Annotated in this window: 55 protein-coding genes and 1 tRNA gene (2 of these 56 running past the window's edge); 29 read left to right on the top strand and 27 right to left on the bottom strand. The window is 51.0% G+C overall.

Going from position 1 to position 57,671, the window contains the following annotated elements:
- The 7 genes from B9Y58_RS02865 to rplU all read right to left on the bottom strand — a co-directional run.
- Positions 1 to 366, bottom strand: partial view of an FISUMP domain-containing protein gene (locus B9Y58_RS02865; protein WP_073054048.1) — the beginning only. Its footprint begins 1,566 nt before the window's first position; only the first 366 of its 1,932 coding nucleotides appear in the window; it begins with the start codon at positions 364 to 366; its stop codon lies beyond the left edge, outside the window.
- Positions 367 to 604: 238 nt separating this feature from the next.
- The gene (gene gdhA, locus B9Y58_RS02860) at positions 605 to 1,954 is read right to left on the bottom strand and encodes an NADP-specific glutamate dehydrogenase (RefSeq protein WP_073054046.1); all 1,350 of its coding nucleotides are present in this window, start codon (positions 1,952 to 1,954) and stop codon (positions 605 to 607) included.
- A 328-nt stretch (positions 1,955 to 2,282) separates the two neighbouring features.
- Complete coding sequence (locus B9Y58_RS02855; RefSeq protein WP_083532186.1) at positions 2,283 to 4,097, bottom strand: glycoside hydrolase family 9 protein; 1,815 nt, start codon at positions 4,095 to 4,097, stop codon at positions 2,283 to 2,285.
- An 80-nt stretch (positions 4,098 to 4,177) separates the two neighbouring features.
- Positions 4,178 to 4,963: an inositol monophosphatase family protein gene (locus tag B9Y58_RS02850; RefSeq protein ID WP_073054042.1), complete on the bottom strand. Its 786-nt coding sequence runs from the start codon at positions 4,961 to 4,963 to the stop codon at positions 4,178 to 4,180.
- Positions 4,964 to 5,001: 38 nt separating this feature from the next.
- Entirely contained in the window at positions 5,002 to 7,320 is a 2,319-nt protein-coding gene (locus B9Y58_RS02845) for a hypothetical protein (protein WP_073054040.1), read from the bottom strand.
- A 177-nt stretch (positions 7,321 to 7,497) separates the two neighbouring features.
- Positions 7,498 to 7,758, bottom strand: coding sequence for a 50S ribosomal protein L27 (gene rpmA / locus B9Y58_RS02840; protein ID WP_072801233.1), 261 nt, complete (start codon positions 7,756 to 7,758; stop codon positions 7,498 to 7,500).
- 3 nt (positions 7,759 to 7,761) lie between these two features.
- Positions 7,762 to 8,247 (bottom strand): 50S ribosomal protein L21, encoded by a 486-nt coding sequence (rplU, locus tag B9Y58_RS02835; protein ID WP_072801234.1) that lies wholly within the window; start codon positions 8,245 to 8,247, stop codon positions 7,762 to 7,764.
- A 121-nt stretch (positions 8,248 to 8,368) separates the two neighbouring features.
- Here rplU and B9Y58_RS02830 point away from each other — a divergent pair, with 121 nt between their 5' ends.
- From B9Y58_RS02830 to B9Y58_RS02815, 4 genes are all read left to right on the top strand, one after another.
- Entirely contained in the window at positions 8,369 to 11,218 is a 2,850-nt protein-coding gene (locus B9Y58_RS02830; RefSeq protein ID WP_073054038.1) for a glycoside hydrolase family 2 protein, read from the top strand.
- A 221-nt stretch (positions 11,219 to 11,439) separates the two neighbouring features.
- Entirely contained in the window at positions 11,440 to 12,720 is a 1,281-nt protein-coding gene (locus B9Y58_RS02825; RefSeq protein WP_073054037.1) for a glutamate-5-semialdehyde dehydrogenase, read from the top strand.
- A 100-nt stretch (positions 12,721 to 12,820) separates the two neighbouring features.
- Positions 12,821 to 13,168, top strand: a complete 348-nt coding sequence (gene hisI / locus B9Y58_RS02820) for a phosphoribosyl-AMP cyclohydrolase (RefSeq protein ID WP_073054036.1) — start codon at positions 12,821 to 12,823, stop codon at positions 13,166 to 13,168.
- A 272-nt stretch (positions 13,169 to 13,440) separates the two neighbouring features.
- Positions 13,441 to 14,826, top strand: coding sequence for a histidine phosphatase family protein (locus tag B9Y58_RS02815; protein ID WP_073054035.1), 1,386 nt, complete (start codon positions 13,441 to 13,443; stop codon positions 14,824 to 14,826).
- Here the strand turns inward: B9Y58_RS02815 and B9Y58_RS02810 are convergent.
- Positions 14,799 to 15,038, bottom strand: a complete 240-nt coding sequence (locus B9Y58_RS02810) for a hypothetical protein (RefSeq protein WP_073054034.1) — start codon at positions 15,036 to 15,038, stop codon at positions 14,799 to 14,801. The two genes, B9Y58_RS02815 and B9Y58_RS02810, sit on opposite strands and share 28 nt — an antisense overlap.
- Before the next feature lie 38 nt (positions 15,039 to 15,076).
- Here B9Y58_RS02810 and tilS point away from each other — a divergent pair, with 38 nt between their 5' ends.
- The 6 genes from tilS (at position 15,077) to B9Y58_RS14840 (ending at position 21,823) form a co-directional block, all read left to right on the top strand.
- The gene (gene tilS / locus B9Y58_RS02805; RefSeq protein ID WP_233247817.1) at positions 15,077 to 16,327 is read left to right on the top strand and encodes a tRNA lysidine(34) synthetase TilS; all 1,251 of its coding nucleotides are present in this window, start codon (positions 15,077 to 15,079) and stop codon (positions 16,325 to 16,327) included.
- Positions 16,328 to 16,344: 17 nt separating this feature from the next.
- A complete protein-coding gene (ftsH, locus tag B9Y58_RS02800; RefSeq protein ID WP_073054032.1) occupies positions 16,345 to 18,486 on the top strand; it encodes an ATP-dependent zinc metalloprotease FtsH in 2,142 nt (713 codons plus the stop codon).
- Complete coding sequence (gene folP, locus B9Y58_RS02795) at positions 18,486 to 19,367, top strand: dihydropteroate synthase (protein ID WP_073054031.1); 882 nt, start codon at positions 18,486 to 18,488, stop codon at positions 19,365 to 19,367. The genes ftsH and folP overlap by 1 nt, the downstream gene beginning before the upstream one ends.
- On the top strand, positions 19,354 to 20,193 hold the full coding sequence (gene cdaA, locus B9Y58_RS02790; RefSeq protein ID WP_073054030.1) for a diadenylate cyclase CdaA: 840 nt from the start codon (positions 19,354 to 19,356) through the stop codon (positions 20,191 to 20,193). The genes folP and cdaA overlap by 14 nt, the downstream gene beginning before the upstream one ends.
- 95 nt (positions 20,194 to 20,288) lie before the next feature.
- On the top strand, positions 20,289 to 21,533 hold the full coding sequence (locus B9Y58_RS02785; protein ID WP_073054029.1) for an SUMF1/EgtB/PvdO family nonheme iron enzyme: 1,245 nt from the start codon (positions 20,289 to 20,291) through the stop codon (positions 21,531 to 21,533).
- 113 nt (positions 21,534 to 21,646) lie between these two features.
- Positions 21,647 to 21,823 carry a hypothetical protein gene (locus B9Y58_RS14840; RefSeq protein WP_233247816.1) on the top strand — a complete coding sequence of 59 codons (177 nt, stop codon included), beginning with the start codon at positions 21,647 to 21,649 and terminating at the stop codon, positions 21,821 to 21,823.
- 164 nt (positions 21,824 to 21,987) lie between these two features.
- On the opposite strand, the gene B9Y58_RS14835 is transcribed toward B9Y58_RS14840, so the two are convergent.
- On the bottom strand, positions 21,988 to 22,305 hold the full coding sequence (locus B9Y58_RS14835; protein WP_233247815.1) for a hypothetical protein: 318 nt from the start codon (positions 22,303 to 22,305) through the stop codon (positions 21,988 to 21,990).
- 429 nt (positions 22,306 to 22,734) lie between these two features.
- Between B9Y58_RS14835 and B9Y58_RS02775 the strand changes: the two genes are divergently transcribed.
- Positions 22,735 to 23,412, top strand: coding sequence for a DUF3800 domain-containing protein (locus tag B9Y58_RS02775; protein WP_073054736.1), 678 nt, complete (start codon positions 22,735 to 22,737; stop codon positions 23,410 to 23,412).
- A gap of 141 nt (positions 23,413 to 23,553) precedes the next feature.
- Here the strand turns inward: B9Y58_RS02775 and B9Y58_RS02770 are convergent, their stop codons facing one another.
- The 3 genes from B9Y58_RS02770 to B9Y58_RS02760 form a co-directional block, all read right to left on the bottom strand.
- Positions 23,554 to 24,693: an FISUMP domain-containing protein gene (locus B9Y58_RS02770; RefSeq protein WP_083532183.1), complete on the bottom strand. Its 1,140-nt coding sequence runs from the start codon at positions 24,691 to 24,693 to the stop codon at positions 23,554 to 23,556.
- A gap of 13 nt (positions 24,694 to 24,706) precedes the next feature.
- Positions 24,707 to 25,063 (bottom strand): hypothetical protein, encoded by a 357-nt coding sequence (locus tag B9Y58_RS02765; RefSeq protein ID WP_143154631.1) that lies wholly within the window; start codon positions 25,061 to 25,063, stop codon positions 24,707 to 24,709.
- 69 nt (positions 25,064 to 25,132) lie between these two features.
- Entirely contained in the window at positions 25,133 to 25,849 is a 717-nt protein-coding gene (locus B9Y58_RS02760; protein WP_073054024.1) for an FISUMP domain-containing protein, read from the bottom strand.
- A gap of 632 nt (positions 25,850 to 26,481) precedes the next feature.
- Here B9Y58_RS02760 and B9Y58_RS02755 point away from each other — a divergent pair.
- From B9Y58_RS02755 to B9Y58_RS02745, 3 genes are all read left to right on the top strand, one after another.
- On the top strand, positions 26,482 to 26,772 hold the full coding sequence (locus B9Y58_RS02755; RefSeq protein WP_072801213.1) for a DUF7724 family protein: 291 nt from the start codon (positions 26,482 to 26,484) through the stop codon (positions 26,770 to 26,772).
- A gap of 91 nt (positions 26,773 to 26,863) precedes the next feature.
- Positions 26,864 to 27,079, top strand: coding sequence for a DUF3791 domain-containing protein (locus tag B9Y58_RS02750; RefSeq protein WP_072801212.1), 216 nt, complete (start codon positions 26,864 to 26,866; stop codon positions 27,077 to 27,079).
- A gap of 54 nt (positions 27,080 to 27,133) precedes the next feature.
- Positions 27,134 to 27,364, top strand: a complete 231-nt coding sequence (locus tag B9Y58_RS02745; protein WP_072801211.1) for a hypothetical protein — start codon at positions 27,134 to 27,136, stop codon at positions 27,362 to 27,364.
- A 152-nt stretch (positions 27,365 to 27,516) separates the two neighbouring features.
- Here the strand turns inward: B9Y58_RS02745 and B9Y58_RS02740 are convergent, their stop codons facing one another.
- The 12 genes from B9Y58_RS02740 to B9Y58_RS02685 all read right to left on the bottom strand — a co-directional run bounded on the left by B9Y58_RS02740 (position 27,517) and on the right by B9Y58_RS02685 (position 37,903).
- Positions 27,517 to 27,732: a hypothetical protein gene (locus tag B9Y58_RS02740; RefSeq protein ID WP_073054022.1), complete on the bottom strand. Its 216-nt coding sequence runs from the start codon at positions 27,730 to 27,732 to the stop codon at positions 27,517 to 27,519.
- A 1-nt stretch (position 27,733) separates the two neighbouring features.
- On the bottom strand, positions 27,734 to 28,219 hold the full coding sequence (locus B9Y58_RS02735; RefSeq protein ID WP_073054020.1) for a DUF3990 domain-containing protein: 486 nt from the start codon (positions 28,217 to 28,219) through the stop codon (positions 27,734 to 27,736).
- Positions 28,216 to 28,431: a DUF3791 domain-containing protein gene (locus tag B9Y58_RS02730; protein ID WP_073054018.1), complete on the bottom strand. Its 216-nt coding sequence runs from the start codon at positions 28,429 to 28,431 to the stop codon at positions 28,216 to 28,218. Before B9Y58_RS02730 ends, B9Y58_RS02735 begins: the two co-directional genes overlap by 4 nt.
- Before the next feature lie 138 nt (positions 28,432 to 28,569).
- Complete coding sequence (locus tag B9Y58_RS02725; RefSeq protein WP_072799628.1) at positions 28,570 to 29,025, bottom strand: V-type ATP synthase subunit K; 456 nt, start codon at positions 29,023 to 29,025, stop codon at positions 28,570 to 28,572.
- 18 nt (positions 29,026 to 29,043) lie between these two features.
- Positions 29,044 to 29,499 (bottom strand): V-type ATP synthase subunit K, encoded by a 456-nt coding sequence (locus B9Y58_RS02720; protein WP_083532182.1) that lies wholly within the window; start codon positions 29,497 to 29,499, stop codon positions 29,044 to 29,046.
- Positions 29,500 to 29,538: 39 nt separating this feature from the next.
- The gene (locus B9Y58_RS02715) at positions 29,539 to 31,467 is read right to left on the bottom strand and encodes a V-type ATP synthase subunit I (RefSeq protein ID WP_073054015.1); all 1,929 of its coding nucleotides are present in this window, start codon (positions 31,465 to 31,467) and stop codon (positions 29,539 to 29,541) included.
- A complete protein-coding gene (locus tag B9Y58_RS02710; protein ID WP_073054013.1) occupies positions 31,464 to 32,096 on the bottom strand; it encodes a V-type ATP synthase subunit D in 633 nt (210 codons plus the stop codon). Before B9Y58_RS02710 ends, B9Y58_RS02715 begins: the two co-directional genes overlap by 4 nt.
- Position 32,097: 1 nt before the next feature.
- Entirely contained in the window at positions 32,098 to 33,399 is a 1,302-nt protein-coding gene (locus B9Y58_RS02705) for a V-type ATP synthase subunit B (protein ID WP_073054011.1), read from the bottom strand.
- Positions 33,392 to 35,149: a V-type ATP synthase subunit A gene (locus B9Y58_RS02700; protein WP_073054010.1), complete on the bottom strand. Its 1,758-nt coding sequence runs from the start codon at positions 35,147 to 35,149 to the stop codon at positions 33,392 to 33,394. Before B9Y58_RS02700 ends, B9Y58_RS02705 begins: the two co-directional genes overlap by 8 nt.
- Before the next feature lie 17 nt (positions 35,150 to 35,166).
- Positions 35,167 to 35,724: a DUF2764 family protein gene (locus B9Y58_RS02695; RefSeq protein WP_073054009.1), complete on the bottom strand. Its 558-nt coding sequence runs from the start codon at positions 35,722 to 35,724 to the stop codon at positions 35,167 to 35,169.
- A gap of 12 nt (positions 35,725 to 35,736) precedes the next feature.
- A complete protein-coding gene (locus tag B9Y58_RS02690) occupies positions 35,737 to 36,339 on the bottom strand; it encodes an ATPase (protein ID WP_073054008.1) in 603 nt (200 codons plus the stop codon).
- Between the two features lie 268 nt (positions 36,340 to 36,607).
- Positions 36,608 to 37,903, bottom strand: a complete 1,296-nt coding sequence (locus B9Y58_RS02685; protein WP_073054007.1) for a bifunctional folylpolyglutamate synthase/dihydrofolate synthase — start codon at positions 37,901 to 37,903, stop codon at positions 36,608 to 36,610.
- Between the two features lie 158 nt (positions 37,904 to 38,061).
- Here B9Y58_RS02685 and B9Y58_RS02680 point away from each other — a divergent pair, with 158 nt between their 5' ends.
- The 3 genes from B9Y58_RS02680 (at position 38,062) to B9Y58_RS02670 (ending at position 43,661) form a co-directional block, all read left to right on the top strand.
- The gene (locus tag B9Y58_RS02680; protein WP_073054006.1) at positions 38,062 to 38,787 is read left to right on the top strand and encodes an endonuclease; all 726 of its coding nucleotides are present in this window, start codon (positions 38,062 to 38,064) and stop codon (positions 38,785 to 38,787) included.
- A gap of 79 nt (positions 38,788 to 38,866) precedes the next feature.
- The gene (locus B9Y58_RS02675; protein WP_083532181.1) at positions 38,867 to 41,938 is read left to right on the top strand and encodes a glycosyl hydrolase family 28-related protein; all 3,072 of its coding nucleotides are present in this window, start codon (positions 38,867 to 38,869) and stop codon (positions 41,936 to 41,938) included.
- A 10-nt stretch (positions 41,939 to 41,948) separates the two neighbouring features.
- Complete coding sequence (locus B9Y58_RS02670; protein ID WP_143154630.1) at positions 41,949 to 43,661, top strand: hypothetical protein; 1,713 nt, start codon at positions 41,949 to 41,951, stop codon at positions 43,659 to 43,661.
- Here the strand turns inward: B9Y58_RS02670 and B9Y58_RS02665 are convergent.
- Positions 43,658 to 43,858, bottom strand: a complete 201-nt coding sequence (locus B9Y58_RS02665) for a type II toxin-antitoxin system Phd/YefM family antitoxin (RefSeq protein ID WP_073054003.1) — start codon at positions 43,856 to 43,858, stop codon at positions 43,658 to 43,660. The two genes, B9Y58_RS02670 and B9Y58_RS02665, sit on opposite strands and share 4 nt — an antisense overlap.
- Before the next feature lie 26 nt (positions 43,859 to 43,884).
- On the opposite strand from B9Y58_RS02665, the gene xseA reads away from it, so the two are divergent.
- Positions 43,885 to 45,183 (top strand): exodeoxyribonuclease VII large subunit, encoded by a 1,299-nt coding sequence (gene xseA, locus B9Y58_RS02660; RefSeq protein ID WP_073054002.1) that lies wholly within the window; start codon positions 43,885 to 43,887, stop codon positions 45,181 to 45,183.
- On the opposite strand, the gene B9Y58_RS02655 is transcribed toward xseA, so the two are convergent.
- Complete coding sequence (locus tag B9Y58_RS02655; protein ID WP_073054735.1) at positions 45,164 to 45,589, bottom strand: type I restriction enzyme HsdR N-terminal domain-containing protein; 426 nt, start codon at positions 45,587 to 45,589, stop codon at positions 45,164 to 45,166. The two genes, xseA and B9Y58_RS02655, sit on opposite strands and share 20 nt — an antisense overlap.
- A gap of 439 nt (positions 45,590 to 46,028) precedes the next feature.
- On the opposite strand from B9Y58_RS02655, the gene B9Y58_RS02650 reads away from it, so the two are divergent.
- Genes B9Y58_RS02650 through B9Y58_RS14830 form a run of 3 tightly spaced genes read left to right on the top strand, consistent with a single transcriptional unit; the run spans position 46,029 to position 48,441 of the window.
- A complete protein-coding gene (locus tag B9Y58_RS02650) occupies positions 46,029 to 47,330 on the top strand; it encodes a pyridoxal phosphate-dependent aminotransferase (protein ID WP_073054001.1) in 1,302 nt (433 codons plus the stop codon).
- A 44-nt stretch (positions 47,331 to 47,374) separates the two neighbouring features.
- Positions 47,375 to 48,223 carry a polyamine ABC transporter substrate-binding protein gene (locus B9Y58_RS02645; protein WP_233247813.1) on the top strand — a complete coding sequence of 283 codons (849 nt, stop codon included), beginning with the start codon at positions 47,375 to 47,377 and terminating at the stop codon, positions 48,221 to 48,223.
- The gene (locus tag B9Y58_RS14830) at positions 48,220 to 48,441 is read left to right on the top strand and encodes a type 2 periplasmic-binding domain-containing protein (protein WP_073053997.1); all 222 of its coding nucleotides are present in this window, start codon (positions 48,220 to 48,222) and stop codon (positions 48,439 to 48,441) included. The genes B9Y58_RS02645 and B9Y58_RS14830 overlap by 4 nt, the downstream gene beginning before the upstream one ends.
- Here B9Y58_RS14830 and B9Y58_RS02640 read toward each other — a convergent pair.
- Positions 48,438 to 49,241 (bottom strand): exodeoxyribonuclease III, encoded by an 804-nt coding sequence (locus tag B9Y58_RS02640; RefSeq protein ID WP_073053995.1) that lies wholly within the window; start codon positions 49,239 to 49,241, stop codon positions 48,438 to 48,440. The two genes, B9Y58_RS14830 and B9Y58_RS02640, sit on opposite strands and share 4 nt — an antisense overlap.
- A gap of 201 nt (positions 49,242 to 49,442) precedes the next feature.
- Between B9Y58_RS02640 and B9Y58_RS02635 the strand changes: the two genes are divergently transcribed.
- The 8 genes from B9Y58_RS02635 to sufC form a co-directional block, all read left to right on the top strand.
- On the top strand, positions 49,443 to 50,027 hold the full coding sequence (locus B9Y58_RS02635; protein WP_073053993.1) for a hypothetical protein: 585 nt from the start codon (positions 49,443 to 49,445) through the stop codon (positions 50,025 to 50,027).
- Positions 50,028 to 50,151: 124 nt separating this feature from the next.
- Complete coding sequence (locus B9Y58_RS02630) at positions 50,152 to 51,039, top strand: MBL fold metallo-hydrolase (protein WP_073053991.1); 888 nt, start codon at positions 50,152 to 50,154, stop codon at positions 51,037 to 51,039.
- Between the two features lie 94 nt (positions 51,040 to 51,133).
- Positions 51,134 to 51,865 (top strand): tRNA (guanine(46)-N(7))-methyltransferase TrmB, encoded by a 732-nt coding sequence (locus B9Y58_RS02625; RefSeq protein WP_072799580.1) that lies wholly within the window; start codon positions 51,134 to 51,136, stop codon positions 51,863 to 51,865.
- A gap of 38 nt (positions 51,866 to 51,903) precedes the next feature.
- Positions 51,904 to 53,547, top strand: coding sequence for a DNA repair protein RecN (gene recN, locus B9Y58_RS02620; protein WP_073053990.1), 1,644 nt, complete (start codon positions 51,904 to 51,906; stop codon positions 53,545 to 53,547).
- Positions 53,548 to 53,622: 75 nt separating this feature from the next.
- A complete protein-coding gene (pgsA, locus tag B9Y58_RS02615) occupies positions 53,623 to 54,717 on the top strand; it encodes a CDP-diacylglycerol--glycerol-3-phosphate 3-phosphatidyltransferase (RefSeq protein ID WP_234989094.1) in 1,095 nt (364 codons plus the stop codon).
- Between the two features lie 50 nt (positions 54,718 to 54,767).
- Positions 54,768 to 54,841, top strand: a tRNA-Met gene (locus B9Y58_RS02610).
- A gap of 87 nt (positions 54,842 to 54,928) precedes the next feature.
- Entirely contained in the window at positions 54,929 to 57,133 is a 2,205-nt protein-coding gene (dnaG, locus tag B9Y58_RS02605) for a DNA primase (protein WP_073053985.1), read from the top strand.
- Between the two features lie 104 nt (positions 57,134 to 57,237).
- Positions 57,238 to 57,671 carry the 5' portion of a Fe-S cluster assembly ATPase SufC gene (gene sufC, locus B9Y58_RS02600; protein ID WP_073053983.1) on the top strand. Its footprint extends 313 nt past the window's final position, so 434 of the gene's 747 nt are visible here — the first part of the coding sequence; the start codon lies at positions 57,238 to 57,240; its stop codon lies beyond the right edge, outside the window.

Below are 57,671 nucleotides of genomic sequence, written 5' to 3'. Positions count from 1 at the left end.
CCAGTCCTTGTTGGCCGGCAAGCGCCATCCCGCAGGGCAGGCGTCATGATACGTTTTCCAGTCCTTTTTGGTAAAATCAATGTCAGCAATGGAATGGTTGTTGTAAAAATCCACCAGGCGCATCGCCATCGCCCAATTGTACAACCTGCCATACGTTTCGCAATTATAGTCGCGACTATCGTAGCACCAGCTCCCCTTCACGTTAAAGCGCAAATTCTCGGCAAACCAGCGTTGGTTTCCGATCTGCACCGTCTTATACACGCGTCCGTCGCGCTTGTCCTTGAAATCGGGCATTTTCAGGACATGCGCACTCGCAAGTCCCGCTCCGCCCAACAACATCACCAATAAAAACGCCTGTATCTTCATTTTCGCCCTCTTACCAAGCAATATATACTCAAAAAAGCCTAAAGGACAAATAAGCGTAAACTTTTTTATTCCAAACAAAAAAGCCCCCGGCTCTTTCGAGACCGAGGACTTTTTAGAGTGGTAATTTTCCGCGAACGGTCTTAACCGTGAGCGACAAAGCTCCAAGCGTTAAGCTGGAGCGGTCGCGAGAGGACCGGCTCCAGGGTACGGACTAAGCAGAGCTTAGCCGGTCCGGTCATTACACAGCGCCCTGCCACTTCATGGCATCGGCAACCTTGAGGAAGCCGGCGATGTTTGCACCCATCACGAGGTTGCCCTTCTGGCCGTACTTGACAGCGGCAGAGGAAGCAGCGGCGTAGATGCTCTTCATGATGCCTTCGAGCTTCTTGTCCACTTCTTCGAAGGTCCAGGAGAGACGTTCGGAGTTCTGGGACATTTCGAGACCGGAGGTAGCAACGCCACCAGCGTTAGCAGCCTTGGCAGGTCCAAAGAGAACGCCTGCCTTCTGGAAGGCTTCGATAGCTTCCGGAGTAGACGGCATGTTTGCACCTTCGGCAACGGCCTTCACGCCGTTAGCGATAAGGGCCTTGGCACCTTCGAGGTCGAGTTCGTTCTGGGTTGCGCACGGAAGAGCGATGTCGCACTTGACCGTCCAAACACCCTTAGAACCTTCGTGGTATTCAGAACCCGGAACGAGCTTGGCGTATTCGCTAATGCGGGCGCGCTTCACGTTCTTGAGGTCGAAAACGATGTCGAGATTGATGCCGTTCGGGTCGTAGATGTAGCCGTTGGAGTCGGACATCGTAACAACCTTGCCACCGAGCTGAGTAGCCTTCTGGCAAGCGAACTGAGCAACGTTACCGGAACCGGAAATCACGACGGTCTTGCCCTGGAAGGAGTCGTTAGCGAGGTCCTTGAGCATTTCGCGGGTGAAGTAGCAGAGACCGTAACCGGTAGCTTCGGTACGGGCGAGAGAACCACCATAGGAGAGGCCCTTACCGGTGAGAACGCCCACGAATTCGTTGCGGATGCGCTTGTACTGACCGAACATGTAACCGATTTCGCGAGCGCCAGTACCCTGGTCACCAGCCGGAACGTCCGTGTCGGCACCGACGTGCTTGCAAAGCTCAGTCATGAAGGACTGGCAGAAGCGCATCACTTCGTTGTCGCTCTTGCCCTTCGGGTCGAAGTCGGAACCGCCCTTGCCGCCGCCCATGGGGAGCGTGGTCAAGCTGTTCTTGAAGATCTGTTCGAAGCCGAGGAACTTCAGCATGGAAAGCGTCACTTCGTTACGGAGACGGATACCGCCCTTGTAGGGGCCGATGGCGGAGTTGAACTGCACGCGGTAGCCACGGTTCACCTGAACGTTACCCTTGTCATCGAGCCAAGGCACGCGGAAGGTAATCACGCGTTCCGGTTCGACGAGGCGGTCGATCACGCCGTTGGTTTCCCAGGACTTGTCCTGTTCGAGGACGGGGTCGAGGGATTCGAGGAATTCGCGGACAGCCTGATGGAAGAGGGCCTGGTCCGGGTCACGGGCGACGACCTTGTCATAGACTTTCTGAAGGTAAGCATTCTTGATTGCCATTTTATATATCTCCGTTGAGAGTTTGGATTGTTAATGTTTTAACGTCTGTAAAGATAGCAAAGGGGCATGACAAATAGTGAAAAACGGGCAAAAATCTTCAAAAACTTACATTTTTGTAAGTTAGTATTTTGCAAGTTTTCAAAATTGCCTTTTTCCTTTAAATTTCAAGGCACGCAAACTACGAAACCTACATTTTTGTAAGTCCAACCATTCTTAAGCAAAACATAAACAAAAATTTACGAATTTTAGTGAAAATTGGATTTCACATTATGGAAAAACCCGCCCTCAAGAGGCGGGTTTTTACGCAATTTTTTTTTATTCGCGGCTGCTAGTAAGTCTTGACCGTGAAAATTTCGCTAGCTCGAGCCGAGATAACTCGCACACGGAATACACCCTTACCCTGAATCTTGAACTGAAGGTTGTGACCTTCGCCCTTGATTTCCTGCAAAAGCTTACCGGTCAGGTCAAAGACCTGCACCCTGAAAGGCATATTCAAGACCTGAGAGATGCTCACCATGGAACCGCTCGAGACCAAATTGAAATTCTTGGTCAAAGAAAGACGCGGGATGATTGCATCGCTGGTATCTTTCTTGGTGGTGTCCTTCTTGACTGTATCCTTGCTAACGGTATCTTTCTTGACAACAGACTTGATGCCAAGTTCTTCGTCGGTCTTTGGAGCCTTCTTGCTCAAGATATAGCCGAGAGCGCCAACGAGCGGAGCGTTCAAGTCAACGCAAACTTCGTTCGTCTGCCAGTTAGACGTATTGCCGTCGTGATTGCCACTCGTAAAGTCGCCAGCAATCATACCGCCCAAGAGCTTGTTCTTTTCAGGAGGATTCGGAGCGCCGCCCACTTCGACACCCGCATTTTCGTTGCCATAGTAGCCACGATGGTGCGGTCTAGACGGAGCATTTGCACCGTTTTTGTTAAAGCCAACCACATAAGACTTCTTGCTACCGTTGTCGCCGAGCAAGTAACCCACATTCTTTTCGATCATCTTCATGTGTTCGTCTGTATTGTTGAACTTGTCGCTCAACGCATACAGGAATGCGCCGCCAGACGGAACTCGCACCGGGAACTTGCCCGAACCCATTCCGCTCGGATTCTGGAAAATGCCGTCCTTAGCCTTTTCATCGTAAATCAAATCCAACACGCCAACGGCTTCCTTACGCATGCCATGCGGAGTTTCTTCGAACACGGCTTCGGCCATCACGGCAGACAGAGGCACCACGTTGCTGTACATAAAGTGCGTGCCTTCGCCCAAACTGAACTTCAGATTTTCATAGCGTTCAACGGCAGACTTCTTGTAGGATTCTTCGTTCGTCGTGCGGTAAAGTTCGAGTTCAGCAAGGAACGGACCATCTTCCCAACGGCCATCCCACCAGCTGGATTCATAGAAGCCCTGCGAGTTCGTAACACCCTTGTGGCTCTTGGCATAAGAATAAGCTGTCTTTGCAGCCTTCAGGTACTTGGCCTGGTTTACCGTATCGGGGTCGACACGAGCCATGACAGCAAGCATAGCGGCAGCAAGGCCCGGAGTAAAGCCGTCGTTTGCGTTACCCGTAATCGAGCGCGGTTCGCCACCTTCGCCCGAACCAAGCTTACTCATGGCACCGGCAGTCACCCATTTCTGATGGTCGGCATTACCGTCGCCCTTGACCGTCACAAAGCTGTTGCCATCGATAGCAGCCTTGGTCCAGAAATCTGCTTCGTAGCGGAGTTCTTCGAGCAAGTCACGCACCTTGTTGGCCTTACCGCTCTTCATGGAGTAGTTATTGGCGGCCTTGTAGTCGGTGTAGTCACCGGTATAAAGGTCATAGAATCCTTCAGTAAATTCGGCATAGGCCAAGGCGAGCACATAAGAGGCATAACCCTGAGACTGGCCATACATCACGTGGTCACCGCAGTCAAACCAACCGCCGCTCACGTCTTTACCATTATAACTATCCTTGGTAAAGCTAGTCGGATTGCTCGTGCCATCCAAAATCCAGTTGGGGCCCTGGCCAGAACGCTGCGCACCGAAGAATCGGGTCGTCATCCACGCAGCTTCCACATAGTCGTCGGTGCTAAGTGCTGCAACAGCACTCGTCGCAGCCAAACCAAAAACGGCAAGGCCCGACAAAAGGTATTTTCTACAATTCATGACTTTCTCCAAAAATAACCACACCGCAAACCCAATGCCAATATAGCTTATTTTGGAGATTTTTCACACGAAAAGAAAGTTTACAAGATAGTATCTATCAACGTTTTATGTAAAATTCCGTTACTAAAAATAACCTGTTCGGCATCTACGAACTGCATGGGAGTTCCGTCAATATGGGTCGACTTGCCGCCAGCTTCTTCGACAATCAAGGCTATGGCTGCAATATCCCACGGGTAGCTCATGGTCATCACAAAACAGTCCAAGCGCCCGCAGGCGGTAAAACAGCCTTCGATAACGGCCGAGCCAAAGCATTTCACGCGTTCAAAAGTTTCAGCTTCACGGGCAAAATTCTTGGAATTCTGGGCATTGATTTTGGCTACATCGCCCACGTTAAAATCGCCATTACTCACAATCGCATGCACCGGGTCCGATTCTTCGCTCACATGAATCGGCTTGCCGTTCATAAAAGCACCCCCGCCCTTTACCGCGGTATAAAGTTCACCGAGACGCGGCAGATTCACCACCGCGACAAGCGGTTTGCCTTCAAAGTGAAGAGCAATCGAAATTCCCCAGAACGGGATTCCGCGGCTAAAGTTCACCGTACCATCAACCGGGTCGATAATCCAGCGGTATCGCGGGTCTGTGCCTTCAATAACGCCCGCCTCTTCGGTACGAACGGAATGTTCCGGAAACGCGTTGCGAAGCCCTTCTACAATCAGCTTTTCGCTTGCAATGTCAGCACGTGTCACCACGTCCTTCTTGGACTTGTACTTGACATCACCCAGGTTCTGTTGAATTTCAAGACATAGAGCGCCCGCTTCCTTCGCAAGCGCCTCAGCAACTTTTAAATAATCTTGATTTTCCATTTGTAATCAACTCCGAATTCCGAAATCCGAAATCCGAATTATTCCTTGTATGCGCAGCAGCGGAATCCGATGCTTGGAGACTTATAGAAATCCGCCACCCCGCGGTAAGAAACATGCTCACCCGTCAGGAATACGACTTCAACGTGGTCAGGCACATACTTCATGCCATTGCCAATCTTTTCAAGCCATTCGTCGCCACCCTTCTTGTATTCGGAATAGGGGGCGTAGTCCGTGCCCACGGAATTCCCATTGGAATCCTGCACATCAAAGAACTGCAGGCTATCCGTGAAATCCTTCTGCGTAAGCACCTTATACAAAGTCCTTGAGGTATCCGCTTCAAAAACCGTATCCACCTTGGTTCCTTCACGGTAAAGGTAAACAGAATCTGTCGTGTACGCAAGGCGTGTAAAAACAGGGAAACTACGTCTAACGCACTGAGCCTGCATTTCGCGGTCAATACCTCCCAGAATCTTGTACGAGCCACCCTTGAGCACAGCCAACGTATCTTCGGAACGGCCATTCACCCATTCCTGCAATTGGCCCGGCAAATCGCGCACACCCATGGAATTCATGCAGCGCGATGTTCTCTTCGACACATCCATCGCAGTAACAGAATCATTGGTCGATACGTTGCAATCCGTAATCAAGAACTGCAGCACATCCAGCGTGTCTTCCTGGACAACGCCATAAGCAAGCTTTCCGCCCGAAAGACATACCAGTTCCCAGTCGCGTTCATTGCAAAGGCTTACTCTAAAACCGTCTGCGGACATCGCCTCGCAAGTAGCCAAAGCCTCGGAATGCAGCACGTTGGTCATAAATGAGCCGGAATCGTTCTGGTGCTCCAGGCGTTCCATGCAGAACAACTCCGTCGTGTCGGCAGCCTTCACCGGAACAAAACCTTCAGGGCATTCAATTTCGTTCGCAAGCTCCCCTGGCGACACAACAATCGTATCTACCAAAGCAATCGAATAGTAACCCGACATATCAATGGAGCGGATTCGAATAATCAGTGTATCCCCCGGAGAAACCCAACGAATGGTGTCCGTCACGAAAGTTCCCGTCGAAGCGACCTTCATTGTATCATCAGAAATCTTATACAGCTTGCTATAGCGGTTCGAGCCGCCCGTATAGGGAATGGAATCCCACGTTCCGCTGTAGAGGTTTAAACGTTCAATCCTATAGGTCTGCACCGTATCGTAGCATACCTGGAAAAGGCAAGTATCCGGAACGGTCAATACGGTATCCACTCCGATCCCGTGATCCCTCTTGTACGGATCAACGCTCCTGCTCCAGAAAATGGCCAAACGGTTATTGCTATCCAACCTTGCCGTTTCGGGGAACAGGGAATCCTTAATCGCAAAAAGCTTTGTTGGCATCAAGGGTGCGACAGAATCCGTCGTCATGAAGTTCTTCCAGAACTTGTCCGATTCGTTCTTCGAGACATCCCACGAAGAAATCGTAATGGAATACCTGGATTCAGCCTTCAAGCCTTCAACAACCAGACGGAATACATTGGAATCGAGGCTTTCTTGATTGTAGCCCTTGCCATCTGTGACCATAATGCGCAGGTAGTTCTTCACGCGATCGCCATGGGACACCGTGTCGACCCACATGGAATCGTTGTTTGCGGTGATTCGATAATGGATCTTAAAGTTTTCTCCCGTGGAATCGATTCCGTCAGGCGTTTCAAGTTTCACCTTGAGATTCCGGATATCCTCGTCCTTGTCCTCGGTATAGAATTCAATGTTGTAGCCGTAAATGATCCCCGAAAGTTCATTGGGCTCGTAGTAATTCGTCTGGTCGGTTGACCTGGACCATTCGACCAAGTAACCCGTCGTCCACATGGAATCGGTTATGGTAACTACAGACGGATCAATCTTATCGCCAAAATGCAAATAGACGCGCTGCACCGTACCGGGTCTTCCACTGGAATAGTCACAATAAATGGCCACCAAAAGGCTGTCGCGGCCAGCCTTCACGAAATCTTGGATATAAGAAGTCACGTCAATGGTATCGAACAGGGATTCCGTTCCAGAAGGGAACTTGAAGCGGTCGGTAGCCTTCGCAATCTTGTCGTCGTCGACAGTCTTTGCGGTGTCACCCACCACTGTGGAATCCACCCACAGATAAATCGTTTCAAGGTTTTCCGTATCGATCGGATAACGGAAGCGCACCTTAAAACAATAGGCTCCACTGTCGGCGTCTTTCGCGCATTCCTGCAACACCGAGACATCCGATATTTCACGGTCAAACAAAAATTCAATGGAACTATCGTCATCGGAACAGCCCGCAAAAAAGGCGGACAACGCAACAAACAATGCAAAAAGCGCCACACGCAGTGTATAAAGTCTAGACATCGGTTATAAAATAGCAAAAAATAATAGTAGGAAGTAGACAGTAGGCAGTAGGAAGTAGGCAGTAGACAGTAGACAGTAGACAGTAGACAGTAGGCAGTAGGAAGTTGGAAGTAGTGGGTAAAAACAAAAAACCGGCGGTACTTGTGGTACCGTCGGCTCTAAACGATTCAAAACCGATTAGTTTTCTTCCGGGTAGACAGAAACTTTCTGACGCTTTGCATCGAGGCGTTCGAACTTCACCTTGCCATCAACGAGAGAGAACAGAGTAAAGTCTCTGCCCATACCAACGTTGGTGCCCTTGTGGAAGTGAGAACCGCGCTGACGAACGATGATGTTGCCAGCCTTGACGACTTCGCCCGCATACTTCTTCACACCAAGATATTTGGCGTTACTGTCGCGGCCGTTACGTACTGAACCTTGACCTTTCTTATGAGCCATGGATTATACCTCCTTAGCCTTACGCAGAGAGTTCTTCTTAACCTTGGCGGGCTTCGGGAGACCCTGGGCAATCTTTTCCTTGCGAGTCAGAGGCACATTCTGTACCTTCTGCTTGGCGAGGGCAGCCACGCGAGCGCGGTTGCGATCGATAACCTTGGAGTCGACCTTTGCGGATTCTGCGCCGGAGCGAAGTTCCGTAACCAGCACCTCGGTATAGCCCTGACGATGACCGTTACGACGTTCGTAACGAGTACGACGCTTCTTCTTATAAACGATGACGGTGTCATACTTGCCGTGGGCAAGAATTTCGACCTTCACGGAGGCGTCATTCAGGACAGGGGTGCCGATTTGCACTTCTTTTCCTGCGAAAAGAAGAACGGACTTGAGCTCCAGTTCGGAACCAACAGCGGCATCGAGCGTGGGGACCTTGTAAGCCTTGCCCAGCTCAACTTTATACTGGAAACCACCTGTTTCAACAATAGAATACATTTTTGTAATCCTTTTTTGGTTGCTATTGGGACCCCAAATGTAGCAAAATTTGGGGAATTGTAAAGACACAAACGCCCTTTTTTTCTAAATTTCACCTCAAAATTTCATAAAGGACACTCGAATGAGCAAGATTTTGAGCCTTGACGGCGACTGGCAGATGATTTGGGACACCGAAGATGCCGGTATTTCTAATCGTTGGTACGCTACTTACCCCAAAGACACGCAGGCAGTGCAAGTTCCCCACATCTGGGAAAGGGCTTTTGACAAGCTTTTGATGTCGCACGACTGCGCCTTCTACTTCAAGCGTTTCACCATCGACGACGAAAAACAGGTTGCCAAGCGCATTTTCTTGCGTTTTGAACGCATTGCAAGCCACGCCACCGTTTGGCTGAACGGCAAACTTTTGGGCACGCACTTCGGTGCCTACACCCCCTTTATTATTGAACTGCAGAAGGCCTTGAAGCTCGGCGAAGAAAATGTGCTTTGCGTGCGTGTCGCCAACATGGGTGCCCTGAACAGCCGTATCGACTTTGGCCGCGAAAGCGCCGACGGCGCCGATGACCGCTTTGTTCACCCGGGTGAACTGCCTGTCGGCCTCCCCTGGACCCAGTACCCGTTTGGCGGTATTTTTGGCCACGTGGACCTGATTTTGGGTACCGCAGCCTTCATTTCTGACGTGAAGCTCGAACCCGATGCCGACACCCAGCGCATCGCCTGCGAAATCAGCTTCAACAACCCCCGCGGTTTCCAGACCAGGCTCCGCGTGCTCATGCGTAACCCCGATGGCGACGTTTACGAGCAGTTCGTGAACAACCTGAAGCTCGACAAGGAAAACATGACCCAGCGTTTTGTTTTCGAAGTCAAGGAACAGCAGCGCCACAAGTTCCAGTGGAGCCCCGAACACCCGAACGTTTACGCCATTGAATTCCAGATGGAAATCAAGGCCGGCAAGGAAAAGGACGGCAAGGAAATCAAGCGCGCCGAATACGCGTTCCCCGTGGTGCGTACCTTCGGTTTCCGCAAGTTCGACTGCCTCAAGGGCGACTACTACCTGAACGACCAGATTTTGAAGATCCAGGGCATCACCTACAACCAGCAGTGGAGCGAAGGCGGCCTCTGGACATTCGACAACCCGAAGCTCGAAAAGGACCTGCAGGCCGTGAAGGCTGCCGGCTACAACGCCATTCGTAGCTGCGGCGCTCCGCTTTCTACCCAGGCACTTGACATTTGCGACAAGCTCGGTCTTATCGTGTTCCAGGAATTCCCGATCCACACCATGAGGTCTACCGCCCAGGGTCTTGAAATCGTCAAGAAACTGATCAACGACATCGTGGCTGAACAGCACCACCACCCCTGCATTGGCGCATGGGTCATGGGTGCCGAGAACGGCACGCTCCTGTTGCAGAACGGCAACAAGCTTTTGAACGCCATTAGCCCGGTCGACATGACTCGCCCGGTAATCAGCAACCTGAACAGTATCTATATCGACAACGAAGGAAACTTCCGCAAGGATACTGGCAAACTCTTGCCGGTTACGGTCGACAAGATTTCGACTTACGCCACTCTGCGCATGAACCCGCGCATGACGCCGAACGCCGCTTACACGCACTTCTTGGCACACAGCTTTGACCGCGACGCCGAAGAAATTTCCGTGCCCGACACTGGCCTTGGCGACAGCCACTTCCAGGACGAAGAAGAAAATGTAGTGAGCGACATCAACAACAAGATGCTGGTGACGCTCAAGAACCACACTCTCCTCCCGGAAACGGCCACCAACATCAAGGGACCGCGTAGCGCCAAGAACCAGAAGGCCATCAAGAACGCCATCAAGGCCGTAGAAACCTTCGTGGAAAGCGACATGTCCATTTGGAAGGACTACAAGAGCTTTGTGGCCGATGCAAACCGCATCGCCATCAAGAGTAAGCTCGACCAGATTACCGCCCTCCAGAGCAACCCGCAGATTGCCGGTTTCTTCTTGGACCAGTGGGCAGACTGCGGTACCGAATTTGACGGCCTGTGTGACGAAAACCGCGTAAGCAAGGGTTTTGAAGAATTCTCGAAGGAAATCACGACTCCGAGCCGCGCCTTGATCAGCGAACTGGAACACGTGGTCGCCCCGCAGAGCGAAATCAGTTTCCAGGTAACGCTCCTCAACAACAGCCGTTACGAAGACGTTTCTGTCGAAGTCAAGCTGGTGGATGACAAGGGTAAGGAACTCGCTACCGACAAGATTTCGCCTGAAGAACCCGCCGGCAAGACGAGCCTTACGCAGATGGGCATTTGCACCATGATGGCCCCGCGCACCGAAGGCAGCTACAAGTTGCAGGTCACGCTCATTAATGACGGCAACAAGATTCACACGACCGAAGAAGACTTGATCGTAATCGCCGAAGCCGACGTGAAGAGCGCCATGAAGAAGGTTTGCTTCTTGGACAACAGCGAAGAATCGAGCGACGCTCTCGCCGCACTCACTGGTCCGGAACAGGTCATCTTTACTGCAAACCTGAGCTCCTGGCCCGACGAAATTCTGGACAAGATTGTGGACGTGGTGAAGAACGGCGGCAAGACGCTCTTGCTGTCTGACCTCACGCAAGAAGATATCGACTACCTGAACCAGAGCCACCAGTTCGACTGCAACATCGAATCTCACTGGAGCACGGGCGCAAACGAACTCAGCCTGCACTACTTGCCCAAGGGTTCTGAACTTGCACCGGTATTCGGTGAAGCATCTGTTCTCGACAGCAATGCAGCCGCCGTGATGCCGAGCATTTCGCTGAACGAACTGCCGGGCGCCAAGGTGTTCGCACGTTCTGTCACGCTAAAGGATGGCGAAGTGAAGACCGGTTCGGACCTGCAGCTCTACCCGTTCGGTAACGGCAAGATCATGTTCAACCAGTTCAACGTATTCGAAGGCCTGGAAACGAACGTGCTCGCCGACAAGCTGTTCGCGACTATCGTGAATTTGCTGTAAAAGATTCGAACAAAAAAAGGACTCGGTGCTCCCCGAGAGAGAAGGATTGCACCGAGTCTAAACACCCAAGTCCGATACCTTGCGACTATAAACCCTCGTCGCGGGTAAAAACAAACCTGTACGATACTAACTTATACTCCAATGTGATGAAAATCAAGTTTTACAATGTAAAACAATTTATACATCCACATGGATTGCACAAAAAAGGATAAAAACGGCTTATGACTTGCTCCAATTTGAAATATTCCAACTTGGAAGAATACTCCGACCTTTTGGCCAAAAATGCCCAGAAGGCAAGCAAGACGCTCCGTACCCTGCCGGGTGAAAAGCGTAGCGCCGTGCTGAACCGCGTCGCTCAAATTTTGCGCGACCGTAAGCCGGAAATCCTTGCTGCAAACAAATTGGACCTGGAAGCCGCTGCCGGAAAGCTCGACGACGCCAAGATGGACCGTCTGACTTTGAACGACGCCCGCATCGAAGCGATGGCCAAGGGCGCCGAAGAAATCGCCGCCTTTACCGACCCGCTGAACCGGGTGCTCGAAAGTCGCGAACTGAAGAACGGCATCAAGATTAGCCGCGTGGCAGTACCTATCGGTTCCGTGTTTTTCATTTTTGAAAGCCGCCCGAATGTGACGATTGACGGCGCATGCCTTTGCTTTAAGGCGGGCAATGCCGTGATTCTGCGCGGCGGTAAGGAATCACTGAATTCCGCCAAGTGCCTCGCGGGCATTTTCCACGAAGCTCTCGCCGAAAACGGCATTGACGAAGACGCCGTGCAGCTCGTGACAGAAACGAGCCACGACTTGGTGGGCATGCTTTTGCAGCGTAACGACTGTATCGATCTAGTGATTCCCCGCGGTGGCGAACGCCTGATTCGCGCCGTGGTGGAACAGAGCAAGATTCCCGTGATCAAGCACTTCAACGGCATCTGCCACGTGTATGTGGACAAGTCCGCCGATATGGACAAGGCGGTGAACATTCTGATTAACGCCAAGACGCAGCGCACCGGCGTGTGCAACGCCATGGAATGCGTGATTATCGACCGCCACATTGATGCAGCCAACGTGAAAAAGTTGCTCGACTGCCTCGCCGACCGTGGCGTGGAACTCTTCGGCAATCACGATGCCCAAAGCCACGACAGCCGTATCAAAGATATTGGCGACGACAGCAATTACCACCATGAATACTTGGCCCTCAAGGCAAGCGTCAAGTTTGTCGATAACGTGGCCGAAGCCTGCGACCACATCGAAAAGAACAGCAGCCGTCACACTGAAGCGGTAGTCGCCGAAGACGCCTCTGTTCAAGACTACTTTGTCGCGAACGTGGACAGCAGCAGCGTGATGGTGAACGCGAGCACCCGCTTCGCCGACGGCGGCGAATACGGCCTCGGTGCCGAAGTGGGTATTTCTACCGACAAGTTGCATGCCCGCGGCCCCATGGGCGTGGAAAGCCTTTGCACCTACAAGTGGGTGCTCCGCGGTAACGGCCAGGTGAGAGGATAGACCTTTGTGTCATCCTGAGCTATACGAAACTTAGAACTTTAGTTCTCTAGTTGAATTATGCTCTTTGGGTAGAAACGAAGTGGAGTCAAAGGATCTAGTTATGAAATTTAAAGATTTGATTAAAGAAATAAAATTCGAAGTGGAAGTGGACGGCGTTAAGCTTGCGCCGGCAATTGTGCAGGACGCCGACAAGGGCGACGTACTCATGATGGCCTGGATGAACGAGGAAGCCCTCCGCCGCACGCACGAATGCGGCGAGATGGTGTTCTGGAGCCGCAGCCGCAAGGAATACTGGCACAAGGGCGACACCAGCGGCAACGTGATGACCGTAGTGGAATGGGCTGCCGACTGCGACAGCGATGCCTTGCTTTTCAAGGTCCGCATGCAAGGTCCGCAGGTCGCTTGCCACACGGGTGCCCGCAGCTGCTTCTTTAAAGTCTGCGAGTAAGTATCTCCTAACGACCTCACGCCTTCAAAAAAGCTTCTTTAAGGCTTTTTGAAGGCCATTTTAGGGTCCCTAGGCATATAAATCAGGTCTACGAGTTGATTTATATGCCTGCAATCAGAACCGCAGCCCCATTTTCAATCAAACAAAACAGTACGAAGCATATAAAAAAAAAGCTTCCAAAGATTTATATGCTTTTTTATTTTTTAGAAAACGTTTTTCGTCACAAACAAATTAACAACAAGCATATAAAAACCACTTTTCGCTCAATTTATATGTCCAAGTCAAGAAAATCTTCCTTTTTTAAAGCCATTCAGGCAAGCTTCATTGTTTTTGCCAGCCTTTCTTTTGCAGAAACTCAAACAAACCCCGTTTACGCAACCGATAGCGTCAAAAATTTCCGCCAGATGGGCAGCAACTATTACGCCTACCCCACTCCTACGGCCAAGTACACCAAGGCACCCGTAGGCTACAAGCCATTCTACATTAGCCACTACGGCAGGCACGGCAGCCGATTCCACCAGCCGGCCGACCATTACCACGCGCTGTACAATACACTCGCAAAAGCCGATTCCGCAGGCAAGCTCACCGACCTCGGCAAGAGCCTGCTTGAACGCGCCAAGTTCCTGGACGAATATGCCGCCCCGCGCGCTGGCGACCTGACCCAGCTCGGCGTGGCACAGCACCAGGGAATCGCGAAGCGCATGGTGAAGAACTTCCCCGAACTGTTCAAGAACAACGCCTATGTAGAAGCCTACGCCAGCACCAGCGTACGCTGCGTCGTGAGCATGGCGGCTTTCCTCGAGGAACTGCGCGCGCAGAAGCCCAAGCTCGACATTCACCAGGAATCGGGCAAGTACCTGATGAGCTTCATCAGCCCGCTCGACTTCGGAAAAATCATCGGTGAATCGAACACACCCGCATGGCAAAAAGAAAACGAGAAGCTCTACAGCCACGTGAATCCGACTCGCATGATGCGCACGATTTTCAATGATTCCAACTACATCCAGAAGAATGTAGACGCAGGCGACCTTTTCAGCAAGATTTACGAAATCGGCAACAGCCTGCAAGGTAGCCCCGAAATCGAATTCAGCTTTGATGACCTGTGGACCAAAGAAGACCTTGCCGCTCGCTGGCATGCACAGAACGCCTGGTGGTACAGCGTTCTCGGCAACAATCCATTCGCCAGGAAGCAGGGGCTCGACAACGCTCGCCCGCTCTTGAAAAATGTGCTTGACGAAGCAGACAAAGTAATCGCCGCAGACACAGCCAAAACAGACAAAACCGCAGGTAAGAAGCCCGCGAAAAAGACCACCGCGACGCTCCGCTTCGGCCACGATACGGTGATTTTCCCGTTTGCAGTGCTTTTACAGCTAGAAAACGGCACGCAGAACACCGGCATCGAAACTGCCGACATGGAAAACCTGCACAAGGTCTGGCGCGACTACGAAATCAGCCCGATGGCCGCCAACGTACAGTTCGTATTCTATAAGTCCAGCAAGAAGGGCACCCCGATTTTGGTGAAAGTGATGCTCAACGAAATCGAGCAAAAGCTGCCCGTGACATGCGATACAGCAACAGTAAAGAACTGCCCCGCCACCCCGTATTACCGCTGGGAAGACGTCAAGGAATTTTACGGCAAGATTGCAGCGGGCAAATAACCTGCGACTGCCTGTATAAAAGGGAAATCCCCCGCATCGGCGAGGGATTTCTTGTGTTTGATATTCCTATTGTACTTTGTCTTGTCGCGGACGATTCTTGTCCGTAACGTGGCTCCGTTCTGGGAGCCGTCTATGCGCATCGCTCTGAGCCTTGCGCTTTCTTTTGCGGTTTCGGCAACCTTGCCCGCCGCTTTCGCTTTATTTTTAGCCATAACGGCCTCCTTGATGGGTAAATATAAATTATTATCTTTTGACAGTAAAGGGTTCAAGGTTTCTTTTGAAAGATTCCATCGCAGATAATATCCACCATCTTGGTTTCAAGCGCCTGCTGCTTGCGGTTTCGGGCGGTCTGGATTCTATTTGCCTCGCGCATTATTTCATCGCTAACCGCGAAGCGCTTGGCATCGAATGGCTGGGGATTGCACATGTGCATCACGGGCTGCGAGAAGGAACGGCGGACCGCGACGCTGAATTTGTCGAAGCATTCGCCCGCAAGTATAACGTTCCATTTTTCTTGAAGAAGCTGGACGGCAAGGCGCTAAAAAATGCAGAAGGCTCGCTCGAAGAAAATGCGAGAGATGCAAGATACAAGGCGCTGATAGAAGTATTCAACGAGACAGGAGATCCTCCCCATACGGGGACCATGCGCACTAAGCAACAAGTTGCCAAGTGCTGTCCGCCCGTCCTGCGCGGGGATGACAATAAGGGCATCATCGTCACTGCGCACCATGCAGGCGACCAAGCGGAAACCATGTACATGCGACTCCGTCGCGGAACAACGCTTGCGGGACTCAGAGGAATCCAAGAAACAAGAGAATTGTTCGATGTGGAGTGTGAAATGTGGAATGAAAAAGAGATCACTACACATTACGCACCACACATTACACATTTTATCTACCGTCCTTTGCTAAACACGACTCGGGCGGAGCTTCTTGCGTATGCTCGCGAAAATAATCTTGAGTGGTGTGAAGACGAGAGCAATTCCGACGTAAAATTTGCACGGAACAAGGTGCGGCACGAATACCTCCCCCACCTGGAAGAAACCAACCCAGGGGCAACAATGCAGCTTTGCAAGGTTGCCAGGCTTGCCGATAAGGCGTATGCGAAAGTAATTGAAGAATGCGACGCGATGTTTCAAGAGACCCTTCCCCTGAAACAAGTTCAGGGTCAGGGTGACACGGCTCCATTCTCACACCTCAAAGGGAGCGAAGCGACCGACCTCACACCTCATACCATCATCGCTTTGAACCAGAAGGCTTTCCGCAAAATCTTGCTAGCCCACTCCAGTGCCGACCTTTCCGAGTTGTTCCGTTTATGGCTTTCGGAACAGGGATTCCGCTTTCCGATTGGCTTCTTTTACAGCCAAACGGAGCCCGCCCATGTTAAAATTCCCGTACGCGCCGCTTACCGCAAGCGTTCTATCGTCAAAAAGGGCTCTACCGTCTTGATTTGCGAATTTGAAAGCGTTGAGGCAGCCCTAAAATTTGTATCTTGCAAGTGAACGTATAAAAGGATTTTATGAGTCAAGGAAAACCTACTCCCCCCTACCGTAGCAAGAACTTTATCATTTTACTGGTGATGATTCTTTTGTTGTTCGTCATGTTCCCGCTCGCCGGGAAAGATGGCGAATCGGACATTACGCGCACCGAATTTTTGGCCATGATGGGTGACTCCACCAAGGTGATTACCGAACTCACCTTGCAAAAGACCCCCGATGGCGTGATTATTGAAGGCAAGCGTGAAATGAGTGCCGAAGAAAAGGCCGAAGCGAAAAAGAGCCAGAGCGCGCTCGCCCGTTTCACCAAATCGGCCGACAACGGCAACACGAAATCTTTCCGTAGCCACATGCTGGAAGTCAGCAACGACCAAATTACCGCCTGGGAAATGTACAAGGGCGTCAAAGTCAAGGTCATTCACGAATCCAGCACCTGGCTCGATACGATTGTCGCGTTCCTGCCCGCGATTCTCCTGATTGTATTCTTCTACCTGATGATGAACCGCCAGATGGGTGGCGGCGGCAAGGGTCCGTTTAGCTTTGGCAAGAGCCAGGCAAAACAGTTGAACGGTAAGCAAAAGACCACCTTTAACGACGTGGCCGGCTGCGACGAAGCCAAGCAGGACTTGCAGGAACTCGTGGAATTCCTGAAGGACCCGAAGAAATTCGATGCCCTCGGCGGACGCATTCCGAAGGGCGCTTTGCTGGTTGGCCCTCCGGGTACCGGTAAGACGCTTTTGGCCCGTGCAGTTGCAGGCGAAGCAGGAGTACCGTTCTTTAGCATGTCCGGTTCGGACTTTGTGGAAATGTTCGTGGGCGTGGGCGCAAGCCGCGTGCGCGACCTCTTTGAAACCGGCAAGAAGAACGCCCCGTGCATTCTGTTCATCGACGAAATCGACGCCGTGGGTCGCCAGCGTGGCGCTGGTCTCGGTGGCGGTCACGATGAACGCGAACAGACCTTGAACCAGTTGTTGGTGGAAATGGACGGCTTTACCGCCAACGAAGGCGTGATTTTGATTGCCGCCACGAACCGTCCGGATGTGCTCGACAAGGCATTGCTGCGCCCGGGTCGCTTTGACCGCCAGATTGTGGTGGGACTCCCCGACCTGAAGGGCCGCGAAGAAATCTTGAAGGTGCACCTGAAAAAGCGCAAGGTGCCGCTGGCCGACGACGTGGACGTGAAGGCTGTCGCAAAGGGAACTCCTGGTCTTGCAGGCGCAGACCTCGAAAACCTGGTGAACGAAGCAGCCCTCCTTGCCGCACGCTTCAACAACAAGAAAGTCACGATGCTCGACTTTGAAGAAGCCCGCGACAAGCTCAGCATGGGTGCCGAGCGCCGCACGCTCTTAATGACCGACGAAGAAAAACGCCACACCGCTTACCACGAAGCAGGCCACGCTTTGATGACGCTCTTGTGCAAGCATTCTGACCCGCTCCACAAGATTACGATCATTCCACGCGGGCGCGCCCTCGGCGTGACCATGAGTCTGCCCGAACGCGACCAGGTGAGCTACAGCCGCGAATACGCCGAAGAACGCATCATGATCATGATGTCTGGCCGCCTCGCCGAACTCATCTTCTTCAACCACCAGAGCACGGGAGCCAGCAACGACATTCAGCGCGCAACCGAACTTGCCCGCAAGATGGTGACGGAATGGGGTTTCGACGACGAAATCGGGCCGGTCTGCTACAGCCGCACCGACGGCGAAGTGTTCCTCGGCCGCGAAATTAGCAAGCCGAAGGAAATGTCCGAAATGATGGCCGAAAAGATCGACAACGCGGTGAACAACCTCATCAAGCGTCTGGACCAGGCCGCCAAGAAACTCATCGAAGAGAACAAGGACAAGCTTATCGACCTCGCCGAAGCGCTGTTTGAATTCGAAGTGCTCGACCGCGAAGAAATTGACCGCGTGATGGCCGGCGAAAAACTGACCGGCACTAAGAAGAGCCGCCAATACAAGGCGCTCGAAGAAATGGAAGAAAAGAAGAAGCGCGAAAATACGCCGCCGCCTGACCCGGGCAAACAGCCGCCGGTAGCACCGGTCACTGATGCACCCGTAGCCGAAATCAAGCCCGCGCCCGCCTCCGGAACCACACCGGCTAGCGATGACGCCCATACCGAAACGCTGAAATCATCTGAAGACGCAAAACAGGAAAATTCGTAATGTTCAAAGAAGTTCTGGATCATAGCCGCTCTCTCCCATGGAAAATCGGGAACAAGGTTCAGCCTTGCAAAACCCCGCTGATCATGGGTATCGTGAATGTGACTCCGGACAGTTTTTTTGACGGTGGCAAGCACAACAAGCCTGACGCCGCTTACGAACACGCCCTGATGCTCCTGGAGCAAGGCGCCGAAATCTTGGACATTGGTGGCGAAAGCAGCCGTCCGGGAAGCGCACCAGTCAGCCTGCAAGAAGAACTGGACCGCGTGTGCCCCGTGGTGGAACGCCTCGCCAAACTCGCCAAGGAACGCGAATTCTACATCTCGGTCGATACGGTCAAAGCAAAGGTTGCTGCCGAAACAATGAAGCTCGGAGCGCACATCATCAACGACATCAGCGCCTGCGCCATGGACCCGAACATGCTCCAGACCGTCGCAGATACCAAGGCCGCCGTAGTACTCAACCACATCCGCGGGAACTTCGGCACCATGCAGCAGGACTTCAAACCGTACACGAACGTGGTGCAGGAAGTCCGCGAAGAACTCTTGTCGCAAGTGAAAAAGCTTTTGGACCTCGGCGTCGAACGCGAAAAGATTTGCATTGATCCGGGCATCGGATTCGGAAAAACGGCACAAGATAACATCGACTTGATGAAATCGACCGAAGAATTCCTGAAAGACGGCTACCCCGTTCTCATCGGAACCTCTCGCAAGTCCTATATTGGTAAAATGCCCGGCCTCGAAAATAGCGACCGTCTGATTCCGACAGTAACCGCAGGAATTGTAGCCGTACTCGGTGGCGCAAGCTGCATTCGCGTGCACGACGTGAAAGAGGCCAAGGAATCGTTGCTGTATTTGGAGGCGTTAAGAAATGATTCTGTTTAAGCTATTCGGGATTATCGATGTGCGTCCGGCAGATATTCTGGACGTGCTCCTGATATCCATTATCATCTACTACATCTTCTTGCTGTTCCGCGGCACTCGCGCTGCCCAGATGATTTTCGGCGGCCTGTTGCTGATTCTTGCCTGGATTATTGCGCAGTGGTGGGAACTCCATACCGTCGTGTGGCTTATCAGTAACCTTGCAACCCTCGGTATTATCGCGCTTGTGATTCTTTTCCAGCCCGAAATTCGAAGCGCCCTCACCCGTATCGGTCAGGCAGCCAGTAAGCTCGATTTTCATAACCTGTTTTTCCATTCGAGCGGCCTCGACGAAATCACCAAGACAATCGCTAGCGCCTGCCAGGACTTGGCAAAAACGCACACGGGAGCCCTGATTGTGCTTGAAAAGCGCGTGGGCCTGCGTAACTACGCCGACACCGGTGAAATCTTGGATGCCCGAATCAGTTCTAGACTTTTGCGCGCCCTCTTCTTCCCGAATTCCGCTTTGCACGATGGTGCAGTCATCATGAACACCAAGCGCATTATTGCCGCCGGCTGTATTTTGCCCATGCCCACGGGTAACGCCGAAAAAGAAGCGGGTTACGGCATGCGTCACCGCGCAGCAAAAGCACTAGCTGCCGAATGCGACGCCCTCGTGATCGTGGTGTCCGAAGAAACGGGCTATATCTCTATCGCCTACCGTAACACGCTGCGCCGAAACATCAGCGTTGCTGAACTCAAGCAAGAAATTATCCGCCACTGGGGCGAACTTTTTAACGACGTGCGCGAAAGCAACAAGCCCGAAACCGCAGAAGAAAAGGCGGGGTAGTAGGAAGTAGGAAGTAGGAAGTAGGAAGTAGACAGTAGACGGTTGACAGAAGACTGTAGGAAGTTGGTAGTAGGTAATTGGTTTAAAGGATTTTTATGAATAATAACGAAACAGAAGATCAGGTAAAATCACGCCGCAAAAAGAAGAACATCGCGATTCTCGTGTTGATGTTCCTTTTGCTTGTAACCCTTTTTATTGTGCAGTGTCACCTGGACCAGATCAAGCAAGACGCCCTGGCCAAGGAACAGGAAACCGCTCTTGAAATGCAGCGCCGCCACACGCTTGATAGCTTGCGCGCCTTGGAACAGGCCCGCGCCGACAGCATCCGCATGGCGGACTCCCTGGCAAGACTCAGCGCAGACAGCGCACGCATCGCCGATAGCCTGCGCATTGCTGATTCTCTGGCCGCACTCCAGAACAATGTGAACCGCGACAGCATCCGTCACGTGCGCGACAGCCTGAATCACATCAAGGACAGCCTCGCCGCCATCGAAAAGGCACGCCAGGATAGCCTGCAGCGCATCGCCGATTCCTTGGCCGTCATCGAAAAAGCCAAGGCCGACTCGCTTGAAAAGAAGCGTATTCAAGACAGCATTCGCGCCGCCGACCAGGTGCCGCCCGTCGCTGAAATCGCACCACCCGCAGGCCGCTACTACGACCCGATTAAGCTTAAAGTCAAGTGCGAAGAAATCAAGTGCAAGACATTCCTTTCTATTGGCGATACGCTCCATGCCCAAGAAGCGGGCAAGGCCATTGAATACAACAAGACGGGCTCCGTATTCTTCTACGCCGAAGACTCCGTGGGCAACCGCTCTGCATGGGAAGAAGCCAAGTACGACATGGCTAGCGACAACGTTTGCGGCAAGAACGCCTACCCCGTTCCGCTCGGCGGCAAGACCGTTTGCGTAGACGCCTACGAATACCCGAACAAGGCCGACGAACTCCCCCGCGACATGGTGAGCCAAGAACAGGCCGCAATGCTCTGTGAACAAGAAGGCAAGCACCTCTGTAGCCTCGCCGAATGGCAAGCCGCTTGTAAAAGCAAGGACAACACCCGCTACAGCTACGGCGACAGCTACAAGCAGAACAAGTGCAACACCAACACCAAGGCAGCCAAGCGCAGCGGTCGTAAGGAACAGTGCCGCAGCTGGTACGGCATGTACGACATGAACGGAAACCTTTGGGAATGGACCTCGACCACGAGCAAGGAACACCCGAACATGTACTTAGTCGCTGGCGGTGCCTGGAACACCAACAACGAAAGTAAGTGCACCGACAACAAGTTCAGTTTCTATCCGCAGAACCAATACCCCAACGTCGGTTTCCGCTGCTGCAAATAAGAAGCTCTGTTCCCAGCGAAAACATCTTTTCAATTTGACAAAACAAAAAGGACCCACGAACGTGATTCCTTTTTGTATTACAGAAATAGCGGGGCATAGCCCCGCTATTTTCATTGTTTAGGAGTTCCTTCGACTTCGTTTCCTTCGGCGGTTCGGCAGGCTCACCGACCTTAGGAAACTTCGCTCAGGATGACACTTTGTCCTACGACACGAGCATCATGGAGAACACCATGACGAACAGCGCGACGGTTTCGCCGACGCCGAGCACCCCAAGCGACCAGACCAGCTAAATGCACATTAAAAAAATGCCCTTGTTGCTGGTTCTCTCGCCAACACGACTCGTCAATACGAGTCGCTTTTTGGCTCACAGGGTAGTTCACCATGCCCTTGCCGGTTTCGCCGAGGGCGTCAGCAGCGACTGCAGCAGCCTTACCCTGGAACCAAGCAGAAGCCATCATGCCAAGACCGCCGAAGATACCGGCGCCGAGGCAGCACGGCTGGTAAAGCCGGATTCAGCGGCCTTGTTCAGGATGAAGTTCATCAGGAGCATACCGTAAATCGTCTGGGAAATCGGGGTACCCACGAACACCAGGAGCGTAAAGAGGGCGTTTTTGCCCTGGGCATAAGCCTTCTTCCACATGGTGATGGCGGACATACCAGCCGTTCCGCAACCAAGGGCGGAGCCCATTGCCGAAATGCCGAGAGCGGCTGCAGCACCCCTATAATGACCGAACAACCTTTGGTTGTTCTCTCGCCAGCACGACTCGCTCACGCTGAGTCGCTTTCTGGCTCACGGTAGCGAGAGTAACCATTGTATTCGGTTCCATTGTTTTTTTTTAGCTGGATTTAGGCGTTCCCCAGCCCCAAGGCCCCTGAGCCTGCCGGAGGGTGGGCTGGGTCGGGCTATATTCTGGGGGCAATCGGCTTCGCTTACGCTTGCCGCTCACCTCCCAGAACCAAGCCCCGCTGCGCGGGTCTTGTCCCCAAGGGGTCACTATCTCCCCTAAAGGGGACCATAGCCACTAAGCAGTAAAACTGCAAGTGGCTGGAGGCCTAACGCGGATGCAAAATAGTGCTTTTTTGTTCATTCACCTATTGACTTTCCTCAGAAAATTATGTATATTCTTCTTGGGCTGGTCGAAAGACCCAGGTCCATCTACTGGCGAGGAAGTTCCTCGCTTTTTTTGTGGAGAAATACATCTTGAAGGAACTAAGTGTATTTATTGATGAATCGGGAGACTTTGGTGACTATAGCTATCATTCCCCGTATTACATAATAACGATGGTGTTCCATCGTCAAGATGTCGATATTCAAGAAAAAATCAATCGCCTAGATACGGAATTATCCTACTTGGGACTTAACAATCTTTGCATTCACACCGGTCCGATTATCCGCAAAGAAGAAATCTATAAAGACATGGACATTGTTGACCGGCGACGCATTTTCAACAAGATGATGGCCTTTATCCGTTCAATTGACGTTCAATACAAATGTTTTTACATCGAAAAGAAGCACATCGAAGATTCTGTAGAAGCGACAGGCAAACTTTCGAAGCTAATATCTTCGTTTATAAGGGCACATTACGATGAATTTCTTACTTTTGACGATGTCAAGATTTACTATGACAACGGACAGGTCGAAATGAGCAGGCTTTTGTCATCTGTATTTAACGCACTCTTGCCAAATCCGATTTTCCGAAAGGTGATGCCAACCGATTACAAGTTGTTCCAAGTTGCAGACTTTATTTGTACAATGGAACTTGTAAGCCTAAAGCTTGAAAACAGCCTTTTTTCAAAATCCGAAATGACATTCTTTGGCAACAAGCGTGATTTGAAACAAAATTATTTGAAAGCACTAAAAAAGAAAGAGTGGAATTAGCACCATCTGGCACGCAAGGAAGAATGGACTTTTTCTTATTACTCTTGTTGTTCTTCTTTGACATAAATAACTCCCTTAGGGCTTTTCCCCAAAGCCCTCTTTTTTTGTTAAACTTTTTAACGAAAATGAAACTAAATCAATTTACATCGTAAACGAATAGTCTTTAACGCAGCGAACTGAATGACCAAAAAACTTTTTTAACCGGGAAAAATCCCATTCAGTTTCATCTAAACGCATCAAGAATGCTGCAGAATCAAATTCCTTGGGAATCCAATAACGACCATACTTTCCTATATGATCATAATAATATCCATCTTGATTATTATACGCACCACCCCCAAACAAAGCAGAAAAGCCATTACTATTTACACCCTCTGAAGCTAACGATATAGATCTATATGCAGATTCTTCACCTCGTATCATGGCACGCCATTCATTTTCATTCATCACATGCCAACCCTCCGGACATATTCCTTGAATTTGAAGATAATTCCAATCATAAACAGATTTTATTCCCGTCGCAATGGAATCAGGACAATTCGGCGTCGTTCCAGTCCACACACTATCACACGCCCTAGGGAGTCCAAATGTTTCGCTCCAAGAATATAAGCCTCCAAAATAATGCTCGCAATACCAGGGATCATCGTCATAGCAGAATTTTTCAACCTCATTATCATCAAAAACAGTCGTTCCAAGATTCACCTGGGTACCATAATTCAAATTTTGAGCAAACACTTCAAACTCAGGTGATGTCGCAGACTTAGTTTTTATAACGATGGTCCTATATTCCTGCCCATCACGCGGGTCTTTGAACGTTCCATACGATTTCTCTTCGTTAAAGACACTGTCTACTTTGAACCTTTCTTTAAATGGACGAACTTGCACAGACGAACTAGATGGCGGTACATAAGGAACAAGAAAACCGTCTTTACATACAAATTCTTCATCCCCGATATGGTAAATTCCATGTTCAGGCATATCGCATGGGATCTTTTGATCAGCAATCGATACCGAGCTGCTGGATACAAGTGAAGCGCTACTGCTTGATTTAACAGTTTCTTTTTTTGAACTTGAGCTAAAGATATCGCTGCTGGATACCGAACTAGCACCCGAGGATGTTCCTTTGTCCGTAACAGAACTCGAGGAGATTGTGTCATCGCCACTAGAGGACGAAACTTCCGCTACCGGGTCCGGTCCGGCACCGCTGGAACTGTCATCACAGGCAACAATCGCCATAACGGTCATCAAGACTACGCAAAAGTAAAGACTTTTTGTTTTCATTCTAACTTCCTTTTTATTCTAATACCACAACAGTGCAATTTTCAATATAATTATGTATATTCTTAAAATCATTTCCAAACTTCAAACTAGATGCCATACTTTGGGCACCAATCAAATCCTTAATTTTTACAGATTCAATCTTATCTCCATCAATTTTCTTTACACCTTCGAAAACATCATTTTCTCCTGCCGCAGAACTAGCACAAATATTATCAACAAAAGAATTCATCTGCGTTGATTGGGTTAGGGCATTTTCGGCCAACCAATTATCCGCAGACGCATCTATCATCAAACGTGGTTCTAAAGCTTCAATCTTGAAATTTTTGTGAGTATTTTTTTTCTTATTATTCTTGATGTTCTTCTTGGACATAATAACTCCCAATGGGCCGTTTAACACAGCCCGGTTTTTTGTTTAAAATTCTAGGATAAAATTAAAGGATTAGTAATCCTTTACGCAACGAATAGAAAGTGCACCTTTTTTTTCGAATTCTGCATATCTATTAAACGAACGATGCGCAACAAAGGTGCAACTTCCTAAAAATTCAGGTTCATCAGAATATTCTCTTGGAATCCAATAATACCCATATTCCATAATTCTTTCAAACCGGCCATTTGTAAAATCATATGAACCTGCCGGCAAAAGAGAAAAACCTCTCGGATTTTCCATGACTTCATTCCAAACCTCCGAACTAAGATATTGACTACCATTCATCGCCCCATGCCCATTAATAGCAGCCACCCACTCCCCCTGATTCATAATGTGCCAGCCTTCCGGGCAAATCCCCCGGTGGACAACATACTCCGAATTATGTGGTACAAGAGTATTCCTAGACTCATCCGTCGTATTCGGGCATTTTTCACTTCCCATTTGAGAAGAATCACAAACAGCGGGGAAAGCCATAGCGGTAGCCCAGGTATAAAGCCCACCCCATCCATTTTCACAATACCAAGGATCGTCATCATAACAATATTTGGTCGAATCACCTTGTTGATTTCCACCAGAAATCATCTTACCAAAATTCAGATTTTCCGCAAAAAACGTGAGTGTATCAGTAACATCGTCATATAGACGAATCGTTTTATATACATGATTATCGCGCGGATCACAAGCGACTTCCCCACTATGTAAAAGGAGCTCCAGCAATTGTTCAAGCACCTTTGCATAAGTAGTGTTGCCCCTCGGACATTTGCCCGGGCCCCTTTACACAAGAATGCAACACTCCCCGGCAAAAGTCCAGGCACCTACTTCACCTTGTAAAAACTACTCCCGCAAATGTCCAAACGCCTTTGCACAAGTGGAGAAAGCGCTTATGCAATTGTCCGAGGACCTTTGCACAAGTGATGAAACCACTCGCGCAAAAGCCCAAGCAATTTCATCACCGTGATAATGCCACTCCTGCAAATGCTCTAGCATGAACCTCACTTTGTAAATGCTGCTCCTGCAAATGCCCGAGCACCATCACCTAAGCGGTGAAGGTACTCGGCCAAATGTTCAGGCTCCTTCGCATAAGTGTAAAAGACACTCCGGCAAAAGACCGGGCCGTTTTGCACAAGTGACAAAACCGCCCGGACATTTGCCCCCGCAGCTCAACACAAGTGACATTGTAACAAAAGCAAAAGTTCAGGCAACACCCCCACAATGTAAAAGCCGCTCCCGCAAATGCGGAAGCGACTTTACCCTATTGTAGGTGGTTTTTAGGCAAAAATGAGGTTAAACACACCCAGCGAGCATTTAGTCAGACCCCTAAGGCTATTGACTAAGCCCGCCAATTAAATTACATTTCAAACATGGTCAATTCTAAGGCAATCCTGTCAAATGACGGATGTTACATATCCTTCTCCTTTAACGGGCGGACTATACGGTTCAAGGGGCCGTATAGCCTTGTCAAGATTGCAAAGGTGAAGGAATGGGACAACGGCTACCTGGTGGTCGATGCCGTATATAGCCAGAACAAGGACAAACTCGTCGAGGACTATATCGACCTGGTCCCTATCCTTGAAGACCTTTACATCGACCCGAAAATTTTCTTGCCACCGATAACATCTGTCGAGGTGGACAATGTCCGAGCAACAGCTTAATGAAATCGCCGACAAGGCCGACATGATTATCGCCAACTACAGTTTCACCGTTACGGACAACGGCGATGTCAAGATGTATATTATCTAAGAAATGGACAAGAAACTGATCAGATATACCGTTGCATGCGTCAACGAGTTCGCCGCAAACAAGAGCCTCACCGAAAAGCAGGCTTTTGATTATCTATGCAATCACGGAGCGATGGATTTCCTTGTCGAATTCTACGATGTGGAGCATACGCTTTCATTTGAAGACGCCATCAACGACCTGACGCTAGTCAGCCAGCAGAACGGAGGGAAGATACAGTGATTCTCTTCCACTCAGAAAAAGCGATTGCGCTGTTGAAAAAGAAGGAGTCGACCCATGTCTAAGCCAAAAATGCTTGCTGAACTCATAACGGGAGACATCATCTCGTATGTGATGGAAGACCAGAAACTCTCTCTCATCGAGGCTATGCGTAGGTTCTACGCTTCTGAAACATTCGCCAAACTAGTTGACCCGGAAACCGGACTTTACCTTGAAAGTTCTCCCTATGTCTACGACATATTCAAGGCGGAACAGGAAAACGGGAAACTGACTCAACTCGAAGTCTAGCCTAAGCAGGCTCCTTACGCGGCCAGCCTTTTCAACCTATACTCTACCGGGCTCAGGTACCCGAGCGTGCTATCCGACACCTTTTCCGACATTCTTTCCGAAATTGCCATGGCGGACAATGACGGATTCGCAGAGATTATCTCCAAGATGGCTTAACCACCCATATCAACAAGTATCTGCACCAAGACCTTATAGTCCAGATACTGGATTCCATCTTTCCCTTGATGGATTTTGTCAGCCAGTTCGCTGTTATAATACATATCCATCGCCTGTTCTAGCGAACAGTTCTTCACCTGCGCAAGATGCGCAATAATGCGCTCTTCCAGGCGTTCCTGATAGACTTTTTCCAGAACATCTTCGTCTACCATTTTACACCTCTTCGCAACCCTTGTATTTCAGGACCGCATCAATAGCCTTTTGCGTGATAAAGGCAATCTGGTCGTAAGTCGGATAAGCCTTTATTTCCTTCAATGCCCGCGGCATATCCCAGATACCGGAGTGATACATATCCACTACACGGAAAACCTTGTCATTTGCGACCTTGCCCATAATTACATCGTATTGGGCATATTCCAAGGAACCATCGCGGCATTTGCACACGAAATCAATCCATTCCTCTAAATCATCGGGGAACGTCTTAACGGAGAGTGCGGCAGGGACATCGTCCATGTCATAGACATTCAATATCGGCTTCAGGTTCCCATCCTTTAGAATATCGATTTTCCTGTGCGCCCAACGGACAGCCTGTTCACGCACCGTCGTGACATAGAATCCCTTTCCGAAATCAAGCGGTCGAAAAGAATGCTCAACATCCGGCTTGTCAACAACAACGTTCGAACCATGATAGACGATCATACGGCCACCTTACGGACGTTCAGATATTCTTCAATATCGCTGACGACGAAATCAGTGCTCTGCGTATGCAAAATTTCGTAATTGGGAACAAGGAATTTCTGAATACAGCCTGACTCAGCCAGCTTTCGATACACAAAAGACGGCAAACGATTCCACTTGTTTGCGCAAGCGTGAATCATATACACGACAAATTCAAAAGATTCCTGAACCATGGTCTAATCCTAATTGTTTTTCGCAGTCCAATGATAAAAAAAGGGTGCGGGGCATAGCCCCGCCATTTTCGTTGTTTAGGAGTTCCTTCGACTGAGTTTACCCCGGACTTGTTCCGGGGCTCAGGATGACACTTTGTCCTACGATACCAGCATCATGGAGAACACCATGACGAACAGTGCGACGGTTTCGCCGACGCCCAAGACCATCAGGTAGTTCACCAGGCCCTTGCCGGTTTCGCCGAGGGCGTTGCAGGCGTCCGCAGCGGACTTGCCCACGTACCAGGCAGAGGCCATCATGCCGATGCCACCGAAGATGCCCACACCCAGGTATGCAGCCCAGTTGGCCGGAGCCGCCTGGGACTTGTTCAGGATGTACATCATCAGCAACATGCCGTAGATTGTCTGCGCAATCGGCGCGCCCACGAAGATGAGCAGCGTAAACAGCGCGTTCTTACCCTTGAGATACGCCTTTTTCCAGGCCCCGATGGCCGCCATGCCGGCAGTCCCGCAGCCCAGCGCAGAACCCACCGCGGCAAGGCCCAGGGCCGCCACCGCGCCGAGTTTCGCGAGCGTTAAAAGTTGAGCTTGATCCATACGTGTTACCTCGCTGGATTAAAGCACCATCATGGAGAACACGAGAACGAACAGGGCCACGGTTTCCACGATACCGAGCACCATCAGGTAGTTCACCATGCCCTTGCCAGTTTCACCGAGGGCGTCGCAGGCCACGGCCGCGGACTTGCCCTGGTACCAGGCAGAGGCCATCATGCCAAGCCCGCCGAAGATACCGGCGCCGAGGCAGCCGCCCCAGTTGGTAAAGCCGCTTTCGGCAGCCTTGCTCAGGATGAAGTTCATCAAGAGCATGCCGTAAATCGTCTGGGAAATCGGGGCACCCACGAACACCAGCAAGGTGAAGAGAGCGCTCTTGCCCTGGGCATAAGCCTTCTTCCACATGGTGATGGCGGACATACCAGCCGTTCCGCAACCAAGGGCGGAGCCCATTGCCGCAATGCCGAGAGCGGCAGCAGCACCCATTTTAGCGAGAGTAACCATTGTATTCGGTTCCATTGTTTTTTCCTCATTAAGTAGCGGGAATCATCCCTTGGTTTAATTTTTCTGCTTGGCGAAGGGCGCGAATGCGAATCCGCTCCATTCCTGGCCAAGTCCATTTGAAAATTCGAGTGTATTCAGACGTACCGCGTGGACGGCGACGCCCATGACCGCAAGCGCGATGTTCAGGCCATGCACGAAGAGCAGCAGGAAGGCAGCCCCAGCGATACCGACAGCGGAGCCGAACAGCGGCGAAAGCATGTCGTTGAACGCTTCGGCAATGGCCGCACCGGACATGCCCACAGCGAACAGACGGATGTAACTGATCACGTCGGTAAAGCTGTTCACCACGTCGAGCACGAGCATCGGGATGCTGATGAAGTCCTGCTTGAGCCTCTTGGGCGGCACGGTAAAGAGCACCAGGAGTACCGCTTCCACGATGAACATCGGGATGACGAACTTCGGCATATCGATACCGAGCACCATCTGGCAGGCCAGGAAGAACATCACCCAGCAGCCGATGAGCCAGCCCACCTGCGCCATGAACGTGGAGTCCTTGCGCTTGATGCGCACGCAGACGTTCCACACGTGAGCGATACTCAGGTGGACCACGGCGATGCAGAAGCAGAACAGCTGGATATGCTGCATCTGGGAGGCACCCGCCACCTTGGGCACGAAGCTTTCGGGCAACAGCGTGATCGACTGGGCGAAGGCCTTGTAGGCTTCGAACTTCGCCGGGTCAGTCGGGGCGCTTGTGCGGATCCAGAGCATCGCGTTCTTCAGCGGTTCAGGCAACCAGCCGTAGTTGGTGATGTCCAGGTAATACGTCCACCCCGCAAGCGAGGGGCTGAGCCCGAGGAAGCTTGCGTTAATCACACCCCACACGATGGTGGCGATGCTCATGAGGTAGATAAAGTGGAAACCAGCAGGGTTCGCCTTCGGCATCTTTTTGCGGGCAAAGAGTGCCAGACCGAGGAACAACAGGCCGTAAGCCGAGTCGCCCACGATCATCGCAAAGAAGATGCTGAAGAAGCAAAGGAACACGGCCGACACGTCCACTTCCTTGTACCCCGGCGAAATGCCGATGATATCGTACAGGAACTGCATGGGGCGGCTGAGCTTGCTGTAGGTCAACAGCGTCGGGATATCGTCGCCGTCGGCTGGGTCGTCCACCAGGAGGCCCCAGCCGTGCTCGCGGGCGGCCTTCTCGAGTTCGCCCACGCGAGGTGCAGGACAGAAGCCCTGCACGGCGGCGACGTTCTTGTCGCCCACCATCGAGGCTTCGGCTTCGACCATGCGGTAGTCGTCACCCACTTCGAGGAGCTTGTCCTCGATAGATTCGCGCGCACCCGAAAGTTCACCCAGGCGACGCTCGACGCGGGCAAGCGTTTCCTTGGCTTTCGCTTCCATTTCACGGTATTCGGCAAGCGACTTCTGCGGCATCGTGAGTTCCGTGAAGTTGCCCTTCACGGCCACAGGGGCTTCTCCCCTGCTCACGACAGCTACATACTTGCCGTTTTCATCCTGGCCGAATTCCTCGATAGAACCTTCGCCCTCGAGTTCGAACGGGACTTTACCGTCATGGAGCTGGTACAGTTTGACATAGATACCCTTCGCCTGCAGGGCTGCTGCCGTTGCGGGGTCCAGGTTCTTGAACATGGAAAGTTTGGAGAGTTCCTCTTCGGCCTGTTCCTTGTCGATTTCCGCCTGCTTGCTTTCGGCAACCAGGTTCTGGATTTCATCGATAAGGCTTGCGGCAGGAGCGGCATCCTTCACGGGAGTCACACCCTTCGGGGCCTTCTCGGGCACCACTTCCAAGGCCTTCTGCACGCGGTTCATTTCGCCGCGGGCATGGTTCAGCTTGGCGCCTGCAGCCGCCTGCAAAGGCGTGAGGTGCAAAATTTCAAGCGTACGGAGCGCCTGGAGCGTCTCTTCAACCGCACCTGCAACCGTCAGCACCGTCACTTTCTTCATAGGAGTAATCATGCGGCGGCCTCCTTCGCGAGTGCATCCTGGGCAGCGGTACGGGCGGTAGCCTTACCCTTGGCAAGCTTGCTGCGGGCAACGCCACTGGTCTGCTGGTCGCCCAGGAAGATGTTGATGACGCGGATATTTTCCTTCGCTTCGGGAATCTTCACCTTCTCGAACAGGTTCACGCGCTGGCTCGTGGTACGCAGTTCCTTCGAGAGGAGCTCGTATTGCTTTTCGAGCACGCGGCGTTCGAGACGCAGCGAAATCAGGCCCTGGAGGCTTCTGATACCGTCGTCCAGCCACACGGGCGTGGTAAAGAAATCCGGAATCGAAATATTAAAATCTACCCCGTCGTATGTCGGAATCTTCACGCCGGCGATGTTACCTTCGCCCTGGCGCACTTCCTTCACCGACAGGTACTTTGACCATTCGATGGGTTCGGCAAACAGCGAAATCCAGGAAGCCATGCTCTTGCGGAGCTTGTCCTCCTCTTCTCGCTTAGCCATCACCCTCTCCTGGAGCGTGCGCATTTCCATCTGCAGCTGCTGCTTTTTCAAGAGCAACGTCGGCAGATAGCGCTGGAAGCGCTTCAATGCGTCGCGTTCCGCCTTGAGGGCGTTCTTTGTTAACTTGACCTTCGCCATATTACCCCTTCTTGGGCCAATATTCGTTGATCATCTTGGTCGGAATACCGGTTTCTTCAGGAGCGAAGCAGTCGGCAAGGATTTCCCAGCCAAGGTCCAAAGCCTTTTCAAGAGGAATGTTCACGGAGAGGTCCATCATTTCCTTCTCGAAACGGGCACCGTATTTCAGCAGCTTCTGGTCCCAGTTACTCATGTTGAAGCCCATGGACTGTTTTTCCAAAGTTTCCTTGTAGCTTGCGTACAGCTGAATCATGGTGTTCATGATGGTACGGTGGTCGCTACGGGTCTTGCCGTTCACCTGCTGCTTCAAGCGGCTCAAAGAACCGAACGGTTCGATACGGCCCTTACGCAGGTAGAACTGACCTTCGGTAATGTAACCGGTGTTATCCGGAACCGGGTGGGTCACGTCGTCGCCAGGCATGGTCGTAACAGCAAGGATAGTGATGGAGCCCGAACCTTCGAAGTCCACAGCCTTTTCGTAACGGCTAGCAAGCTGAGAGTAAAGGTCGCCAGGATAACCACGGTTCGACGGAATCTGTTCCATCGTAATGGCGATTTCCTTCATGGCGTCTGCAAAGTTCGTCATGTCGGTGAGGAGCACGAGCACGTTCTTGCCTTCGGTAGCGAACTTTTCTGCCACAGCGAGGGATGCATCCGGCACAAGCAAGCATTCCACAATCGGGTCAGATGCGGTGTGCATGAACATCACCGTACGGGAAAGAGCACCGTTCTTTTCGAGGAAGTCCTTCAAGTACAGGTAGTCATCGTGCTTCAGGCCCATGCCGCCGAGGATAATCACGTCCACTTCGGCCTGCAATGCGATACGGGCCAAGAGTTCGTTGTAAGGTTCACCGGCGATAGAGAAAATCGGGAGCTTCTGCGAAACCACGAGCGTGTTGAACACGTCGATCATCGGGATACCCGTACGCACCATCGTCTTCGGGATGATACGCTTGGCGGGGTTCACGGAAGGGCCACCGATAGTAATGCGTTCGCCGTCCACTTCGGGACCGTTGTCGCGGGGCTTACCAGCACCGTTAAACACACGGCCAAGCAAGGCTTCGCTGTACGGAACCTTCATCGGTTCGCCAAGGAAGCGCACTTCGGAGTCGGTGGAAATACCACGGGCACCTGCGAACACCTGCAAGTCCACCATGTCGCCGTCAATACGGATCACGCGGGCAAGGGATGTTCCGAACGAGCTTGTCACCTGGGCAAGTTCCTGGTTTGCTACACCTTCGGCGCGGAGCGTAATCACGGAACCGGCGATGCGTTCAATACGATGGTATGCCACATTATGCATTAGCGGAAACCTCCTTCACGGAAGCGAAAATACTTTGTTCAAGGTCCTTGAATTCCTGGGAATCGAACTTGACGCGGTTCCAGTCCTTTGTCGACTGAGTGAGCTTGAGGAAGAACGTACGGGCGACGTCCTTCTCGCTGAACTTCATCGGGGTCTTGAGGATGGTGTAAACCTTGTCGAACACGTACTTCTGGCGTTCGGCGGAGCAGGCGGCGTCGATTTCGTTATAGGCGTCCTGCTGCAGGTAAACGGCATCGAGGTATTCGGACTTCAGGTAAATCACGAAGTCGTCGATCGAAGTACCTTCTTCGCCCACCACCTTCATCATGTTGTTCACGTCCACGCCGTTTGCGAGGATGTGACGGGCTTCGGCAACCTTCTTGGAATCGATAATGCCTTCGTACTTGGACCAGGAATCCAACGGGTGGATGGCCGGGAAGCGGCGCTGGTCGGAACGTTCACGGGAAAGGCCGAGGAATGCGCCCACCACCTTCAGGGTGGCCTGGGTCACCGGTTCTTCGAAGTTACCACCTGCCGGCGACACGGAACCGCAAATCGTCACGGAACCGGTAGAGCCGTCCTTAAGGCGTACCACGCCACCGCGTTCATAGAAGGCGGCAATCACGGATTCGAGGTAGGCCGGGAAGGCTTCTTCACCCGGAATTTCTTCCAAACGGCCGCTCATTTCACGCAGAGCCTGAGCCCAACGAGAGGTTGAGTCAGCCAAGAGGAGCACGTTCAGGCCCATCTGGCGGTAGTATTCGGCGAGAGTCACGCCCGTATAAACGGAAGCTTCACGGGCAGCCACCGGCATCGAAGACGTGTTACAAATAATCAGCGTACGTTCCATGAGGGACTTGCCGGTACGCGGGTCAATCAGTTCAGGGAATTCGCGGAGGGTTTCCACCACTTCACCTGCACGTTCACCGCAAGCGGCCAAGATCACGATATCCACGTCGGCGTAGCGGCTCATAAGCTGCTGGAGCACGGTCTTACCGGCACCGAAGGGGCCCGGCGTACAGAACGTACCGCCCTGCATCACGGGGAAGAACGTGTCGATAATGCGCTGCTGCATGGTGAGGGGCTTGCTCGGGCGCAGGCGTTCTTCATAGGCCTTGATCGGCATCTTCACCGGCCAGGTCTGCACCATCGTCACGTCCTGGGTTTCGCCGTGAGCATTCTTGAGCTTAGCAACAACAGTTTCTACAGTGAATTCGCCAGCGGCAGAGACCGATTCCACGGTCCACTTGCCCAGCAGGCGGAACGGCACCATGATGCGGTGCGTGAACACGCCTTCGGGAACGGTGCCCAGCGTATCGCCCGCGACCACCACATCGCCCACCTTCGCGACCGGGGTAAATGCCCACTTCTTGTCGCGGGGGAGCGCCTTCAAATACTTACCGCGCTGCAGGAAGAAGCCGCATTCTTCGGCAAGCTTCGGGAGCGGGTTCTGCAGACCGTCAAAGACCTGGGTCAAAAGGCCGGGGCCAAGTTCTACGGACAAAAGTTCGCCGGTGAATTCCACCTCGTCACCCGTCTTGAGCCCCGTGGTGTCTTCGAACACCTGGAGTTCGGCGTAGTCGCCGCGGATACGGATGACTTCGCTCTTGAGGGGGATAACTTCGGACTTGCCGTCCTTGTTTTTCTGAGTAAGCTTGGCATACGCCACTTCGTTCTGGGACACGGCGCTTTCGAACTTGACGCGAATCAGGTTACCGTTGACGCCGATGATTTTTCCGATACTAGCCATTGAAAATGGACCTCCGGTCATTCCTGTGCCGCCGCAGAGGCGTATGCAGGATCGTTTGCATTAATAACATTCAACACGGCAGCGTCGCCCGCTTGTTCGGAGAGGCGCGCCCAACGTTCACAAATCTTCAGTTTGATCGCATAAGCGTAAACATGCTTGACGGTACCCTCGCCCACACCTGCGAGCGAGTCCACAAGCCAGAAACGGGCCTTGTCGATATCCTGCTCTTTTTCCATAGGATTCGACTTGGCAAACGCATCTTGAATCATCTTGGCAAAGGCGACATCGTAACCCGGGAAGGACTTTTCCGTAAAACGGATATCGGGCCCCCATGCGCTTGCACGGAGCCTGCCCGAAACGTTCTTCATCTGGATTTCGTGGGCCTTGTAGGCGCGCACGAACTCGTCGTCGCACTCTTCGCATTCACCGTCATCCAGAAGCGCGTCCAGAGCCGCAATTTCCGACTCGGACAGCACGCCGATGCAGCGGTGGCGAAAATCTTCCATACTGAGCGGGGCTGGATCGCCAAACTCAATCATCGGAAGAGATGCCATCAAGTAAGAAGGACTGCTCATCAAGTACCCGCGTTACTTCGCCTGTGCGGCAGCGTTTACCACTCTGGCAAGTTGCGGACGGAGCAGGGCCGAAAGAGCGTCGGCCATTGCAGCTTCTGTAAATTCGTGGGTAACCTTGCCGCCATCGAGCTTGATGCGGAAACCGAACTTGACACCCTTGTCGCTTTCGACCTTCACGCCGGCGGAAAGCTGCTTCTTGAACTCGCCCATCACGAAAGAGCTGAGCTTACGGGCATCGGCGTCGGAGAAATCCACCTCGATGTCGGAGGTATAGGACTTGGCTACCGTGAGGAGCATGCTCTTGACGGTGGATTCGTCCAAGGACTTCTCCACCTCGAGGTTCAACAGGTCCATAATCATCTTTTCGAGATTCTTGCCTACCGAAAGCAAAAGGTCGCGGGCGGACTGTTCAAGGGTGCGTTCGCTACGTTCCGTGAACGCTTCGGCGTCCTTGTCGGCCTTTTCCAGACGGGCGGACGCTTCGGCCTCGGCAGCCTTCACGATATCGGCCGCCTTTTCCTTGGCCTTGGCAATGATAGCCGCCGCCTCTTTTTCTGCTTTATCGACAGCATCTTTCTGGATGCGTTCCATAAGGTATTGCAAGTCTTCTGCCATATATATCTCCAATAACAATTCCAAAAGATCCCTATAGCAAAAAACACACCAAAAGGACCTTTTGGGAAAATTTCGATACTAATATACAAGTAATTTTGGCAAAAAGTCGAAAAAAACGGCAAAATTTTTGAAATAATGGATAAAATCCACGTTTTTGGCGATAAAAACGCAAAATTTGCGAAAACTAAAGTTTACAAGAAAAACTTTTGGATTTACAGGATTTGCTTTGGAGCCAAAACAGTTTACAGAATTTGTTTTCTACGCAAATTTAGCGGTGTTCGTTTGTCGAGGGTTCAAGGCCACGGAAAAAAGCCAAACCATCAAAATCGTCCTTGAGGGCCTGCACCGTTTCACCGATCATATAGAGGCTACCGGTCACTAAAACGGGGATATTTTTATTATCCGCAGAGGCTGTTTCGGCAACTTGGTCCAAAAATTTTCGGCTAAGTTCGCCTTCGCTAGCAACTTTCAAGCCCAAATTCGAGAGTTCCGAGCGCAAATCGTCCAGTTCGCGGAAACGCGGGTAAGGAGTCTTGGTTATATGCCAGTGGCTTACAAATGGAGCCATCAACTTAAGCATTTCGCCCACATCTTTATCTTTAAGGGCTCCGAAAACGCAGTGGAACTTGGTACCGGGGTAATATTCCGCCAAGGTTTCAACTAAGCGACGCACCGCATGAGAATTATGCGCCCCATCCAAAATGTAGCGAACCACCCCATTTTTATCGGTCAACTGCTGCATGCGGCCAGCCCAGGAACGGGTTTCAAGCGTTTTTAAGGCGAGAGAATCGTCAAAAACGCGACCCGCACTGTGAACAAAGCTTTCGGCGGCGGCCAAAGAAAGGCTTGCGTTTTCAATATAATGGTGGCCCAGATTCGGGAGTTTGATGTCGGTCCGGATTGTAGGAACAACGCATTTCGCATTGTGTTCACTCGCATAAGCACAGGCTTCGGCGAGCAGGCTTTCGGAAAGGCCACCGACAATGAATGTTTTTCCCCGAGCGGAGTCCGCTTCGGCGATTGCCATTTTTTCTTTAAGAATGGCACTTTCGGTGGGGCCCAAGACTTCGGTGTGTTCGAGTCCGATACTCGTGAGCACCACGATGTTGCCGCATGCAACCGCCGTGCTGTCCAAGCGGCCCCCCATGCCCGCTTCCATCGAAACCACATCGACACCTTGTTCGGCATAATAAAGGAACGAGACGAGCGTCAAGACTTCAAAGAAGGTCGGCTCCACCTGCACCTGTTCGGCAGCAGCCTTCACCTGAAGGAGTAAGCGGTCCAAATCGGCATCGCTAATGGGAATGTCGTTTACACGAATGCGCTCGCGAAGGCTTACCAGATGCGGGCTCGTAAAAAGCCCCGTTTTAAAGCCATGCGCCTGCAAGATGCCTGCGAGGTAGTAGCTAGTAGAGCCCTTGCCGTTAGTACCGACGATATGGATGGTCTTGAAAGAGCGTTCAGGATTTCCGAGAGCGTTGCAAAGTTTTCGAGTCGATTCAAGCCCCGGAACCATACCGAACATGAGCCGAGAATTCAAATAATCCATACCAGGTGATTGCATGTGCCAAATTTAAAAAATGTGTAATGTGTAATGTGTAATGTGTAATGGCAAAACCACTGCCAACGGTCAACTTCCTACTGTCTACAATTCATTTCACACCTCACATTACACATTAGAATAGTTATCTATATTTCTTTTCGTTACTACATGGTTTTTATATGAAAAGTTTTGGAATAATACTGCTTCTGGCAGTTTTTATCGCTATCGCGTGGTCGCGCGTAGACCCTACAGCCGCCCCGAAGCATTACAACTACCGCGACGCGAGCAAACAGCTAAGGCGCGTGTACTACGGCGAACTGCAAGAAACCCTTTACTGCGGATGCCGATACGACGACAAGAAGAACGTCGACTTTTCAAGTTGTAACTTCAAGCCGCGCGAGAACCCAAAACGCAAAAGTTTTAAACGCGCCGAACGCATCGAGTGGGAACACATGGTCACCGCCCACAACATGGGCCAGCACCTCCCCTGCTGGCGAGACGGTGGCCGCAAGAACTGCAGCGCCAACGACACCACCTTCAAGATTATGGAAGGTGACATGCACAACCTGTACCCCGCCATTGGCGAAGTCAACGGGGACCGCAACAACTTCATGTACAGCCAGTGGACAAACGACCCCGAGCCCATGTATGGCGGATGCAAGACCATCGTAGATTTCAAACTAAAAAAAGCTCAGCCACGCGAAGAAGCCCGCGGAATTATCGCCCGAGCCAGCCTTTACATGGAAAAGACCTACGGCGTTAATTTGTCCAAACAGGACCGGAAACTATTTGAAGCCTGGGACAAGATGTACCCCGTTACAGACAAAGAATGCGAACGGGACCGCCGTATTTTTAAGGTGCAGGGCGACCATAACCCCTTTGTGTACGAAAAATGTGAGAAATAAATACGGCTAAGCCGCCCAAAATAAACTAGAGCCTATTGACCTCGTCTTTTTTTTACATATATTTACAAATGAGGTTAGTATGTATAGGACTCTATTTTATTTTGTTGTCGTTTTTACAGTATCTGTATTTGCCCAGGTGGAATTCCCCATGGGCTCCGCGATTGTTAATGTCACAAAAGACCCCTATTATGCTAAGGGCGACGGCAAGACCGACGACACCGAAGCCATTCAGAGGGCGTTGAACGACCACCCCGATGGAGACTTTATCATCTATTTGCCCCATGGCATCTATAAAATTACCGATCAACTCACTTGGCCCACCACCAAAAAACAGGAATCCTCTAGCCGCCGCACTATTTTGCAGGGACAGAGCATGGGCGGAACGATCATCCAGCTTGCAGACAATACCTACGGCTTTGACAACCCCGAATTTCCGAAAGCCCTTATTTTTACTGGCGAAGGTCCAGGTCCCAAGTACAGAAACGCCGTTCGTGACGTAACAATTCGTACCGGTAAGGGAAACCCCGGCGCCATCGGCATTCAGTTCAACGCTGGAAACCAGGGAACCATTCACAATGTGAAGATTTATTCCGGAGACACTTCCGGCGTTTACGGTATTGACTTAGGCTTTACCGAAGGCATTGGTCCCCTCTTGATTAAGAACACCGAAATCCGCGGCTTTAACATCGGTATTTACGCCAAAGGCGAAACGGGCACAGCCACCCTGGAACACGTGACCATAGGCGGCCAGAAAAAATATGGTATCGAAAACGACAACATGAACTTGGCCATTCGTGCCCTCCGCTTTAAAGGGCATGTACCAGCCGTGTATAACCACGGCGAATCCGCCATGATGAGTTTGTTGGACGGCTTACTGGAATTCGACAACGAAAACAAGAAAGTCAAAGCTCCCATGGCAATCGAAAACGAAAGCCACATGTTTATTCGTTCCATGAAAGTATCCCGCTACAAGACGATGATCCAGTCTAAAAAGAAGGGCTACAACGAGGAAATGATCCAGGGTGAAATTATTGAGTTTGCAACTCAAGAAACGCCTCAGCTTTGCCACAGCCCCAAACAATCCATGCGTCTAGCTGTTGCAGAAACCCCCGCATACCCCGAACAGAAGGCGGACAACTGGATTACGGTTGCCGGTGATTATGGCGGAAAATCGAATACGGGCTCCGATGACTCCAAAGCGATTCAGGAAGCGATTGACGATGGTGCAGAAACCATCTACTTCCCGCCCGGAGGCCGCTGGACCATTAACCGAGATATTTACATTCGCAACCGCGTTCGCCAGATTATCGGTATCGAAGGCCGTATCGACGGCAAGGGCAAGTTCATTATTGAAGCAGGCGCATTCAACGAACTGACGATTGAACGATTCTCCGAATTCGGCAGCGGCATCATCATGAAAGCAAAGCGCAACCTGCTGTTAAAGAACATGATGGTTCGTTCCCTTGAAACTGATGAAATCGGCGGTGGTGAAATTTACCTGGAAGACGTCACTCTCGGAACCATCCAGCTGAATTACCAGAAGGTATGGGGTCGCCAGGTGGCATTGATCGGCGACACCAAGGGGCCAAAGATTACAAACAATGGCGGTTCCGTCTGGATTCTTGGTCTTACCGCCAAGAAGGGCAACACCATTATTCAGAACTTCAACAAGGCACACGCCGAACTCATCGGTGTAGAAATTGTTGCCAGCGACAAGGCGAAAGACCGTCCCATGTTCATTAACGACAACTCGTCGCTTTCAATTTCCGGTCTGCGTGAAACGCTGACCCGCGGTAACGCCTACCCCACCATTGTAGAAGAATCAAGAAAGGCTTCTGCAATCAAGTCTCTCTACAGTAAAGATTTGAAACACACTCCCAACGGAGGTGTGTTGATTCCGCTGTTTACCGGATACGCCCCTAGGCTTGGCGCCAACGAAAAGCCGAAGGCATCAATTCCTCATGAACTGGTGCTGGTGCAACCCAACCTGCTCAAGATCAAGGGCTCCGTTGTGGACGACGGTCGTGGCGACGGCCTTTGCGAAGACCCGGTGCGCTGGAAGAAGGGCCTTGGCCCGGGCAAGGTGGCGTTCTCGGACAGCATGGCTTACGAAACCGATGTATCCTTTACCGCAAGTGGACGTTACAACATCATCTTTACCGCCGACGACGGATACCAGACGGGCTCTGACACCGGAAAGGTTTACGTATTCGACAAGCACTACACCACTATTGACAATACCGGAGACGGCATGCCCAGCGGTAAGGGGGCTGCCACCTGGATTTCGGAATTCGACAACTTTAGTCCCCACAATTCCGACCCCGACCTGCGTGTTGCAAACGTGACCACCGGAAACGCCGGAAAGATTTACCTGCGATACGACTTGTCCGCATTGCCAGGTCCGCTATTCGACGCAGCACTCAAGTTGGAATTCAACAAGGATTCTATCAAGAAGCCTATCCAGCTGAATATCTTCGGTCTTAAGGAAACCAACAAGGAAATGAACTTTGGTGACCAGAAGCTCGGTGTCGACTGGGCTCCCTACGAACTCACCTGGGAAAACGCTCCGGCCAACATTCCGCAAGCCGGCGGCCAGTTCAACATCCGCAAGAATTCTGGTGGCGGTGTCGATACCAAGTACGCCGATTTCTTAGGTATTATTACCATTAACCCGAAGGCACCGCTCGGCGCATTCCTACGTACGCCGACACTTACTGAATTCTTCAAGCGTAAGCACCCCTCGCAGCTTTACACCCTCATTCTTACCGCAGTGGAACCCGGCGAAACTGTTCTTTACAGTGCAGCCGCCGGCAGAGACCTCGCCCCCTCGCTTTATGTCGGTTACTTCGACAATTCCCGTTCTGTAGGTGGTGAAGCCATGGACGGCGGATACACGCTGACTAAGGTGAATATTGACATTTACAATCTAGAATGTGACTTCGACCTGACAGTCGGTTACCCGCAATTTGTGCAGATTGAAATCGTGAACGAATTCGGAAAGCGTATGCTCACGGTTGCCGCCCGTGATATCGCAGGCGAAAAAAAGACCCACTTTAAATTCAAGGCGATGGCATTCCCCACGGGCAAGTATATTTTACGCGTGATTGGTGAAGCATTTACCGCCGAGCAGCAATTCTATATCCTGAACTAGGAGAACCACTATGCAGTTCAAGAATCTATTAAGTTTCGCAGCATTGTTTATGACAGTCGCCATTACCGCTTGCGGCGATGATTCCAGTTCTTCGGCTTCAGACGAAGAGTCCAGTTCTTCGGTTCCTTCATTTAAGTCAAGCAGTTCTTTAAGCACTCGCGCAGACATCGACTACAAAGACACGGTCAAATTAGGCGACACGCTCCGCCTTTACGTGGAACTGTTCAAAGGCGACAGTTCTAAAATGGACGAAAGCGAAATCTACCTCGACAGCGGCGCAACAAACTTGCCAATGTACTTGGGCGATTTTCCTAAAGGTAGCCGCATCAAGGTGTTCGCAAGCACCTCTAACATCAAGGACGAACAGATTCTCATTAAGAACGAACTGGGAGAATACCTGCAGGCAACCAATGCAGCCCCCAAGGATGCCTCGAGAAAAGACTCTGTCTACAGAAACGCCTTGATTCCAAGCTACGGTGCAGATTCCAGCGCCACCTTCAGGGATTCCAACACCTTCGTGACTTTTAACGACAACCATTACTACTTGGAAATCGAAGGCAAATTCAAAGACGAATCTAGCCTGAAGCTGAAAGTCCTCGTAGACTCAGCCTACTACAAGTATACGGGCGATGATGAAAAAATTTCCATGAAAATGAGCGACACCTTGCGTGGCATTATGCTGATCGACAAGGCACCCGACGAAGTGGCCATTGCATTCTCGGCCAACGAAGGCTACAGCGTGAATCTGTCCACAGTCGGCGAAAACATTATTCTCTACAAGCTCATTGACGGAGACAAGGAACTGGGATCTTCGAAGACAAATCTGGACACGATGCTTGTGCCTAACGATTCGGTCAACTGGTCTATCAAGATCAAGCCCGAAAGTTTCTCAAGCATTTGGACAGGCCCCTTTGCCACCTTTGAAGCTGTAACCAAAGCTCGCAAACTGGAGCAGGGAGAATACTTCTCTAAACCCGACTCCATCAACTATCCCGGCGAGACCTATGTTCGCTCCCGTCCCAAAGACGACATCGGCCAATACAAGTACAACCTGCGTCAAGAACAATTCGTTTGGATTGGTGACTACAAAAAAGGAGACTCGCTAATCGTAAAGCATTGGATTCAGAACTACAGCGATGAAAATTTCGAAAACGTCTTGATTGAGATCCTGGACAAGGACAAAAAAGCGAGAGATACTATCAGCCCCATTTACGGAGGCAACTTCAAGATTGGCAGCGAATGGCCCGAAGGCGCGTATTATCTGCATTACCTGCGTTTAAACTCCTATCCATTAGCAGACGTCGTGGATAGCCTCCGTTATGTATTGCAGCTCTTTACCTTGGTCCAACAGCCGGGGATTTTAAAGACCATGCAATTCTACGATTCCGAAAAAGATGACGTTATTGACGAACAGATTTTCTTCGCCGGAGACACACTCCGATTCAAGAACTTTGTTTTCCAGATGACGCCCAATTCCAGCACAGATTGGAAGATTATCGGTTCCGACATCGAGTGGTTCGTCACCTGCGAATCCTTAAACTACCTGAACAACAGCAGTAGCTACGAAGAAAAAGACTGCAAGGACGAACAAAAGATTTCGTCCAATTACCTGATAGCCCTGGAAGGCGGCATTGACAAGACGGCAGAGTTGATTGCCCAGAGTGTTGCCGACCCAGCTAAGCGCGATACGTTGAAGATTTCAATTATTGCAAGGGAAGACTAGTCTTCCCAAATCTGGTTGGGAAGTTTACTGATATCACGGAAATCCAAGAGCCCTGCCGTCGGAGCGTTTACGCTCACGAGGCGTGCTAAGGGCTTGCCTGCTCTTTCGATGACGATTTCTTCGTCTTTGATAGAGACTTGGTTCAACATCGAGCCAAAATTCTGGCGGACTTCCATGGCAGAAACAACTTTAGACATGCTTCAAAAATAGTATAATTACCGGCATGGAAAGCGAAAACAAGTCCTACACCGTTACGCAATACATGAAAGCCCTGAAGCAGAAGGTTGAATCGACACCTGCTGTATGGGTGCGTGGCGTGATTACGCAGATTAACGAAAAATCCAGAGTCGTTTACCTGAGTATCGCGGACTTTGAAGAAGGGAACGTAAGCCCCTTGGCAACCGTACCGCTGTATTGTTTCGCGGCAAAATTCGCAGCCATTCGAGCCAAAGTCGAAAATTACCCGCAGCCATTTACCTTGAAAGAACAACTCAAGGTGAGCTTTTTAATCAAGGCCGACCTGTACGTGCCCTACGGAAAATTGCAGGCACAGATTCTGGATATCGACCCCGTTTACACGCTCGGAGAACTTGCTCTCACCAAAAGCGCCATTCTAAAGCGACTTGCGTTAGAAGGCCTGCTCGAAAAAAACAAGGCGCTTACGCTCGCCGACGTTCCCATTCGCGTGGGCCTCATTACCGGCGAAGGAACCGCGGCCTACAAGGATTTCACCACCAAGCTCGCTGAATCGCCTTTTAACTTCAAGGTGAAAACCGCTTACGCCAAAATGCAAGGCGCCGACACGGAGCCGACAGTTCTTGCCGCCCTTGAAGAACTCGCCAAGGATTCAGAGCTAGATGTAGTGTGCATTATTCGCGGTGGCGGAAGCAAGACGGACCTCAACTTTTTTGACAGCGAAGCCTTGTGCCGCGCCGTAGCCAATTATCCGCTACCGGTCTTTACCGGAATCGGGCATGAAATTGACCGCAGCCTTTTGGACGAAGTCGCTTACCAGTCCTGCATCACGCCAACCGATACCGCGAAGCGCTTGACAGACCGAGTTGCGGACAGTTGGAACAAGATGCTTGCAACAGCCCAAGGAATCGCGTTACAGACAAAAGAAGTCATCCACCATTACAAGCAAGACCTTTCGAATACAGGAAACTGCTTGCAGCAAAAAGTAAACGCCCTGATACAAAAAGAAGCCCTGAAACTTTCGCTCTACAGAAGCAACATGCAAAAGGACTTGCAATTCGTCTTTAGAGGCGAACAGGAACGCATCGCCCGCGACACCGAAGGTTTACACCAGGGTTCCCGAAAAATTCTGGACCTCGAAAAATCAAAGTTCAGCCTTATCGAACTCCGCGTGAAGAATGCTGATCCAGAAACCACGCTTTCAAAAGGCTACACACTCACACTCGATGCCAACGGAAAATTCGTGCGCAACAAAAGCCAACTTAAGCCAGGCGATACGCTGACCACAAAGTTTAAGGACGGCAGCGTTATTTCTGTAGTGAAGTAAATTCCGGAAGTTTATTGATTTTCTGGAAGCGTTTGGTGGCGGCATCCAGTGCAAAGTAACGCACGGCATCACCCAAAGAAAGCATTACATACTTGGGCGTCAGAATTTGCAAGTACTTATTCAGTTGCACTTGCAAAGCCTCCCAAGTATATTCGCCGGGAGCCTTGCATTCCACTAAAAGCCACGGGTGTTTTAAATCGCCGGAGGCCTTGAAATCTTGCACCAACAAATCCACGCGGTCATCAGTCTTGGGCTCTACCGTCGAAAGCGCAAACTCCACCGCAATCAAGTTCTCGGGCACCTTGACCTCGTCTATCAGGAATTTGATAGTCGCCTGACGCACCAGTTCTTCCGGAGTTGCGGGAACTTCTTTTTGGCGAATGGGGTCGAATATGGTTTGATGCATGAGGTTGTTCACTTTGGAGAAGGGATGTGAAGTGTGGAGTGTGTGATGAGAGGTGGGATGTGTTTTTTTCAGTAAAATAAAAAATTCCTATAGACTTGACAATTTCCCAACTTACAAACTATATTTGATTGCATGAATAAAATCTTTGGACAAAACATCGCAGCATTCGCGATCGCAGCAAGCCCGGCAGCAGCCCGAGCTATTGTGGGGCTGTCCAGAGAAACCAAAATCTGTAAAGCTTAGCGCTTCAATCCAGACAGAACGTTTCAAGGGCAGCCCCGTAAAAGGCTGCTTTTTTTAATGGCTCGTTCTCACGAGCCCACAATTTCACCTTTTTTTTACATCAACCATCTGGGAATCCGAATATTCTTACAAAAATATATTCTATTATTACTTTGCAAAATAATGAGAATTTTCGATCCCTATACAGGAGCATAAAATGCGCAGAAGACTATTGAGCGAAGGTGCCAAGGAACTCTCTTACGAAATCCGTGAAATCGTAAAGAAGGCGAACCAGCTCAAGGCACTCGGCCTCCCCATCCACTGGGAAAACATTGGCGACCCCATCGAAAAGAAATGCCAGATACCCGACTGGATTAAGGATATCGTGGTCGACCTCGTCAAGACGAACCGCAGTTACGGCTACTGCCCCTCCAAAGGCATGCTCGAAACCCGCGAATTCCTGGTAAAAGAAAACAACAAGCTCGGCGGTGCACAGATTAACGTCGATGACATCTTGTTCTTCAACGGCCTCGGTGACGCCATCGCCACCATCTACGGCCTGCTCTCGATGAACACACGCATCATCGGACCTGCACCGGCTTACTCCACCCACAGTTCCGCCGAAGCGGCTCATGCACACACCTCCCCGATTACCTATAGGCTCCAGCCCGAAAACCACTGGTATCCGGATTTGGAAGAACTCGAAAACAAGGTAAAGTACAACCCGAGTATCGCGGGTATCCTCATTTTGAACCCGGACAATCCGACGGGTATGGTCTACCCGCTCGAGATCCTCCAGAAAATCGTGGATATCGCCAAGCGTTACAACCTGTTTATCATTTGCGACGAAATCTACAACAAGATTACCTACAATGGCGCCCACGCTTATGCACTCGCCGAATACATCGGTGACGTTCCGGGTATCGCACTCAAGGGTATTTCCAAGGAATACCCGTGGCCGGGCGCTCGTTGCGGCTGGGCTGAATATTACAACCGCGACAAGGACGAGCAGTTCGACGCCTTCTGCCGTGCTTTGGACAACGCGAAGATGGTAGAAGTCTGCTCGACAACGCTTCCACAGATGACCATTCCGCGCGTCCTTGGCGACAAGCGCTTCAAGGAACACCGCGACGCCTTGAACGAAAAGATTGGCCGCCGTAGCGCCATCATCAATGAAATCCTTTCCGACATTCCGGAACTGTATTTCAACCCGACCTACGGTGCATTCTACAACACCATCATCTTCCGCGAAGGAACGCTAAACAGCCACCAGACCTTGAAGATTGACAATCCGATTATCAAGAAGAAAGTGGAAGAATGGTGCAGCAAGACCAACAACCTTGACTACCGATTCGTTTACTACCTGCTGGGCGCAAAGGGGATTTGTGTTGTGCCTAGCACCAGTTTCTGCACGGATTTGAAGGGGTTCCGTGTGACGCTTCTGGAAGAAGACGAAGAGGAACTGCGCGAAGTATTCACCACGATTCATGACGCGATTGTGGAATACCTGCACAGTTAGTTACCTCGATGGGGATTAGGAGGACTGTCAAAGAAGGAGAGGGTATGAATAAATTGGTTTCTTATTTCACAGTTGCATCGGTTCTCCTTGCGACAGGGATTTTTTGTGGTTGCGAAAAAAAATCGCAGCAACAACCAGTGACAGTCACCGTCCTCACATACAGCGAATACATTGCTCCTGAAATGATTACCGATTTTCAAATGAAAACCGGCTACAAGTTGCAGTTGGAAGAATACGAAGCCCAAGAAGAAATGATTGGCAAACTGCAAACGGCAATGGAAAAACAGTACGACGTGATTATCGCCTCGGATGTCGTGATTCCGCAACTGATTCACTTGGGACTGATTGCGCCCCTGGACTTGGGCAAGGTTCCGAACAAAGTAAACGTCGCCGACCAGTTCAAGAATTCCGTTTATGACCCGGGCAACAACTTCACCCTTCCCTACCTGTGGGGAACCACCGGCATTCTTTACCGCGACACAACCCTTGACGAGAACAGCGTCAGCTACAAGATGTTTGTTGACGCCAATCAAATCAAAGGGAAATTCAGCTTGCTAGACGAATCCCGGTCCATGCTTTCTATGGCATTGCAAGCTAAGGGATTAAGTGCCAACAGCATCAAGATTGAAGACATCAACAAAGCAGTTGACTGGATCCACGGATGCAAGCAGGATTCTCATTTTGCAGGATTTGAAGGTTCCGTAAGCGCAAAAGACAAGATTCTGGCAAACGAACTTTGGGCTGCTATCGTATTTAACGGCGAAGCCATGGACGCCATTTCGGAAGACCCGACGCTTCGCTACGCTATCCCCACGGAAGGAAGCTTTATGTGGGTGGATGCAATGACTTTGAGTAGCCACGCCCAAACTCCGATGGGGCTCACGCCTTCATGAACTACATTCTTGACGCACAAAACGGAGCAAGACTTGCAACATCCATCAATTTTGCAACTCCAAACAATGCGTCACTGAAACTCATTGACGACAAATTCAAGAAAAACAGAGTCATCAATCCCACTAGGGAAGAAATTGACCGCATGGTTTTCTTGCGCGACCCGGGTGTTGCTGCCAAGCTCTTTGACGATGCTTGGACTACCATCAAGACACGCTAAACTTCGTGACTAATGGGAAGTGGAGCAAACGGCGGCTCCAGCTCGATACTGATGGGGCAATGATCCGAACCCATGACACTGGAGTGGATTTCGGCACTCACGATATTGGGAACAAGACCTTCGTCTACAAAAGCGTAGTCGATGCGCCAGCCCACATTGCGGCTACGGGCACCGAAACGGTTTGACCACCAGGAATAACGGTCACGTTCATCGGGGTGCAACTTGCGGAAAGAATCCACAAAGCCGTTTTCGACGTATTTGTCCATCCACGCGCGTTCAATCGGCAAGAAGCCGCTCACGTCTTCGTTTTCTTTAGGACGAGCAATATCGATTTCCTTGTGGCAAGTATTGTAGTCGCCAAGGGTCACCACGTGCTTGCCGTCGGCAACCCAACGCATGCTGTTTTCAAGGAAGGCGTCGTAAAAACGCAGCTTGTAGTCTAGACGATCATCGCCTTGACCACCATTCGGGAAATAAATGCTATTCAGGACCCAATCCGGGAACACAAGCTGGAGAACGCGGCCTTCCTCGTCGAATTCCTCAATATCAAAACCGTAGTTGACACGATCGGGTTCGATCTGAGTATAAACGCCTACTCCGCTATAACCTTTCTTGCGGCGGCAGGGATTCCAGTAGGCAAAGTAGCCCTCAGGATTTGCGATTTCTTCGGGAATCTGGTCAACTTCGGCACGGACTTCCTGCAAGCACAGGATGTCGGGCTTTGTCGCAGAGAACCAGTCCGCAAAGCCCTTCTTAAGGGCAGAGCGCAACCCGTTCACGTTCCAGCTGTAAATATTCATGTTATACCCAATTCTTAATCCGCGGCAAAAATACATTTTTTTCTCCGCACAAGAGCGAAAGATATTTTTTAAAACCACGACAATCACTTTCTAGCCTAAAAACGGATTAAAGAAAACAAAAGTTTACAATCGTGAAATAAAAAAATCACACTTTCTAAAGAAAATAAATGCAAAACGAAATAATAAAATTATATTTAAGGCATGAAATCTACAATCTTGCTATTCTCTGGTTTCGCTATAGCTACACTCCTTTCCGCCTGTGCCGGTTCAAACTCTGGCGATAATCTGGAAGTTCCGACGAACCTTCCCCCTATCTGCCGCGATATTGACTTTGTTGAGCAACCCGATATGCGAGAAATGTGCGGCGTTCGCACAGTCCACTCTTTGGCATATAAGAACATTCCGCAACAGCGTTACCTGATTAAACCGCAAGAAACATCAATTGTAAGATCTGGCGGAAAACTCGAACTCCGTTTCCAGAACTCCTTGCCGCTCCTTTTGGAAGGCCCCATTACCGAAGAAATGGAATTTTCACAGCAGAAGCGCCTCGAAAAAATCAAGAATTCCTACGATTATCACGAAATTTACAACAAGGGAGCCCAGCGTATCCGTATTTTCAAGATGGGAATCCCGACCGACAAGGGCAATGTCTACAATTTCTGCTTCCGCGTTCCCGAAAAGAAGGGTAATGCCCGTACTCGTAGTGTCGCCATGGGTAACCATATCGAAACGTTAAGTTGCGAAGACTTCGATAAACTTGTCGCTGAAAACGCGAAGACGAAATAGTCGGCAGTTTGCAGAACCGAGTTTGCAGAACTTAGATTGATTAATCTAAGTTCTTTTTTGTTTATTCCAGATTCTGCATTCTGCGATCTAAGTTCTAAAATGCTACATTTGGCGTAGAAAATTCATGGCAGAAAGTAAATACATTCATAACGCCCTAAAGCAAGTGCACGTGAATACCTCGTGTACGTCCGTTGTCGGGTTTTCGATTTCGGGGCTTGCGACCTATATCCAGCTCCCGGAACTGGATTTTTGTATTGATATGGGCGAATGCCCGCTTTCGGCGACCTCGTTGAATCACGTTTTCTTGACTCATGCCCACGGGGATCACGCCCGTTGCCTGATGCGTCATTACAGTTTGCGCAAGATGATGGGTGTTGAACGCGAAAGCACCTATTACATGCCCGAACGCATTTGCGAAGGAGCCCGTAACTGGATTCATGCCGAGGCCATGTTCGAAGGCGTGCCTGACACCAAGTTCCGTTACCCCGAAATTGTACCCGTCAATAGTGGCGACCTGCTGTTTTTGGAACACCGCAAGGACTTGGCATTTGAAGCGTTCGAAGTCAGGCATTCCATTTATGCCATGGGCGGAACCCTGTACCATTACAAGAAAAAACTCAAGGATGAATTCTTGGGAAAGACTCCCGACGAAATTATCAAGCTGCGCGAAAGCGGCACCGAAATTACGCGAGAAGTGTATGATCCGCTGGTGAGCTTTATGGGTGACTGCATGGGCGAAAGCCTGCTGGAAAACCAGCGCGTATTCCAGTCGAAGGTGCTGATTACGGAATGTACGTTCCTTGCCCCCGAAGACTACGAAATGAGCCACAAAAAGGGACACACGCACATTAGCCAAATTGCAGATGCGTTGAACCGCATGGGCGACCAGGTGAAATGCGAAAAGATTATCCTCGCGCATTTTTCGATGAAGTATTCCGAAAAATACATTCGCGAAATGATTGCAAAGGAAATCCCGGAGAAATTTTTAGATAGGGTGGTTGCGTTTATTTAGTAGACAGTAGGAAGTAGACAGTAGACAGTTGGAAGTAGACAGTAGGAAGTTGGAAGTTGGGAGTGGTTAGGAGCGTGAGGTTTTAATAAAGAATATGAGCGATATCGAAAACATTGAAGAAGTTGAAAAAGAAGTCGTAATTCCTGAATTTTACCGCGACTTGAAAGAAGATCCGGAATCGAAGGGACTGTGGCATTACGTGTTCCGCACGCACGGCGACCGCAAGCCGATTGCAACGCCTGACGGACTCCCCCACAAGCTGGATTTTAACTGGAAAGACATGTTCCCGAACATGGGTGACCGTGTAGAAGTCGAAATCGGAAGCGGCAAGGGCGGATTCCTTTCGGAATATGCGCCCAAGCACCCCGATACCGTCATTATGGGTAGCGAATGGGATTACACCTGGGCCAAGTTCGCCCAGCGCAAGATGGACAAGGCCGGCGCTCTGGCCAACGCCACCATGCTCCGCGGCGATGTATTTTTCTTTTTGCGAGACTGCGTGAAGGACAATACGGTAGATGCATTCCACATGTATTTCCCGGACCCGTGGCCAAAAGAACGCCACCACAAGAACCGCCTTTTGCGCCCAGACTTTCTGGTTGAAGTCGCCCGCGTGTTAAAGCCTGGCAAGCGCATTTTCTACTGGGGAACCGACCACCAGGAATACAACGAAGTCGCGCTTGAAGTTTTCGACAACTTCAAGGGTTGCAAAATTCTGGAACGAAATACCGCAGAACCTACCGAAGGGATTATGACCGGCTTCGAAAAGAAGTACCGCAAGGAAGGTCGCCCCATCTACCGTAGCGTAGTGGAATTCGAAAAATGACACTTAGTGTCAAGCTAAATTGCTAATTTATTTGCCGTATGTTAAAGCACCTGTCGATTAGTGGATTTACTTTGATTGCGAATGCGGAAGTTCCGTTCCGCGATGGTTTTACTGCAATTACCGGCGAAACCGGCGCAGGGAAATCTGTACTCTTGAAGTCCCTCCGCATTGTATGCGGCGACAAGGCGCAAGCAACCATGGTTCGTACCGGCGAAGAAAAGGCCGTCGTCGAAGCCACGTTCGATATCACTAACGAACCGCAAGTGAAGAAGGTTCTTGAAGAACTGGAGCTCGACAGCGACGACGAACTGATTATCCGCCGTGAAATCCAGGAGAACGGCAAGAGCCGCGCCCGCGTGAACGGAGCCGTCGTGGCACTCCCCGATTTGCAACGTCTGGGTGAAGAACTGATCCAGATGCACGGCCAAAGCGAACAGCTCTTACTGCGCGACATCCGCACGCATACGCAGATGCTCGACGACTTTGCCGGAAATGGAGATTTACTGGCTGAATATTCTAGCGAATGGACCGCCTGGAACAAGATTCAAGACGAAATCAAGGCTACCGAAGAACGCGCAAAAAACTTGGCCGCCCAAAAAGACTTTTTGAAGTTCCAGTTTGACGAACTTTCGAAAGCCGCCCTGAAAGAAGGCGAAGAAGAAGCCCTTGAAGAAAAGGTGAACAGCGCAAGCAAGCAGGAAGCCGAAACCCGCTACTTGAACGACATCCAGGGAATGCTGGGTGGCGAAAACGGGCTCTTGGACCAAGTGCAGATTTTGCAGTCCAAGTTGCGTTCGCTAGCTGCAAAGCTCCCGGACTACGAAGATTACCTGAAGTCGCTTGACGAAGTGACGGACCCTTACGAAAGCGTTTGCAAGGACTTGCTGAGACTCCGCCCGGCAGCAGCCATGAGTGCCGCCGATATTGACCGCGCGAACGCCCGCATTGCGGCGATTCAGAAACTCAAGCGTAAGTACCGCACCGATGTCGCGGGCCTGATTGCCTTGACTGAACAACGCAAGGAAGAACTTTCGAGCCTCGAGAACTTGGATGCGGACTTGGAAGAACTTTCCAGGCAGTCTAAGAAGGCGTTGGAAGCATTGCAGGCGACCGCCCTCAAGCTCACGAAATCTCGCCAGGAAGCCGCCGCCCGCTACGACAAGGCCGTAAGCGACATCCTGAATACGCTCGGCATGCCGAAGGCAATTTTTGCGACATCGATTACTATGCAGTCCTTGTCGCCGAACGGAGCCGACAAGATTGAATTCACGCTCGCCCCAAACCCCGGCGAAGGCTTCAAGAGCCTGCAAAAAGCGGTTTCGGGCGGCGAACTCAGTCGTGTGCTGCTTTCAATCAAGAGCGTGATGGCCGACCTCGACCGCGTACCCCTCTTGATTTTCGACGAAGTGGATTCCGGAATCAGCGGCGAAGTCGGCAACAGCATCGGCGAAGCTTTAAAGAATTTAGGCCAGCACCACCAAGTGCTTACGATTACGCACTTGCACCAAGTGGCAAGCCGCGCCAAGAACCAGCTCGCGGTCAGCAAAGAAGAAATCGATGGCCGCACGTATACGCATGTGGTCGAACTGGACCACGAAGGTCGTATCAAGGAACTATCTCGCATGCTCGGCGGCGAATCTGACACGATTCGCGAACATGCAAGACAACTTTTAGAAGTTTGACAGAGGCATTAAATGACACAAGAACAAACATCCGATATTAGACTGCGCTCACGCATTTGGAGCGTTTTAAGGGCTATGGTTTTTATAGCCGTCATTGTCTTTATCTGGATGGGAATGGCAAAAACCGCTACAGCCCTGGTTGCAATCGCCTTAATTATGGGCTGGGTTAATTTGTACCAACTTCGTTCGCAAGAAATCGAAAAGCCCTATTATAGACTTTGGCTGAACGTGATTGACGGATTCCTTTCGTTTGCAGTGATGACCAGCATTTTTGTGCGCGATTTATTGCAAAATGACCAAGCCGAAAAGTTGCTCGCCGTCGGTTGCGTATTCCTGTTGGCCCGTCTTGTCGCGCACACGCTCTTTAGCCTCGGCGTACTTCGCGAAGGCAAGTCGCTCCCCCGCAAGCGTCGCTGGAGTAAATTGTCAAACATTGCGATTACAGTAACGATGGGCGTGTACCTATTGAACCTGGAAGACTATCAGCAAATTTGCATGGTGACGTCGATTCTCTTGATTATCGCCTCGACCGTTGCATACGCCTACTGGTATTACCGCGACCCAGCTCACAGAAAGCCGCTTTCGATTGCAAGCCAGCTCACCATGAGCCGCATTGTGCTGACCCCGTTTTTCCTGTGGGTTTTCTTCTACGACAACGACCTGGATTACAGCAATAACAGCCTCGTTTTCAAGAGCCTTTCGCTGGTGATGGTGCTCGGCTTTATGCTGACAGACTTTTTGGATGGTTACCTCGCCCGCAAACTCGGCGAAGTGAGCACTCTCGGCAAGTACCTGGATCCGTTCAGCGACAAAATTTCGAACATGACAATCTTCATGTGCTTTATCGCTACGGGGTATGCCCCGGTGTGGATGGTCGCCCTCATTTACTTCCGCGAATCGAGCGTCGAGACGCTCCGTACTCTCGCCGCAAGCGAAGGCCTGATTATGCCCGCTCGTCGCAGCGGCAAATGGAAAACCGCACTCCAGGGTATCGGAATTGTAGCCATTTTGCTTGGCGCCCTCGACCCCATGGAAACGATTATTCCCAATTATCAAGCATTTTGGGCCATTTTCCCGCAAGCTGTGATGGGCGTCATCACCGCAATTACCATTATTAGCGGTATTGATTATTTCGTTGCCAGCAAGCATATCCTGAAAAAATTCGTGTAAAAAACCCTTGACAAGGCTATAAAAATTTACTATATATGGTGCAACCTCGACGCGGGGTGGAGCAGTTGGTAGCTCGTCGGGCTCATAACCCGAAGGTCGCAGCGTTCAAGTCCTGCCCCCGCTACTAAAAAGAATCCGATTCTTCAAGAACGGATTCTTTTTTTTTATTCCTGTCATAATTTTGAAGGCGCATTCTTGCTAAATTTGAGCCGTGGCGTTTTACTCTAACGAAATCATTCAGCAACTCAAAGCCCACGCAGATATTGCGTTGGTGATTGAAAACTTTGTACCGCTGAAACGTTCCGGAAATGGCCGCTACTTGGGCGTCTGCCCCTTTCACGATGATAGAAGCCCTTCGATGAATGTAAACCCGAGCCTAGGCATCTATAAATGCTTTGCCTGTGGCGCGGGCGGAGACGTATTCAAGTTCGTCCAAGAACACGAAAAAATGGATTTTAAGGGGGCCGTGGAATGGGTCGCAAACTTTACCGGTTTTGCACTCCCCCAGCTAGGCGCCCCCGAAGATAGCGAAAAGACCGAAGAACGCGCCATGGTCCGCAGGCTGAATGAACTCGCCTGCGAATGGTTCGAACAGCAACTCGCCCTTTCGCCTAAAGCGCTACAATACCTTTCGAGCCGCCATATTACCGACGAGACTCGCAAGCTGTTCCATATCGGTTACGCCCCGGATGGACGCGAAGGCTTTATCGGCTACGCCGTCAAGAACGGTTTTTCGCCGCTCGACTGCGTCAAGGCGGGACTTGCCGTCCAAAAGGAAAACGGCGGAATCTCGGACAAATTCCGCGACCGACTGATGATCGCCATCCAGAACCTTTCGGGCGTGATTGTCGCCTTCGGTGGCCGTGACCTAAGCGAGAATAAGGATTTTAAACGCGCAAAGTACATGAACAGCCCGGAATCGGCGCTGTACCACAAGAGCGACATTCTGTTCGGCCTGCACCAAAGCCGCCAAAGCATCGCGAAAGAAAATGCGGTGATTATCGTGGAAGGCTACTTTGACATGATCAGCCTGTATCAAGGCGGTGTCACAAACGTAGTGGCTGCTTCGGGAACAGCGCTGACCGAAACCCACGCAAGCATTCTTGCCCGATACGCGAATACAGCCTACTTGGTATTCGACGGCGATGCCGCCGGTCAAAAGGCAACCCTCCGAAGTTTGGAAATCGTATTGCCCAAGGGAATTGCGCCCCGCGTGTTTGCACTTTCGCGCCCCGATGGCACTAAAATCGACCCCGACAACTTTGTAAACGAACGCGGTGCAGACGCATTCCGAGCCGCTTTGCGCGAATCCGAAGACTGGCTTTCTTATTTGGCCCGCCAACACGACATGCAAAGCCCTGAAGAGCGCGCCCGTTTTGTGACTTACACCAAGTCACTCGTAAAAAGCATTACCGATCGCGAACTTCAAAACCAGTATGTAAAGCTGATTGCGGAACGATTCAATACAAGCCGCTCCTTGGCCCAAGTGAAAAGTCTGAAGCCGCAAAAAGGCCCCGAAGAACGCCGCCCGATAGCGGCAAACGCAGCCACCCCCGGAGCACCTGAAGTGATTCCGCAATTGGAGCAAGCAGCCTCACTCGATTGGGCAAGCATTCCGCCGATGGAAATCCGATTCGCGAATCTGGTGCTTCGTAATCCGACACTCATGGACCGCGCGCTGGAATATTTTGACATGGACTGGGCCGCAAGCGGAGTCCGCATGTTTGAATCTCCGGTGGTCGAAGAATTCGTGAATTCGGCAATTGCACTCTACGCCGAGACTGGCGCCGTTTCGCCGCAGTTGATGTACGAAAACGTGTCGCCCACGCTCAGGCTCTTTTTGGAAGGCCTACCCGAAGAAAAGTGGAAAACACCGCAGGAAATCATCGAATTTTACCAGACGCTGACCGTGTTTTCGACCAAGCTCTGCGACAGACAAAAGCACATGATTCCGCTGACCAGCAACGAAGCGGTCGAAACGCGCATGCAGATGTCCAAGTTTACGCAGGGCATGCAAAAACTGAACGCCCTGTTCAACGCCGAAAAAATCACCATCGACGCGTTCGCCGACCAAGTGGTCCGCAGCAAGGCTCAGCTGATATTGTTCCAGTCGGTGATTCAGGGTGCTCCGATGCCTGCGGCTCCGACGCCAGCCATTCCAATTTCTACGCCGAGCGTCGCCGCAGCCCCCGCACCGGTCCAAGCCGCACCCGCAATGGTTGCACCGACAACCCCGGCACCGAGCGCTCAACCTGTTGCAAATGCACCGTCACAAGTTCCGGATGAATTCGCCAACGAGCAAATGTCTAGCGACGAACCGCCCGAGGGTTTTGAGCCCCCGCCACCCGAAGACGACGAAGAATACTCTTACGGCAACGACGACAACTTCAACGAAGACTTTGACGACTTCGGGTAAACCGTTCGTCTGATTATAAGAAAAATTGATAAGACACTGGCCGCAAGTTTTTCTAAATTTGTGCCGTAAAAAATGATTCTAGCGCAAAAAGCGCCGGAGGTAATATGCTGTCCATCAAGAACCTTAAAGCAAGTATCGAAGACGGAACCCAGATTTTGAAGGGTATCAACCTGGAAGTCAAACCAGGCGAAGTCCATGCCATCATGGGCCCGAACGGGTCTGGCAAGAGTACGCTTTCAAAGGTCATCGCAGGCCACCCCGCCTACACCGTGAACGAAGGTTCCGTGACTCTCGACGGCAAGGACCTGCTCTCGATGGAAATCTGCGACCGCGCCAATTCAGGCCTCTTCATCAGCACGCAGTACCCCACCGAAATTCCGGGCGTGAACAACGTGGAATTCTTGCAGATGGCGCTCAATTCCAAGCGCACCTACTTGGGGCTTGAACCGCTCGCCGATGCCGACTTCAAGAAGCTTTGCGAAGAAAAGATGGCCATGCTCGAAATGGACGACCGTTACCGCGACCGCGGCGTGAACGA

This window comes from Fibrobacter sp. UWB15, assembly GCF_900177705.1.
Lineage (GTDB): Bacteria > Fibrobacterota > Fibrobacteria > Fibrobacterales > Fibrobacteraceae > Fibrobacter.
Note: the sequence above shows the minus strand (reverse complement) of the source record. Positions and strands in the feature narration are given on the sequence as shown.

Coding starts and splice junctions, on each gene's coding strand:
- B9Y58_RS02635 (WP_073053993.1), top strand. CDS start 49,443: ATGAAATCTACAATCTTGCTATTCTCTGGTTTCGCTATAGCTACACTC.
- B9Y58_RS02730 (WP_073054018.1), bottom strand. CDS start 28,431: ATGGTTCAGGAATCTTTTGAATTTGTCGTGTATATGATTCACGCTTGC.
- B9Y58_RS02710 (WP_073054013.1), bottom strand. CDS start 32,096: ATGGCGAAGGTCAAGTTAACAAAGAACGCCCTCAAGGCGGAACGCGAC.
- B9Y58_RS02655 (WP_073054735.1), bottom strand. CDS start 45,589: ATGCATCAAACCATATTCGACCCCATTCGCCAAAAAGAAGTTCCCGCA.
- B9Y58_RS02645 (WP_233247813.1), top strand. CDS start 47,375: ATGAATAAATTGGTTTCTTATTTCACAGTTGCATCGGTTCTCCTTGCG.
- B9Y58_RS02745 (WP_072801211.1), top strand. CDS start 27,134: ATGTCTAAGCCAAAAATGCTTGCTGAACTCATAACGGGAGACATCATC.
- B9Y58_RS02670 (WP_143154630.1), top strand. CDS start 41,949: ATGCAGTTCAAGAATCTATTAAGTTTCGCAGCATTGTTTATGACAGTC.
- B9Y58_RS02850 (WP_073054042.1), bottom strand. CDS start 4,963: ATGGAAAATCAAGATTATTTAAAAGTTGCTGAGGCGCTTGCGAAGGAA.
- B9Y58_RS02640 (WP_073053995.1), bottom strand. CDS start 49,241: ATGAATATTTACAGCTGGAACGTGAACGGGTTGCGCTCTGCCCTTAAG.
- B9Y58_RS02665 (WP_073054003.1), bottom strand. CDS start 43,858: ATGTCTAAAGTTGTTTCTGCCATGGAAGTCCGCCAGAATTTTGGCTCG.
- B9Y58_RS02695 (WP_073054009.1), bottom strand. CDS start 35,724: ATGAGCAGTCCTTCTTACTTGATGGCATCTCTTCCGATGATTGAGTTT.
- pgsA (WP_234989094.1), top strand. CDS start 53,623: ATGGTTTTTATAGCCGTCATTGTCTTTATCTGGATGGGAATGGCAAAA.
- B9Y58_RS02720 (WP_083532182.1), bottom strand. CDS start 29,499: ATGGAACCGAATACAATGGTTACTCTCGCTAAAATGGGTGCTGCTGCC.
- B9Y58_RS02810 (WP_073054034.1), bottom strand. CDS start 15,038: ATGGCTAAAAATAAAGCGAAAGCGGCGGGCAAGGTTGCCGAAACCGCA.
- B9Y58_RS02650 (WP_073054001.1), top strand. CDS start 46,029: ATGCGCAGAAGACTATTGAGCGAAGGTGCCAAGGAACTCTCTTACGAA.
- B9Y58_RS02630 (WP_073053991.1), top strand. CDS start 50,152: ATGGCAGAAAGTAAATACATTCATAACGCCCTAAAGCAAGTGCACGTG.
- B9Y58_RS02690 (WP_073054008.1), bottom strand. CDS start 36,339: ATGGCAGAAGACTTGCAATACCTTATGGAACGCATCCAGAAAGATGCT.
- B9Y58_RS02685 (WP_073054007.1), bottom strand. CDS start 37,903: ATGCAATCACCTGGTATGGATTATTTGAATTCTCGGCTCATGTTCGGT.
- rpmA (WP_072801233.1), bottom strand. CDS start 7,758: ATGGCTCATAAGAAAGGTCAAGGTTCAGTACGTAACGGCCGCGACAGT.
- B9Y58_RS02830 (WP_073054038.1), top strand. CDS start 8,369: ATGAGCAAGATTTTGAGCCTTGACGGCGACTGGCAGATGATTTGGGAC.
- B9Y58_RS02700 (WP_073054010.1), bottom strand. CDS start 35,149: ATGGCTAGTATCGGAAAAATCATCGGCGTCAACGGTAACCTGATTCGC.
- B9Y58_RS02755 (WP_072801213.1), top strand. CDS start 26,482: ATGGTCAATTCTAAGGCAATCCTGTCAAATGACGGATGTTACATATCC.
- B9Y58_RS02815 (WP_073054035.1), top strand. CDS start 13,441: ATGTCCAAGTCAAGAAAATCTTCCTTTTTTAAAGCCATTCAGGCAAGC.
- B9Y58_RS02625 (WP_072799580.1), top strand. CDS start 51,134: ATGAGCGATATCGAAAACATTGAAGAAGTTGAAAAAGAAGTCGTAATT.
- B9Y58_RS02825 (WP_073054037.1), top strand. CDS start 11,440: ATGACTTGCTCCAATTTGAAATATTCCAACTTGGAAGAATACTCCGAC.
- rplU (WP_072801234.1), bottom strand. CDS start 8,247: ATGTATTCTATTGTTGAAACAGGTGGTTTCCAGTATAAAGTTGAGCTG.
- B9Y58_RS02675 (WP_083532181.1), top strand. CDS start 38,867: ATGTATAGGACTCTATTTTATTTTGTTGTCGTTTTTACAGTATCTGTA.
- B9Y58_RS02750 (WP_072801212.1), top strand. CDS start 26,864: ATGGACAAGAAACTGATCAGATATACCGTTGCATGCGTCAACGAGTTC.
- hisI (WP_073054036.1), top strand. CDS start 12,821: ATGAAATTTAAAGATTTGATTAAAGAAATAAAATTCGAAGTGGAAGTG.
- B9Y58_RS02725 (WP_072799628.1), bottom strand. CDS start 29,025: ATGGATCAAGCTCAACTTTTAACGCTCGCGAAACTCGGCGCGGTGGCG.
- B9Y58_RS02740 (WP_073054022.1), bottom strand. CDS start 27,732: ATGGTAGACGAAGATGTTCTGGAAAAAGTCTATCAGGAACGCCTGGAA.
- B9Y58_RS02705 (WP_073054011.1), bottom strand. CDS start 33,399: ATGCATAATGTGGCATACCATCGTATTGAACGCATCGCCGGTTCCGTG.
- gdhA (WP_073054046.1), bottom strand. CDS start 1,954: ATGGCAATCAAGAATGCTTACCTTCAGAAAGTCTATGACAAGGTCGTC.
- B9Y58_RS02770 (WP_083532183.1), bottom strand. CDS start 24,693: ATGAAAACAAAAAGTCTTTACTTTTGCGTAGTCTTGATGACCGTTATG.
- cdaA (WP_073054030.1), top strand. CDS start 19,354: ATGATTCTGTTTAAGCTATTCGGGATTATCGATGTGCGTCCGGCAGAT.
- B9Y58_RS02845 (WP_073054040.1), bottom strand. CDS start 7,320: ATGTCTAGACTTTATACACTGCGTGTGGCGCTTTTTGCATTGTTTGTT.
- B9Y58_RS02785 (WP_073054029.1), top strand. CDS start 20,289: ATGAATAATAACGAAACAGAAGATCAGGTAAAATCACGCCGCAAAAAG.
- B9Y58_RS14830 (WP_073053997.1), top strand. CDS start 48,220: ATGAACTACATTCTTGACGCACAAAACGGAGCAAGACTTGCAACATCC.
- ftsH (WP_073054032.1), top strand. CDS start 16,345: ATGAGTCAAGGAAAACCTACTCCCCCCTACCGTAGCAAGAACTTTATC.
- B9Y58_RS02680 (WP_073054006.1), top strand. CDS start 38,062: ATGAAAAGTTTTGGAATAATACTGCTTCTGGCAGTTTTTATCGCTATC.
- B9Y58_RS02765 (WP_143154631.1), bottom strand. CDS start 25,063: ATGTCCAAGAAGAACATCAAGAATAATAAGAAAAAAAATACTCACAAA.
- B9Y58_RS02735 (WP_073054020.1), bottom strand. CDS start 28,219: ATGATCGTCTATCATGGTTCGAACGTTGTTGTTGACAAGCCGGATGTT.
- B9Y58_RS02715 (WP_073054015.1), bottom strand. CDS start 31,467: ATGATTACTCCTATGAAGAAAGTGACGGTGCTGACGGTTGCAGGTGCG.
- recN (WP_073053990.1), top strand. CDS start 51,904: ATGTTAAAGCACCTGTCGATTAGTGGATTTACTTTGATTGCGAATGCG.
- B9Y58_RS02855 (WP_083532186.1), bottom strand. CDS start 4,097: ATGAATTGTAGAAAATACCTTTTGTCGGGCCTTGCCGTTTTTGGTTTG.
- xseA (WP_073054002.1), top strand. CDS start 43,885: ATGGAAAGCGAAAACAAGTCCTACACCGTTACGCAATACATGAAAGCC.
- folP (WP_073054031.1), top strand. CDS start 18,486: ATGTTCAAAGAAGTTCTGGATCATAGCCGCTCTCTCCCATGGAAAATC.